Annotated in this window: 55 protein-coding genes, 3 tRNA genes, 1 pseudogene and 1 riboswitch (1 of these 60 cut by a window edge); of the genes and pseudogenes, 25 read left to right on the plus strand and 34 right to left on the minus strand. The window is 55.8% G+C overall.

Annotated features, from left to right (window positions below):
- The first annotated feature begins 321 nt into the window (after positions 1–321).
- Positions 322–801: an HGGxSTG domain-containing protein gene (locus tag ACR0D9_RS00005; RefSeq protein WP_480537346.1), complete on the plus strand. Its 480-nt coding sequence runs from the start codon at positions 322–324 to the stop codon at positions 799–801.
- Between the two features lie 16 nt (positions 802–817).
- On the opposite strand, the gene ACR0D9_RS00010 is transcribed toward ACR0D9_RS00005, so the two are convergent.
- The 5 genes from ACR0D9_RS00010 to ACR0D9_RS00030 all read right to left on the minus strand — a co-directional run bounded on the left by ACR0D9_RS00010 (position 818) and on the right by ACR0D9_RS00030 (position 4,048).
- Positions 818–1,072, minus strand: coding sequence for a hypothetical protein (locus tag ACR0D9_RS00010; RefSeq protein ID WP_480537347.1), 255 nt, complete (start codon positions 1,070–1,072; stop codon positions 818–820).
- 393 nt (positions 1,073–1,465) lie between these two features.
- Positions 1,466–2,008: a hypothetical protein gene (locus ACR0D9_RS00015; protein ID WP_480537348.1), complete on the minus strand. Its 543-nt coding sequence runs from the start codon at positions 2,006–2,008 to the stop codon at positions 1,466–1,468.
- A 13-nt stretch (positions 2,009–2,021) separates the two neighbouring features.
- Positions 2,022–2,414, minus strand: a complete 393-nt coding sequence (locus ACR0D9_RS00020) for a thermonuclease family protein (RefSeq protein WP_480537349.1) — start codon at positions 2,412–2,414, stop codon at positions 2,022–2,024.
- 164 nt (positions 2,415–2,578) lie between these two features.
- Positions 2,579–3,031, minus strand: coding sequence for a DUF2799 domain-containing protein (locus ACR0D9_RS00025; RefSeq protein WP_480537350.1), 453 nt, complete (start codon positions 3,029–3,031; stop codon positions 2,579–2,581).
- A gap of 123 nt (positions 3,032–3,154) precedes the next feature.
- Positions 3,155–4,048 carry a lipid A-modifier LpxR family protein gene (locus ACR0D9_RS00030; RefSeq protein ID WP_480537351.1) on the minus strand — a complete coding sequence of 298 codons (894 nt, stop codon included), beginning with the start codon at positions 4,046–4,048 and terminating at the stop codon, positions 3,155–3,157.
- 248 nt (positions 4,049–4,296) lie between these two features.
- On the opposite strand from ACR0D9_RS00030, the gene ACR0D9_RS00035 reads away from it, so the two are divergent.
- Positions 4,297–4,767, plus strand: coding sequence for a hypothetical protein (locus ACR0D9_RS00035; RefSeq protein WP_480537352.1), 471 nt, complete (start codon positions 4,297–4,299; stop codon positions 4,765–4,767).
- 180 nt (positions 4,768–4,947) lie between these two features.
- On the opposite strand, the gene ACR0D9_RS00040 is transcribed toward ACR0D9_RS00035, so the two are convergent.
- The 3 genes from ACR0D9_RS00040 to ACR0D9_RS00050 all read right to left on the minus strand — a co-directional run bounded on the left by ACR0D9_RS00040 (position 4,948) and on the right by ACR0D9_RS00050 (position 6,266).
- The gene (locus ACR0D9_RS00040) at positions 4,948–5,166 is read right to left on the minus strand and encodes a hypothetical protein (RefSeq protein WP_480537353.1); all 219 of its coding nucleotides are present in this window, start codon (positions 5,164–5,166) and stop codon (positions 4,948–4,950) included.
- A gap of 43 nt (positions 5,167–5,209) precedes the next feature.
- Entirely contained in the window at positions 5,210–5,395 is a 186-nt protein-coding gene (locus ACR0D9_RS00045) for a hypothetical protein (RefSeq protein WP_480537354.1), read from the minus strand.
- Between the two features lie 520 nt (positions 5,396–5,915).
- Entirely contained in the window at positions 5,916–6,266 is a 351-nt protein-coding gene (locus tag ACR0D9_RS00050) for a hypothetical protein (protein ID WP_480537355.1), read from the minus strand.
- Between the two features lie 747 nt (positions 6,267–7,013).
- Here ACR0D9_RS00050 and ACR0D9_RS00055 point away from each other — a divergent pair.
- The 5 genes from ACR0D9_RS00055 to ACR0D9_RS00075 all read left to right on the plus strand — a co-directional run bounded on the left by ACR0D9_RS00055 (position 7,014) and on the right by ACR0D9_RS00075 (position 9,712).
- Positions 7,014–7,313 carry a hypothetical protein gene (locus ACR0D9_RS00055; RefSeq protein WP_480537356.1) on the plus strand — a complete coding sequence of 100 codons (300 nt, stop codon included), beginning with the start codon at positions 7,014–7,016 and terminating at the stop codon, positions 7,311–7,313.
- Between the two features lie 183 nt (positions 7,314–7,496).
- Positions 7,497–7,718, plus strand: a complete 222-nt coding sequence (locus tag ACR0D9_RS00060; RefSeq protein ID WP_480537357.1) for an HGGxSTG domain-containing protein — start codon at positions 7,497–7,499, stop codon at positions 7,716–7,718.
- Between the two features lie 52 nt (positions 7,719–7,770).
- The gene (locus ACR0D9_RS00065) at positions 7,771–8,040 is read left to right on the plus strand and encodes a hypothetical protein (protein WP_480537358.1); all 270 of its coding nucleotides are present in this window, start codon (positions 7,771–7,773) and stop codon (positions 8,038–8,040) included.
- 55 nt (positions 8,041–8,095) lie between these two features.
- The gene (locus ACR0D9_RS00070; RefSeq protein WP_480537359.1) at positions 8,096–9,067 is read left to right on the plus strand and encodes a hypothetical protein; all 972 of its coding nucleotides are present in this window, start codon (positions 8,096–8,098) and stop codon (positions 9,065–9,067) included.
- 258 nt (positions 9,068–9,325) lie between these two features.
- A complete protein-coding gene (locus ACR0D9_RS00075; RefSeq protein ID WP_480537360.1) occupies positions 9,326–9,712 on the plus strand; it encodes a hypothetical protein in 387 nt (128 codons plus the stop codon).
- A gap of 531 nt (positions 9,713–10,243) precedes the next feature.
- Here the strand turns inward: ACR0D9_RS00075 and ACR0D9_RS00080 are convergent.
- On the minus strand, positions 10,244–10,405 hold the full coding sequence (locus ACR0D9_RS00080) for a hypothetical protein (RefSeq protein ID WP_480537361.1): 162 nt from the start codon (positions 10,403–10,405) through the stop codon (positions 10,244–10,246).
- 159 nt (positions 10,406–10,564) lie between these two features.
- Here ACR0D9_RS00080 and ACR0D9_RS00085 point away from each other — a divergent pair, with 159 nt between their 5' ends.
- Genes ACR0D9_RS00085 through ACR0D9_RS00095 form a run of 3 tightly spaced genes read left to right on the plus strand, consistent with a single transcriptional unit; the run spans position 10,565 to position 11,628 of the window.
- The gene (locus tag ACR0D9_RS00085) at positions 10,565–10,792 is read left to right on the plus strand and encodes a hypothetical protein (RefSeq protein WP_480537362.1); all 228 of its coding nucleotides are present in this window, start codon (positions 10,565–10,567) and stop codon (positions 10,790–10,792) included.
- On the plus strand, positions 10,789–11,079 hold the full coding sequence (locus ACR0D9_RS00090; protein ID WP_480537363.1) for a hypothetical protein: 291 nt from the start codon (positions 10,789–10,791) through the stop codon (positions 11,077–11,079). The genes ACR0D9_RS00085 and ACR0D9_RS00090 overlap by 4 nt, the downstream gene beginning before the upstream one ends.
- Before the next feature lie 57 nt (positions 11,080–11,136).
- The gene (locus ACR0D9_RS00095) at positions 11,137–11,628 is read left to right on the plus strand and encodes a hypothetical protein (RefSeq protein WP_480537364.1); all 492 of its coding nucleotides are present in this window, start codon (positions 11,137–11,139) and stop codon (positions 11,626–11,628) included.
- A 559-nt stretch (positions 11,629–12,187) separates the two neighbouring features.
- Here ACR0D9_RS00095 and ACR0D9_RS00100 read toward each other — a convergent pair.
- The 3 genes from ACR0D9_RS00100 to ACR0D9_RS00110 all read right to left on the minus strand — a co-directional run bounded on the left by ACR0D9_RS00100 (position 12,188) and on the right by ACR0D9_RS00110 (position 14,788).
- A tRNA-Met gene (locus tag ACR0D9_RS00100) sits at positions 12,188–12,264 on the minus strand.
- A 55-nt stretch (positions 12,265–12,319) separates the two neighbouring features.
- Positions 12,320–13,321 carry an alpha/beta fold hydrolase gene (locus ACR0D9_RS00105; RefSeq protein WP_480487708.1) on the minus strand — a complete coding sequence of 334 codons (1,002 nt, stop codon included), beginning with the start codon at positions 13,319–13,321 and terminating at the stop codon, positions 12,320–12,322.
- A complete protein-coding gene (locus ACR0D9_RS00110) occupies positions 13,322–14,788 on the minus strand; it encodes a flavin-containing monooxygenase (protein ID WP_480487710.1) in 1,467 nt (488 codons plus the stop codon).
- Between the two features lie 228 nt (positions 14,789–15,016).
- Here ACR0D9_RS00110 and ACR0D9_RS00115 point away from each other — a divergent pair, with 228 nt between their 5' ends.
- Complete coding sequence (locus tag ACR0D9_RS00115; RefSeq protein ID WP_480537365.1) at positions 15,017–16,564, plus strand: trimethylamine methyltransferase family protein; 1,548 nt, start codon at positions 15,017–15,019, stop codon at positions 16,562–16,564.
- Between the two features lie 9 nt (positions 16,565–16,573).
- On the opposite strand, the gene ACR0D9_RS00120 is transcribed toward ACR0D9_RS00115, so the two are convergent.
- Genes ACR0D9_RS00120 through ACR0D9_RS00135 form a run of 4 tightly spaced genes read right to left on the minus strand, consistent with a single transcriptional unit; the run spans position 16,574 to position 21,048 of the window.
- A complete protein-coding gene (locus ACR0D9_RS00120; RefSeq protein ID WP_480537366.1) occupies positions 16,574–17,914 on the minus strand; it encodes an NAD(P)/FAD-dependent oxidoreductase in 1,341 nt (446 codons plus the stop codon).
- Complete coding sequence (locus ACR0D9_RS00125) at positions 17,911–19,407, minus strand: aldehyde dehydrogenase (protein WP_480537367.1); 1,497 nt, start codon at positions 19,405–19,407, stop codon at positions 17,911–17,913. Before ACR0D9_RS00125 ends, ACR0D9_RS00120 begins: the two co-directional genes overlap by 4 nt.
- A 5-nt stretch (positions 19,408–19,412) precedes the next feature.
- Positions 19,413–20,330, minus strand: a complete 918-nt coding sequence (locus ACR0D9_RS00130) for a dihydrodipicolinate synthase family protein (protein ID WP_480537368.1) — start codon at positions 20,328–20,330, stop codon at positions 19,413–19,415.
- Between the two features lie 7 nt (positions 20,331–20,337).
- Complete coding sequence (locus tag ACR0D9_RS00135; RefSeq protein WP_480537369.1) at positions 20,338–21,048, minus strand: GntR family transcriptional regulator; 711 nt, start codon at positions 21,046–21,048, stop codon at positions 20,338–20,340.
- A 166-nt stretch (positions 21,049–21,214) separates the two neighbouring features.
- On the opposite strand from ACR0D9_RS00135, the gene ACR0D9_RS00140 reads away from it, so the two are divergent.
- Complete coding sequence (locus tag ACR0D9_RS00140) at positions 21,215–22,165, plus strand: GlxA family transcriptional regulator (RefSeq protein ID WP_480537370.1); 951 nt, start codon at positions 21,215–21,217, stop codon at positions 22,163–22,165.
- An 890-nt stretch (positions 22,166–23,055) separates the two neighbouring features.
- Here the strand turns inward: ACR0D9_RS00140 and ACR0D9_RS00145 are convergent.
- The 6 genes and pseudogenes from ACR0D9_RS00145 to ACR0D9_RS00170 form a co-directional block, all read right to left on the minus strand.
- Positions 23,056–23,565, minus strand: a pseudogene (locus tag ACR0D9_RS00145) (ABC transporter ATP-binding protein); the annotation flags it as partial.
- Positions 23,562–24,593: a FecCD family ABC transporter permease gene (locus ACR0D9_RS00150; protein WP_480538224.1), complete on the minus strand. Its 1,032-nt coding sequence runs from the start codon at positions 24,591–24,593 to the stop codon at positions 23,562–23,564. The gene ACR0D9_RS00150 and the pseudogene ACR0D9_RS00145, both read right to left, overlap by 4 nt.
- A gap of 14 nt (positions 24,594–24,607) precedes the next feature.
- On the minus strand, positions 24,608–25,612 hold the full coding sequence (locus ACR0D9_RS00155; protein WP_480537371.1) for an ABC transporter substrate-binding protein: 1,005 nt from the start codon (positions 25,610–25,612) through the stop codon (positions 24,608–24,610).
- A 153-nt stretch (positions 25,613–25,765) separates the two neighbouring features.
- A riboswitch (cobalamin riboswitch) is annotated at positions 25,766–25,958 on the minus strand.
- A 161-nt stretch (positions 25,959–26,119) separates the two neighbouring features.
- Positions 26,120–26,194: transfer RNA gene (locus ACR0D9_RS00160), tRNA-Gln, on the minus strand.
- A gap of 90 nt (positions 26,195–26,284) precedes the next feature.
- Complete coding sequence (locus ACR0D9_RS00165) at positions 26,285–27,274, minus strand: NADPH:quinone reductase (protein ID WP_480537372.1); 990 nt, start codon at positions 27,272–27,274, stop codon at positions 26,285–26,287.
- Between the two features lie 111 nt (positions 27,275–27,385).
- Positions 27,386–27,847: an SH3 domain-containing protein gene (locus ACR0D9_RS00170; RefSeq protein ID WP_480482350.1), complete on the minus strand. Its 462-nt coding sequence runs from the start codon at positions 27,845–27,847 to the stop codon at positions 27,386–27,388.
- 198 nt (positions 27,848–28,045) lie between these two features.
- Here ACR0D9_RS00170 and ACR0D9_RS00175 point away from each other — a divergent pair, with 198 nt between their 5' ends.
- The 6 genes from ACR0D9_RS00175 to ACR0D9_RS00200 all read left to right on the plus strand — a co-directional run bounded on the left by ACR0D9_RS00175 (position 28,046) and on the right by ACR0D9_RS00200 (position 35,862).
- Positions 28,046–29,032, plus strand: a complete 987-nt coding sequence (locus ACR0D9_RS00175; protein WP_480482079.1) for a 2-hydroxyacid dehydrogenase — start codon at positions 28,046–28,048, stop codon at positions 29,030–29,032.
- A gap of 20 nt (positions 29,033–29,052) precedes the next feature.
- Entirely contained in the window at positions 29,053–29,442 is a 390-nt protein-coding gene (locus tag ACR0D9_RS00180; protein ID WP_480482077.1) for a GFA family protein, read from the plus strand.
- Between the two features lie 111 nt (positions 29,443–29,553).
- Complete coding sequence (gene ggt / locus ACR0D9_RS00185; protein WP_480482075.1) at positions 29,554–31,344, plus strand: gamma-glutamyltransferase; 1,791 nt, start codon at positions 29,554–29,556, stop codon at positions 31,342–31,344.
- 93 nt (positions 31,345–31,437) lie between these two features.
- Entirely contained in the window at positions 31,438–32,847 is a 1,410-nt protein-coding gene (locus tag ACR0D9_RS00190; protein ID WP_480537373.1) for an FAD-binding oxidoreductase, read from the plus strand.
- Between the two features lie 86 nt (positions 32,848–32,933).
- Positions 32,934–33,212 (plus strand): hypothetical protein, encoded by a 279-nt coding sequence (locus ACR0D9_RS00195; protein ID WP_480537374.1) that lies wholly within the window; start codon positions 32,934–32,936, stop codon positions 33,210–33,212.
- 142 nt (positions 33,213–33,354) lie between these two features.
- Positions 33,355–35,862 carry a GcvT family protein gene (locus tag ACR0D9_RS00200; protein ID WP_267364705.1) on the plus strand — a complete coding sequence of 836 codons (2,508 nt, stop codon included), beginning with the start codon at positions 33,355–33,357 and terminating at the stop codon, positions 35,860–35,862.
- Between the two features lie 41 nt (positions 35,863–35,903).
- Here ACR0D9_RS00200 and ACR0D9_RS00205 read toward each other — a convergent pair whose 3' ends face one another.
- The 3 genes from ACR0D9_RS00205 to ACR0D9_RS00215 all read right to left on the minus strand — a co-directional run bounded on the left by ACR0D9_RS00205 (position 35,904) and on the right by ACR0D9_RS00215 (position 38,032).
- Positions 35,904–36,239, minus strand: a complete 336-nt coding sequence (locus ACR0D9_RS00205; RefSeq protein ID WP_209504659.1) for a carboxymuconolactone decarboxylase family protein — start codon at positions 36,237–36,239, stop codon at positions 35,904–35,906.
- A gap of 69 nt (positions 36,240–36,308) precedes the next feature.
- On the minus strand, positions 36,309–36,962 hold the full coding sequence (locus ACR0D9_RS00210; RefSeq protein ID WP_480537375.1) for a DUF938 domain-containing protein: 654 nt from the start codon (positions 36,960–36,962) through the stop codon (positions 36,309–36,311).
- The gene (locus ACR0D9_RS00215; protein ID WP_480537376.1) at positions 36,959–38,032 is read right to left on the minus strand and encodes an NAD(P)/FAD-dependent oxidoreductase; all 1,074 of its coding nucleotides are present in this window, start codon (positions 38,030–38,032) and stop codon (positions 36,959–36,961) included. The genes ACR0D9_RS00210 and ACR0D9_RS00215 overlap by 4 nt, the downstream gene beginning before the upstream one ends.
- A gap of 162 nt (positions 38,033–38,194) precedes the next feature.
- Between ACR0D9_RS00215 and ACR0D9_RS00220 the strand changes: the two genes are divergently transcribed.
- On the plus strand, positions 38,195–38,623 hold the full coding sequence (locus tag ACR0D9_RS00220; protein ID WP_267364708.1) for a hypothetical protein: 429 nt from the start codon (positions 38,195–38,197) through the stop codon (positions 38,621–38,623).
- Positions 38,620–39,852, plus strand: coding sequence for an HlyD family secretion protein (locus tag ACR0D9_RS00225; RefSeq protein ID WP_267364709.1), 1,233 nt, complete (start codon positions 38,620–38,622; stop codon positions 39,850–39,852). Before ACR0D9_RS00220 ends, ACR0D9_RS00225 begins: the two co-directional genes overlap by 4 nt.
- Before the next feature lie 62 nt (positions 39,853–39,914).
- Here ACR0D9_RS00225 and ACR0D9_RS00230 read toward each other — a convergent pair whose 3' ends face one another.
- The 7 genes from ACR0D9_RS00230 to ACR0D9_RS00260 form a co-directional block, all read right to left on the minus strand.
- Positions 39,915–41,060: an iron-containing alcohol dehydrogenase gene (locus ACR0D9_RS00230; RefSeq protein WP_480537377.1), complete on the minus strand. Its 1,146-nt coding sequence runs from the start codon at positions 41,058–41,060 to the stop codon at positions 39,915–39,917.
- Positions 41,061–41,127: 67 nt separating this feature from the next.
- A complete protein-coding gene (locus ACR0D9_RS00235) occupies positions 41,128–42,510 on the minus strand; it encodes an aldehyde dehydrogenase family protein (protein WP_480537378.1) in 1,383 nt (460 codons plus the stop codon).
- A 94-nt stretch (positions 42,511–42,604) separates the two neighbouring features.
- Positions 42,605–43,966, minus strand: coding sequence for a glutamine synthetase family protein (locus tag ACR0D9_RS00240; protein ID WP_267364712.1), 1,362 nt, complete (start codon positions 43,964–43,966; stop codon positions 42,605–42,607).
- 57 nt (positions 43,967–44,023) lie between these two features.
- Positions 44,024–45,061 (minus strand): TRAP transporter substrate-binding protein, encoded by a 1,038-nt coding sequence (locus ACR0D9_RS00245; RefSeq protein WP_209504652.1) that lies wholly within the window; start codon positions 45,059–45,061, stop codon positions 44,024–44,026.
- A 57-nt stretch (positions 45,062–45,118) separates the two neighbouring features.
- Positions 45,119–46,444, minus strand: coding sequence for a TRAP transporter large permease (locus tag ACR0D9_RS00250; protein WP_267367377.1), 1,326 nt, complete (start codon positions 46,442–46,444; stop codon positions 45,119–45,121).
- Positions 46,444–46,965, minus strand: a complete 522-nt coding sequence (locus ACR0D9_RS00255) for a TRAP transporter small permease subunit (protein WP_480486424.1) — start codon at positions 46,963–46,965, stop codon at positions 46,444–46,446. The genes ACR0D9_RS00250 and ACR0D9_RS00255 overlap by 1 nt, the downstream gene beginning before the upstream one ends.
- A gap of 16 nt (positions 46,966–46,981) precedes the next feature.
- Complete coding sequence (locus ACR0D9_RS00260; RefSeq protein ID WP_480492630.1) at positions 46,982–47,776, minus strand: N-formylglutamate amidohydrolase; 795 nt, start codon at positions 47,774–47,776, stop codon at positions 46,982–46,984.
- Positions 47,777–47,870: 94 nt separating this feature from the next.
- On the opposite strand from ACR0D9_RS00260, the gene ACR0D9_RS00265 reads away from it, so the two are divergent.
- The 5 genes from ACR0D9_RS00265 (at position 47,871) to ACR0D9_RS00285 (ending at position 53,853) form a co-directional block, all read left to right on the plus strand.
- Positions 47,871–48,743, plus strand: coding sequence for a MurR/RpiR family transcriptional regulator (locus ACR0D9_RS00265; RefSeq protein WP_480482048.1), 873 nt, complete (start codon positions 47,871–47,873; stop codon positions 48,741–48,743).
- Positions 48,744–48,846: 103 nt separating this feature from the next.
- Positions 48,847–48,920, plus strand: a tRNA-Gly gene (locus ACR0D9_RS00270).
- A 127-nt stretch (positions 48,921–49,047) separates the two neighbouring features.
- Positions 49,048–50,868 carry an ABC transporter transmembrane domain-containing protein gene (locus ACR0D9_RS00275; protein WP_480537379.1) on the plus strand — a complete coding sequence of 607 codons (1,821 nt, stop codon included), beginning with the start codon at positions 49,048–49,050 and terminating at the stop codon, positions 50,866–50,868.
- Between the two features lie 159 nt (positions 50,869–51,027).
- The gene (locus ACR0D9_RS00280; RefSeq protein ID WP_480486420.1) at positions 51,028–52,917 is read left to right on the plus strand and encodes an acyl-CoA synthetase; all 1,890 of its coding nucleotides are present in this window, start codon (positions 51,028–51,030) and stop codon (positions 52,915–52,917) included.
- A gap of 12 nt (positions 52,918–52,929) precedes the next feature.
- The gene (locus ACR0D9_RS00285) at positions 52,930–53,853 is read left to right on the plus strand and encodes an alpha/beta hydrolase (protein ID WP_480486418.1); all 924 of its coding nucleotides are present in this window, start codon (positions 52,930–52,932) and stop codon (positions 53,851–53,853) included.
- Between the two features lie 10 nt (positions 53,854–53,863).
- Here the strand turns inward: ACR0D9_RS00285 and ACR0D9_RS00290 are convergent, their stop codons facing one another.
- A complete protein-coding gene (locus tag ACR0D9_RS00290; RefSeq protein ID WP_267364868.1) occupies positions 53,864–54,700 on the minus strand; it encodes an alkaline phosphatase family protein in 837 nt (278 codons plus the stop codon).
- 156 nt (positions 54,701–54,856) lie between these two features.
- Positions 54,857–56,431, minus strand: partial view of an ABC transporter ATP-binding protein gene (locus tag ACR0D9_RS00295; RefSeq protein ID WP_480486416.1) — the 3' portion only. It continues 63 nt past the right edge of the window; the window shows 1,575 of its 1,638 coding nt (coding positions 64–1,638); the start codon falls outside the window, past its right edge; the stop codon is at positions 54,857–54,859.

Consider the following 56,431-nt stretch of genomic DNA (forward strand, 5'->3'; position numbering starts at 1 on the left):
TCTCATCTCCACTCTCTGATGGTTACGATGAGCCTGAAATCCTCCGCTACGCAATCAACCTAGTCTGTTCCATGGGTGCTGATGGCGGACATGACAGAATGTAGATATTTCCGGGGTCAATTCGTGCGCGCACGTAATGGGGTGTTAGCGGGCAGTAAAATGACCAATACGCGCGCGCGTGCATACGGCTCTTACTGGCCTGCCGGAAATTTGAGGCGGTCATGAGGTTTTGCAGATTTTCTTCCGGTCTCAATGTGCGCGCGCGATGTGGGTTATTTTCTGCCGTGTTTTGCGAGGCCTAAAAAAGAAGGATTCAGGCAGATGTTGACCGGCAAAGATATCAGAGCGGCCCGCAAGGCCCGTGGTCTCAATCAAACCGAGTTGGGGAGGCTGGTGGGCTGTGGTCGGCATACAGTGAGTTACTGGGAGAACAAAACACGCCTTAGCCGCAGGTGTGCTTGTGCTGATATCTGTGAGGCCCTGGGTTTGACTAAGCTGTTGCGGGCTGATTGGAGCTGGTTCCGCGACCACCAGCAAGAAGCAATCGACCGTAGGGTAGAAGCCGAATTGCAACGCGCCAGAGAAGAGGAGGAACGGCGGAAAGCAACCCGCCGGGTGCCGTGTGGTGCAAAAACCCGGAAAGGCCACCCCTGTCGCGCCCTGTCAGAGCCGGGAAAGCGCCGTTGCCGGTTTCACGGGGGCAAATCTACCGGGCCGCAAACTGAGGCTGGTCGTAAGCAGATTGCCGAAGCTCAGAGGCGTCGTTGGGCGGCGTATCGCGGCCAGAACAACCGGGACTGACTACCTTAAGATTACCCTAAGGTTTCTGTTCTTTCCCCATGAAGCCCAACGCGCCTTCGTTGTTCAGGATATCAATTGCTGTATCCAGGGCTTCTTGGTCCGAGTCGAACTTGTCGTCCCAGACATAGCTGGCGTCTTCATGGTCCACGACTTCCAAAGTCCATTTGTCCTGGTTGTCCAAGCGGTAGATTTCGATTTCAAACCGATACCCATCTACAAGCACAGACTTGCACTTGCCTGACATCACCAGCTTCGGTTCTTCGAAATTCATGTCCGTGCCATTCTGATTATAAGCTCTGAGGTTTTGAGGACTTGCGACAGCCTTTGGGTTTCCGTGCGATTCCAGTATATGCCGTAACACCGCATGCCCGACAATTCCACGCGCGCAGAGTTTCCTTGTCCTGTGCGGCGTCTCTCTTCCAACGGCACTCAACTTTCCCTTTGTTTGCCCTGAATACGCGAAGCATCAAGCGCAAAGCCAAATAAAGTAGGATGACGCCCAGAAGTATTCCGGCGATGAGCCAAAAATCGGGGCCGCTACTTTGCACTGTAATAGATTTCAAACCGCCCCCATAAAGACACTAACAACCAAACAGATTCGCCCATGGTGAGGCCTCAGATACGCCTCCTTGCGCTTGACCGTGAACAGCGTTGGCTAAACTGCCTACTGACTAAGGTCGCCGACAAGGTCAACCTTGGCTTCAATGTAGTCTTTCAGCTCTTTTACTGCGTGGACCGCGCCACCCAACACAGGGTTTGATGCCGCAATCGCGGACTGTAACGAACCCAAAATTGAGTTTATCAGTTTCAAAAGATACTTGAGGACTTTCCGCACTGGGCGCATGAGAAGGCCAGAGAGGTCCTCGCGCTCAGACGCTTGCACAATCTGCTGTGACGAAGATGAAAGTGTATTGATTTTGAAGGTAAGGTTTTGACCACTGAGCCCGTGCTTGATTAGGAGGTCATCGCTGATTTCTTCTATCCCCATCTTTAGGTCCCTAAAGGCATGGATTTCTTCTCTTAGTTCGTTGAAAGCTGGCTGCAAGTACCTGGCGTCATCGTTAAGGATGCCTCCGAAAAAGTTGGGCAACAAGTCACCGAAAACTAAGCCGCTCATGAAAGTTTCTAACTGCTTACTGAACTCAATCAGGTAATACCGCGATTTAGCGGTGTCTGGAGCACCTTCAATTTGGATATCAAACAGCATCTATCTTTGTCCCTTATTTGCAGTAACTTGCCCTCCTCAATCTGGACCGAGCCGAAGTTACTTCTAGGTGGCTGTAGCGCCCGCCTGAGTACCGGGCGCAGTCCAGGGCATGGCCAGCTGCAATAATAGCTGCGCCAATGTCCTGACCGTCAGCATAGCACACTCCGACCCAGCGGTCATACGTGCGTTCTCCGTTCAAATCGCATGAAATGGTCTTGCCACGCAGATAGTTCACCATCCAGCGCCTGGCGTCCTGACCGGAACGTGTGCCGAGCTCGGGGGCATCGACGCCATTCAGTCGAACCGGAGTTCCATCGACAACAATCGTGTCGGCGTCACGGACATGCAGGCTAGCGGCACTTGCCGAGCTGGCGAGAAAAATCAATGCAAATATCAGCCGTATCATACTCAAAAGATAGCTCTTTTAATAAAATCTACACCCTAAAAATTGAAAAAAAACCCAGCCGCTAGGGCTGGGCTAGTCCGAGGAATGCGCTCTGTTACTTCGATAACTAGTTAGATTAGTTCAATCACCGTAAACGAAAGTAGGACCAAAACCGTCTCGTTCCTTCACTGATTGAGAAGGTTCGCGAATCCATCTTGAACGGCTTTGCGGATCGCAGCCGTATTCTTGCATGAGTCAATCGCAACAGCGCCGCTACGAGCCAATTGGTAGATGTTCTCAGGTGTGCAGTAGGACAGAATCCCCTGCTGGTAGGCCTGAAAATATGCCTCCTTGTCAGGTTTCCTCGACCAACGAGCGCAACGCTGCACATAGTAGTTGAAGTAGCCGGGCTCTATTCCGAGTCGTCCGTCAGCCATTCCAACTTTTGACCAATCGATTTTACCTATGCAGTTTTCCGGCGGAAACATCTTTGAAGATTGTCTACCGGATTTGTCGCTGGCGAATGCCGTACATCCTACGCTGACACCTAGCATCACTATGCCAGCGTGTACGAAAAGCTTCATTCGTGGCATTGTCATCCATTTTGATTGCTGGCAGTTCTTCGACAGTTCCTTCATAACCTTTTTCCTGTTTCTAAAGTCTCCGGGCCCGTCACTCATTCATGATGCAATGGGAGACCCTTGGTATTGTGTGACGGAAAGAATAAGAAATGCAGCCTAACACTTCCTTAAAGGCCAATCTCAGAATGGAAATTCGAGTGACAGGACTCCAATCGTTTGGCTTTCAACCTGAGATTCGAATTCTTTGCTCAAGTAGGTAATTCCAAAAAACGTTGAGGCTTTTCGGATCCGAACCTGAACACCCGCTCGAACTCTCAAACGGGAATTGGTCATTTCAACGTCAGACCAGTTGGGGAAAAAGTCGCTATGTGTGGCATACGTGTAGTCGGCACCAATTAAGAAGGACATATCATTCATCTTTGAGGCTCGCTCCGGCGATGATGGCTGTAAAAACCCGGATACTGGGTCGCGAACGTACCTTTGGGCGTCAGCGTATCCATCCACCAGGATGTCCAGACCAATCCGTCCGAAAGTTTCGTAACCAACCTGCGCTCCGACAAATGGTCTTACGTAGAACCCTTCGGTCAAAGAAAAGCCTCTTGCAACTTCCGCAGATACCATTCCTGTCACACTGTCACCAACATGGTTGTGAGGCATGTCTTTGGGTAGATATCCTGCGATTCCAGTCAAATCGTGGAAGCCCTGTTGGAAATCAGCGATTTTCGTCTGGTCTCCCGTTAGTAGGATTTCAGCACCAGCGTTGTATTGAATTTTCCCAAAGTTCTCGTTTACAAAAAGCCCAAAGCCCAACATCCCTACATAAGGCCTGTCATCATTTGTCGGCTGTTTCTTTGAACCCCACGGAGAGATTATTTCGGCGCGAAAACGAAAGTCGTGGGCGATACCTCCTGTTTTCTCACCTTCGAAGCCCAAAAACACAGTATAACTCGCTGAGCGCCAGCGGTCCCGACCGTCTCCGAAAAAGTCATTTGTAAAGAAGCTCGATTTCGTCAAGTCCGCGGAAACTGGCGCAGCAATTAGAATTGTACCTAAAAAAAGTAAAAAGGTTTTCACTAACTCGCCCCCTTTGGTTTGAAACCGAAAACGTCAACCGAATCCCTAGCAGGTAGGAGTTAATGACTGTCTAACTCAACAAACTTGGCGGGCTTATCCACAGGTGAAGTTATGACAGCGCTCAACAAAAATATTTCTCGCGTTAATGCGCCATTATGATTCCCTCGAGAATATCAAAATGCAACTCTAGGTGGTATCAATAAGTGTTTTGCCCAACGACAACCCCTCTTGCGATTCAGGACGTGACTTTGGCGTTGGCCAAATCAGTTCTTCAAGTCGAGCATGCCTGGAAGATCCTGCAACCGCACTTCGGAATCCAACTGAGTGTTGGTTTTGGAAGAATTGTTCCCGCACCAAATTTCTTCGACCTAATTGCTATGGGTGTCTTAATCGAGATGACTGTTAGGCCGAGCGACGTTTACGCGTTGAGAACCATCTCAACTTTCGTAGCCGAAGAGGTCGCGATTTTTATGGATACTACGGAAACATTTGATTTCATGGATGACGTACAGATTGAAGACTTACTCTCACACTTGGTACATGTCCTTTCTGAGCCGCCTATTGATGAGAAGTTCTCCCTGGTAAACCAAAGATGGGTAAATATAGCGGCTGTCGTCTTGGATATTATTGAGCAAGTGCGAAAGATTTTGATTGATAATTGGCTTTATGTGCCGCTCGCTCGCGGAGAACAATGCGGCGTTCTGGATAGAATCGCATGAGTCCTGTTGTGCCCAAGGTCTACTGGCGTAACTTCAAACGAGGCTTAGTCAGTGTTTTAGTTTGAAGCTAAAACACACAACTTGCGGCAGAATAAAGTTTTTTATACTCGTAGACTTGGTTCGAGACAAAACCTCCCCAACGTCGTCGTAGCCTTTTAGTCCACACAGAAATCACGTGCTTCAGTTAGTCAAAGCCACCATATTGGGTTGAAACTCCAGGTCTGTGTTTTCCAATATCAATTCCTGAACCGCTTCTCTGTCATCAGCATTCAGTTTTGCCTCTTCTAAGAAAATTTCTAAAGCTGTCCTCAAACCACATAACGTGTTCTTAGATCCCTCGTCTTTGGCCTCTTCAACAATTTCAGCCAACGCCTGAACAAACCAGTGTTTAGTGGTCATGAAACCCTCGAATTTTGTTTTGAATATAGTCGAGGAAGACTGGTTAAAGTGGAGTTAACTGTGATTTGGTTTGCCGTGCATTTTGGTCACACATGTTGTCGTCGTACTTCGTGTGTTCGACAACATAGGCATTCACAACATGCCGAATGGCTTCGGCGGTGAGAAACAAACCTTCTGCCTCAAGTCTTAGTTCTATTTCAGTGGCGCGCTCCAAGAACTCTCTGTCCATATCGTTACTCCCCATCCGCACAATTTTGCCCAAATTGAACCGATTCACTTAAGGAATAGTAAATTGTCCTGCGTTGGGAGACTGTCCGTATGCATCAACGAGCCACGAAGCACAAAATGTGCTATGACGTGGAGAATTGGATTCCTTGACGTGGTTTGTGTTTCCAAATCGGACGCAATTTCAATCTTACTGATACGAGCCTTCATTTTGGAGGTTTCTGTAGTTTCCCTCTCTGGCTTTTATAAGTTTCACCAACCATTCCAGAGGCTTTACTTCGGCATTTTGCAGGCCAGGACCGATTAGGTTTTGTTTTTTAGATTGCCCCTTAGAAGTTTGAGGCGCATGGCTTCCCAAAAAAAACATGAGGTGGATCTTTGCCAAGACAGGCGTATGCTAAGGGCGTAGTCGGATGCAGGGCAATTTTTGAGACAAAGAACATTTTGCGCTTCGCTCAATTAGTGGATTAGCCGCACCTAGTTCCGGTGCGGCTCACCCTGAATAGAGAGTCAGTCAGTTTGGGTTAACCCCAAGCCACTTGCCCAGGAGATGTGCCACAAGTCTCTAATCTTGCAGCCAGCGCAACCAGTTTGCCTTTCGTTGCAGCGATTTCACCCTCTAAATCCCCTCCTGTCAGGCTGGACATCGGAACGCCAATCAAGAAAACGCCCAATGCGTCGCCTGTTACGGCCTGCTTTTGAGCAGACACAAGGCTTGGAACCTTTGCTGCTTCGTTCTTGTACAGTTGAGTTGCCTTTGCGCACGATACATTGCTGTAAGTATCACCCATCGACACCGGAGCAATTGATGCGGGTTGCTGCGCACAGGCCGACACAACCAACAGCCCGCAAACAGCGGTGCATAATTTCTTCATTCACTTTTCCTATTTTTCTTTTTGACATCTATTGTCGAAACTACGCCTTTGGTCTTTCGTTGCTGTCGTGGTTTCGACTTGTGACCACTACTTATGGCACTGATCGGGCTCTGCTCCAGCAGGATAGTACCGACATTTTGGGCTGCTTATTGAGGAACAACGCCGTTGGAATGATTAGAAATTGTGTCTATTTTCTGGTCTCACTGTGAAACCTGTGAGGCGGCTTCCAAACTGCTCGGGTCATCAGTACGTGACGTTTCCCAAACCAACCGTTTACTTGCGACCCATAGGTGGCCCGGTTTTCGAATGACTTTTGCCTCTTGAAAACCAGCAATCGCTCTTGCCTCGTCAGCGGTATGCGCCAACGCCCATCCATGGGCCTTGTTCGCTGATTTGCCATTCCTCGGCACTTCTATTTTCCAAACTTGTAGCATGTTCAGGTAATGCATTGTGTTGGTTAACAATTGGTGAACGAGTTTGCTTGAACCCCCATTAGGCGCAAGAAGGGTCAAAAGCAAAAGTAAGCGCTTCATTCCGACGATATAGGCAATCCGCGCAAACTCTTCACCCCTATCCAGCGCAATGGAAAGCCAGCGTTGTTTTCAGGGGGAAGTACCCGTTCACGGCGGATGCCAAAATACCTCAGGTGGGGACAATGTTCATGTCTCGTTCTTGCTATTTTTGGGGTAATATGTTACCACTTTAAGTGGGCTTGAAGGAATGCACCATGGATGCTTCACAAACAAAGTGCGCGACGATGCAAACCCGCTGGATGCAGCACGGGAAGTAACGCAATCCATCGCCGCAATTGATCCGCGTTCGATGTCAGCCCGAGAGCGTGGCATGTTCGCGGAAATCGCAAAGGCACTGACAGGTATCAAGGGAAAGGACGCACAGGACGCGCTCCAAGCCGTCAGGAGCGCATTGAGCGGCCAGCCCCTCAAAGACGCTCAGGCACAGCTGATAGGCCGTGTGGTGGCTGGTACTACTGCTCTTGGGCTTTATCAGAGCGCCAAGCAGCCCCTAGCACACACACAGTCCCGCTGATGCAGGCTATGAAAAACGGGATGAAGCCGAACTGATGGTAAATCTGCATGTATCCCCAGCCCACGGCAAAGACCGTAATCGGGGCGCAAAGCAGAATGAGAACAATGGCAAGGGCGATAATCAATCTACGCATGTCACCAAGGTAGGCCCTCGCGCACCCGCAGTCCAGACAGGAGGCACCACATGACTAGCGAAACCAAAATCTGCGGAGCCAAGACCAAGGATGGCGTATGTATGTCAGCCCCTGTTGAGGGCAAGACCAGGTGCCGACTGCATGGCGGGCTTTCGACCGGGGCAAAGACAGCCGAGGGCCGGAGGCGCATATCAGAAGCAAACGTTGCACATTGGGCAGAGCGCAATCGTCTGATCGAACTGGCGCGGTCACATGAGCAGGCAGCGAGTTAAATCGGATTCCTCAACAATAACAAAGGCTGTTCCCGGATAAGGTACACGACAAATGACCGACCGTGAAAGCGCAACAATCTGGATTGAAGAACTGGACCCGCCCTACGTGCGGATGGGATTCACGTCTTTCCCATGGCAAAACCCGCACCGGATTGCACAGCGGGCCAACGCATTGGCGCGGAACTATTCCAAAGGCTGGTACTGCGCCTACTGTGGTGAGCTTATGCCCGAGTGGAAACGGATCGATGCCAAGTATTGCAGAGAAGGCTGTCGCAAGATGGCGGCACGGAAGCGGCGTCTAACGTATGGCTTGTCGGCTTAAATCCTGTGCGTAGCGTAAGTTTTGTGCTACTATTGAGAAATTTAAGGAAAGGTTCATGAATAGATTTTTCATTTTCACCCTTCTGCTTGGCTTGCCGGCAACAAGCCTCGCTCAACCTGATTGTTTTGAAACACTGATAAAAGACAACGGCGAGGTAAACATAAGTGATGCCACCCATCTGGCTTTGACGAGCGCCTATAGCCGTAGCCTTGATTCATCGAATAACTGGGCCGCTGGCATTACTGTCCCTATCAAGGGCGTTCCTGTCAGCTTGACAGGCGAAGGACAGAGGAGACTGTTGGAATCGATAACGTCCTCATTCGCCGGGCAGTTCTCAAGTAATAGTCTGCATAGCATGTCGACCCAAAGGCTGTCGCGCAACTCCGTTGTCGCATTCGACATTTGCACACGGGGTGCTAACCGCACAGGAACAGTTGTTTACGCTTACGATGCGACACAACGGGAAATCACGGTCGAAATATCTTGGAATGCTTCACCTGGGGGCCCTACAGAGGTGCCTACTGACATTCAGGTTATCAACGGTGAATTCACAAGCTCACCGCCTGATTCAATTACAACAGGGGCGTCCTACACGACTATCGTGAAGCGCGAACCAGGCCAAGACGTCCGCATAGTCGCCAATATCGGTGGAACATCCTCTGACGCCACAGTGTTTTGGGTTCCGGCCGTCAGCATTACAACAAAGCGCGAAACTGTGTTCATTGACGGCCCTGTTTCTGGTGGGCGTTGGCGCTTGGCAAATCAAGGGGATGGAAAGGCATCATCAGTGAACGATACATGTGACTATCCTCCGACTGGATGGTCCGTGGTTTCAGGTTCCGCAAGTGCGAACATTCTTGATCGGCTTGGAAACATTGATGACCGAACATACGTCAGAATAATCGAAGAAACACCAGATAGAGTGTGTTTTGATGCACAGATGTACCCGCTTGCTGTAGAGGGCGGAGGCGATATGTGGTGGCGTCCTAGCTACCAAATCGAGAAAGTTGATGTGGTTGTCGAGTAACCGACGGTTCCGAAGTCGTTCACTTATGAAAAGATGCGCCCGGTACAAGCGCGCCCAGTCCACAGGGAGAAAATGAAAAATCTCGCGCTCTAAACTCAACATGAGCGCAAACTCGTCAATGCCCCCACCATTGTCGGGTCTGGTGAAAGAGTCAGTGACGCTGTTCACACATCACCGAAATTCCTGTCTATTACGACTTGTTGCAGCCATTAAGCTTTGCCGTCAGATGTAGCTCACCAGTTACCCAAAGGAGTGCAGATGGGAGTGACCGAAATTCTTCTGCTAATCGGCTTCGCAATTGTCGTTGTCGTGGTCATGATGGTTAAAGAACAGCGCCTTCAAGACCCTGAAAGGCTGGACACAATCTACGTCAATCAGATGCGTGAGGTTTGCAATCTTCCTAACGGGCCAGTCGTCGCTGCACTTACTCGGCAGTCAGGCAATATTTACCGCGAACTCGGCGGATTTGATAACGTTGGTGAAGCTCTTCACGAGATAGAGAAATCTTTCAGGCGCGGTCTGATTGAGAGCGTCTATGTTCAGACAAACTCAGAGCGGCGATTTGAGGTCATTCGACTTCACCATTCGCACGGCGGCAAAGCAGAGGGAAAGAAGCTTGGCGGAGCCATCATCGAGCTTGCTTAGTCAGTAGGCGCGACGGTCCGCTGCCGAAGAACACGGGTTCTCGGTTCGCACCGGGCGGGTGGAATATCTTAAGTCATTATCCGCCGACGCTGAATTAAAAGCAGTATAAAGCTTCTGATACCGAGGCGGAGGATTCGACGCACGACACAATATCGTCCCTCTCTGAAACCGCACTTTCGTATTCTGAAAATAGGCGATTGTAGTTTTCACTTAGTTCCATAGCGTCATCGCGAAGCAAGTTATGCTTATCCACAAGATTGTTATACTCATAAACCAAATCGTCATATTCAGCAGCAAGGCTGGTTAGGTTAGACTTGCAGGTATACCCCTCATAATTGCAGGCATATTGGTCAAAGCAAACTGCATATTCATCAACGCACTTTCCCTGCGAACTGCAGACTTTGTCTCCATAGTCCAAACATGCAGGTTGACCAAAGCTGCAAGAAAAGCTCTGCGCGAAAACGGTCCCCGGAAACACTAACCCGGCCTTTAGTGATAACAATGCGATTGCGAAGAATGCAGGTCTCATCATCATTGCCCGTCGTTCTTGACCAAAACCACACCCGGCCCCTTGGCGGATTCACCTTCGTCCAGAAACTGAATGCCCTTTGATACCAACGCCTCCTGGATAGCCATTATCGCTTTGTCTGCTGGGAAAGGAGAGCCGGACCCCTCGGCACGTTTGACAGTCATTGATGAAACGCCTGCAGTCTTTGCCAGTATTGCCTGTGAAATATCCAAAAGGCCTCTTGCTGCTCGAATTTGCCCCGAAATGAATTTTTGCCCTTGTTCCAATTTAGAACATTCCTTGTGTTACTTTTTAGAACATTATCACAATCGGAGGACTTAGCAATGGAAGAACAACGCGCCAGCGCGAATGGAGCAGATTTGTTCAAATACCTTCAGGACTGCCAAGACATGGCTACCGATATCTCAAGCCTGATCGAGTCGGCAGCAGTCATCGACAACGAAGGCACTTACCCCAGCGGCGTTACAGCGCTGTTGAAGGTATCCGGTGACATGGCCAACCATTTGGCCAGCATGTTGGACAGCGTAAACCTTCCGGAGGCGACGGTATGACTAATCAATTCCGAGACGCTTACGAAGCAACCGAATACGAGATGCAAACGATTGCCGGTTTGTCAATTGCACTGACTGACCTTCTGGCAGAATACGACAAGACAAATTGCCCCGAAGGCCTTTCGGTGCAGTCTGTCGCAGCCGCTCTGCGGGACAAGGCCAATGCGGTTCTCGAATTGCACGAGGTAGAGGGGAGCGTGGTTCAATCTCAAAAGGACCAGCTGGGAAAAGGCACGGATCAAGGCGCGTCGGGAACGCAGAAGTCAGTACCGGACAAGGCTGCCTGAATTTCATTTAAGCTGGGCGCGGCATTTTCTGCGCCCTTTTTCTTTTCGGAACTTGATATGAGTTGTTACAGCGTCAACCGGCCCTGGTCCGACCAGTTCCTGCCAGAGATTAAGAGCATTATTGGCGGTCACATCCTACAGGCCGCGCCCGATCCGCTGGACCACTTCCAAGCCACGGACTTGCTGATGCTGGACGCAAAGGACATGCGGATAGCAGCAAGGGTCAGGCGACACGGATACGCCGCCAAATACCCGCACCAGTTCACGATCCGCGCCAAGTTACCCACCGGGGCTGAAACCGAACTATCCAAGATTGTGAATGGGTACGGGGATTGGATGTTCTATGGCCATGCGGGGCCTGACGGACGGACTATCGTGAATTGGTGGCTGATTGACTTGAGGGCCTTCAGGGCAGCGCTGATCCGGCATAGGACTGCGGGCTCGCAGCTGTACATGGGTGACAAACGAAATTCGGATGGCACTTGCTTCAAGTGGTTTGATATTCGGTCGTTTCCTAAGGAGCCGCCGTTGGTGGTTGCGCAAGGGTAATTCTACCCGTTGCAGGCACAGCCAACACCTTTGTGACAGGTGTAGCTCCGATTGATACAACTATTCCCGCAAGCTTTGCCCTTTCGGCACACCTTGCAGCACGCGGCGTTGTATACCTTCGCGTCTTGTTTGCTGGTCAAGAGGTTCCAAAAGGATTCAGTGGCAATTGGCACTTTGCTCGGTTCATTGGGTTGATTCTGAGCAAATGCAACTGCGGATGAAAGGACAAGAGCAGACAGGCAGAGTAAAATAAGGTGCTTCACAAACATTCTCCGTTAACAATGTGTTAACTATTGCATAGCGATGAAGAGTTTGGAAAAGGCATTATTGAGGCATCTTTTCAGCGCAAACGAATCCAGCATCGTTTCGAGTTTAATGCGGGATCAACTGCTTCACCGCCATTTTCGTTTGGGGATGGGGCCGGTAAGTCCAAATGCAGCAGATGGCTAGTTGCGCGCGCTTCCAGTTGCATCAAATTTTAAATGTTGGGTGAAATGTTTGGTATCTAGAGGCGCACCAGGGCAAAACTATTTATTTTAAGTATCTTGCAATGAGATGGTGGTAGCGGAGGAGGGACTTGAACCCCCGACACGCGGATTATGATTCCGCTGCTCTAACCAACTGAGCTACTCCGCCGTGAGTGAGAGGCGATGTAAGCGAGGGGCCGGGGAGGGTCAAGAGGGAAATCGCCCTAACCGGGGAATTCTTTCACGGGCTCTTTCACCGGGTCCTGCAAGGGCGTCTGACGGAATATCGTGGTGTCCACCGTTCTGCGGATAAACGCGGCGCATATCTCCGGTTCTGTGATCAGGATCATATGACCCAGACCGTCAAGCTCTTCATAGCTCAGACCATATTCGGTCATCGGCGGCCCGTGAAGGGCAGGGGACAGAAGCGCATCCTGACTTCCATACAATATCCCGCCGGGGACCGACAGCTCGGGGTATCTGGCCACCAGCGCATCGCAACTGGCATCCAACCCGATAACGTCCTGCGAGGCCGTGACAAAGGCCGACGGGCGCAGCCCGAGTGCACCACCCGCACGGTCCAGAAAGTCATTTGGTGGGGTTTCAGGATCAAATGCCACGCCCAGACTGTGCGGCGCCGTTATTGAGGCCATGGGCACTGCAATCGTGTTGGCAATCAGGCTGCGCAGCCATTTGGTCCGGATCTCGAGCGGTTTGAAGATCACCGGTGTTTCAGGCACCCTGTGCGTTACTGGTGCCAACAGAGCGAGGCCGGATACCCGCTCGGGGTGGTCTAAAGCCAGCGCCAGCGACACCGCACCTCCCAAAGAATGCCCCACCAGCACAACCTGATCCATACCCTTGGTTTCAAGAAACTCAGCAATCATCGCGGCCTGCTGCGGCAATTGTGCGAGCTCTGCCGTATCCCGGGTTGAATATCCGCAACCGGGGCGATCCAGCGCGATGACGTGGAAATCCTGGGCCAGTTGATCCGCCAACGCATAGGTAAAATGCTGTAACTGCCCAGCCAGACCGTGAATCAGAACGACCGTCTGCGCGTCCGGATTGCCCTTTTCCACATAGTGGATGCTGCCGCCCCGTACGGGCACGATCTGGCCCATCTGCGGCACGGTTTTTAGCCCCTGACGGGTTATCCGCCGGGTCCACAGAGCCATGGCCAGAAGAAAGACGGCAAAGGCCGCAATCAGGCTAAGAAAAAATGTCATCTAGCTGTCTCCGGTCCTTACGGGGTTGTATTGCTCCAATCCCGAATGTGACATGCGTTTCTGAAATTCGGCAACTGTTCCGGGCCAAAGCGTCGTGTTTTTCCCGTCCGCATCAATGTACCAGGATGTGCAGCCTCCGGTCTGCCAGACACTGTCCGCGTGACGGTCCTGCATTTCCTGTGTAAAGGCCGCCTGTTTCGCCGCATCGGGGGCGATCACCGACAGTTCCTTGCGTTGCATCTCGCTCAGAACCCGGCCGATATGCCCGACCTGGGCTTCGATCATCAACACAACCGAATTGTGCCCCAATCCGGTATGAGGCCCCAGAAGGATGAAAAAGTTGGGAAAACCGGCTATCGCCGTGCCCAGATGAGCGGACATCCCGTTTGCCCAGGCCGATCGCAGCGTTAGCCCATCTGTACCGGTGATATCCAACCTTTCTACGACATTGGTGACCTGAAACCCGGTGCCCCAGATCAGCGCGTCTGCCTCTGTTCTGGAGCCATCTGTCGCGACGATGCAGTTGCCATCGATACTGGCCACGCCGTGTGGAATGATGCTGACATTGTCGCGGGCCAGCGCCGGGTACCAGTCATTTGAACTGAGAATGCGCTTGCACCCAATTCGATAGTCCGGTGTCAGAATGCGCCGTTCTTCGGGGTCGGAAATCGCGCCTTCCAGCGATTTTCGCCACATCTTCAGAGCAAAGTTCATCGCGCGTTCCTCGCCCCTGAACACGCGGTGGCGGAACTCGAAGAACATGAAAATCAGTTTGCGCCGGATGCGCGGAAGCAGGGGAAGGTAGGCATATAGTTTGCGCACCCAAGGCGCGATCGGGCCGTCAGGGCGCGGCATGACGTAAGGCGCGCTGCGCTGAAAAACGGTGACGTGGCGCGCAACCTTGGCAATCTCGGGCACGAACTGAACGGCTGACGCTCCGGTGCCGACAACAGCCACATGCTTTCCGGTCAGATCGACGGTGTGATCCCATTCGGCCGAATGAAAACAGGGGCCGGGAAAGCTGTCGGCGCCGGGAGATTCCGGAATGCTGGGATGATGCAGGGCGCCGATGGCCGAGACCAAAAACCGGGCCGACCAGAATTGGCCATCCACGGTTTCAACCTGCCAAAGCGTGCCATCCCATTTCGCCGATTTCAGCGCCTGCCCAAAGTGGCAAAGATCGTATAACCCCTCCTGATGCGCGACATTTTGCAGGTATGCCTGTATCTCTGCGCCACCGGCATAGGCGCGGCTCCAGTGCGGATTAGGGTGGGTCGCCATGGAATACAGATGCGACGGCACATCACAGGCGACGCCAGGATAGGTATTCTCGCGCCACGTGCCACCGATATCTTCGGCCTTTTCCAGAATGGCGATATCTTTGATGCCACGCTTGCGCGCCTCAAGCGCCATCGTCAGCCCCGAGAACCCGGCACCGATGATCAGCATCTCTGTCGTGTGGTGCATTGAAGCGCCCCTCCTGAAACAACTTTATGGATATCTGTTGCAGATGTCTGCACGTGATTGGCAGTGAAGTAGGTCACACAAGGTAAATTGACCGAACGACCTTACGTGAACAGACATGGCGAAAAACCGTCATCAGGGCGGTGTCGCTTCCTGCAAACACATATCGCAATCAGAGAGGTGAACGCGGCGTAATTCCGCCAGTCTGATTCAAAACAGGAGGATTGCCCCTTGTCGACCCGTACTCTTACACGCGCTGGTGGGCGTTCCGCGCGCCGCGCTCTTCGCACTGCGCCGAATTTTGACATGCTGCCGGGGCTGACACGCGGCATCCCGCATTGCGAAGTTATGGACGGAAGTCAGGTTGAGCTTATCGACAAGGCCGCCATGGATATTCTGGAGAACGTCGGTGTCCAGTTCCGCGACCCGACCGCAGTGGAAGACTGGAAGAAAGCGGGGGCAAAGGTCGAAGAAGAGCTGGTCTTTCTGGACCGCAACATGGTGCGCGAGCTGATCGCGACCATTCCGGCGCAATTCACCTATCACGCGCGCGATCCGCAAAAGAACCTCGCTCTAGGCGGCAAGCACTCGATCTTCGTGCCGATGACCGGCGCGCCGTTTCTTCGTGATCTTGACGACGTGCGCCGGAACCCGACGCTGGACGATCTGGCGATGTTTCACAAACTGTCGCACATGATGCCCGCATTGCACAGCTCGGCCCATCATATCGTCGAACCTTACGACCACCCGATCAGCCAGCGGCACTTGCGCATCACTTATTCGTCGATGAAATACACGGACAAAACCTTTATGGGCATGACCACCTCGCCCAGGAATGCCAAAGACGTGATGGACATGTGCGATATCCTGTTCGGCGAAGGTTTCATTGACGACCATCCTGTTACCACCGGCAACTGCAACGGCAACAGCCCTCTGGTCTGGGACGAAACCATGCTGGGTGCAATGCGCGCCTTCTGCCGCCGGAATCAGCCGGTTTTGTGCTCGCCCTTCGTTCTGGGCGGTGCCAATACGCCCGCATCGGTACCCGCAACCGTGGCACAGCTAACCGCCGAGGCGCTTTCGGCACTGGCTTATACGCAGGTGATCCGCAAGGGCTGTCCGGCGATTTGGGGGCATTATCTGTCAACCGTTTCGATGAAATCCGGTGCGCCGATGGCAGGGACGCCTGAAATCAGTCTGATGAATTTCATGATTGGTCAGATGGCGCGCTTTTACGATGTGCCATGGCGCACCTCGAACACGCTGGGCGGGGCCAAGACGTTTGACGCGCAGGCCGGGTACGAATCCGCCACAACTCTGGGCGCTGTTCTGCATGCAGGGGCCCACTACATCTGGCATTCGGCAGGCTGGAACGAGGCGGGGATGCATTGTTCGGTCGCCAAGTTTGTTGTGGACGCGGAACAATGCGCGATGGCCTATCGGATGGCGGAGGGGCCTAAATGGCATGATTTTGACGAAGGCTTGGCCGCAATTCCGGATGTGGGTCCCGGCGGGCACTATTTGGGGCATCCGCACACCCAGGAGAATTTTCAGACGGCTTTTTTCATGCCCGAACTGTTTGACAACAACTCGATCGAACAATGGGTGGCGGAAGGTGAAGTTGAAATCACCGAACGCGCTCTGAAATACGCGAGGAAGCTTTTAGCCGAGTATCAGGAACCAAAGTTGGACGAGGCCAAGAACGACGCCCTTCTGGACTATATCGCCCGCCGTGAGAGGGAAATTCCGGCAGCAGATGAGTTGAACCAGACTTACTGACGGTCAAGTTCATTCCTTACCGGACCGCCACTCTTTCCAGATTAGATAGCTGTTGGCGGCAAGCGAGGCGAATGGCTCGGGCGGCAAACGCGGCAAGTCCGGTTGCGCCAGAAAATGATCGGCGATGTCAGACTGCTGGTCCAACAACAGTTCAGCGATGCCCATGCCTTGCAGTGTTCCCCGTGCAATGCCCAGACCGTTCTGACAACAGGCTGAGTAGACACCGTCCTCAAGCTCGCCGAACGCAGCCGATCCATTGCGGCTGAGGCAAAGCATCCCGGCCCAGCGATGTTCCATCTGCACATCCGGCAGATGCGGGAAGCGTTCCCTAAACTTTCGGTCATGCACCCAGCCTGCATTGCGCAGTCGCATTGGACTGGTCTCGATTGTTGGATGAAAGCTGGAGCAGGTGCGGATCAGGATGCGATCCCCATAGCTGCCGGAAATGCGCCGTACTGACGTCCCCATCGGGTTCGCTGGCGTCACCGACCAGCGCGACTTCCCGCCTAGTGTCTTGATCTGCGCCTCGTTCAGCGGGGCTGTGAGCGAGGCGTAAAGGCAAATGTGCATCAATTGCCGCTGGTAGAACCCAAAGCTCTCCAGGTGGCCGTTATTGGCCAGAATTATCCGCCCGGTGCTCACCTTGGCCTTGTTGGTGCTGACCACCCAGCCTGCGCCTTGTTGTTCCAAACCGGTGACGGGTGAATGCTCGAACACTTCGATCTGCCCGGCCAGACGGGCGGATAGCGCACGCACATAAGCCGCAGGCTGAATCATCACTGTCCCCGGCGCATAAAGTCCCGAGGTATAGTGCGGGCTGCCCGTGACCTCTTGCATCTGCTGCTGATCTAAAAGCTTATGCGGCTCGCCCAGTTTGGTCAGGTGCGCGGCAAAGGCGCGGTTTTGCGCGTCGCCCGCTTTGGTGGCGGCGGCATTGTATTTGCCGCAAGGGTCGAACATTTCCTGTGGCAGCCCGCAATCGGAGGCCACTTCGGTCGCAAAGGCAATGGCCTTGCGGTTCAGCGCAATGGTGGCGCGATCTGCCTCTGATCCCTTGCCTGCGTAGTTGTCCGAGGCCAAGTCATGGGGCAGGTCGATGATAAACCCGGAATTTCGGCCTGCCGAGCTGTCCGCGAAGCGGCCGGCTTCCAGCAGAACGATTTTCAGGGAAGGATCCAATTGATGCAGCCGCCGCGCCGCGCTGAGCCCGGCAAACCCACCGCCAACTATTGTGATATCTGCGGTCAGGTTCCGTTCCAGCACCGCCAGAGGTGTTTGGGGCGGCAGAATCGCATTCCAACCCGACGGGCCTGTCTGCCGGGGTAGCCTTTTTGCGTCATGTCGACTCAATCGACGGCCTCATCCGCGTCATCGGCCAGATCGATCCAGATGGTTTTCAACTGGGTGTACTGGTCATGCGCGTGGATCGAGTTATCGCGACCCCCAAAACCCGACTGCTTGTAACCACCGAAAGGTGTCGTGATGTCACCTTCGCCGAAGCTGTTCACCGTCACGGTGCCTGCGCGGATCATCCGCGCACCACGTATGGCGCGTTTGACATTGGCCGTGAAGATTGAGGCGCATAAGCCATAGTCGGTGTCGTTCGCGATCTGGATCGCTTCATCGAAGCCCGAGACTTCAATTACCGACAAGACAGGGCCAAAGATCTCCTCGCGCGCCAATGCAGCGTCGTTGCCGGGCACTTCGACCACGGTGGCCTCGACAAACCCGTTGTCCGCTTTGCCACCGATCACCACGTTCTCGGCCTGATCCAGATAGCCACAAACCTTGGTGTAGTGGTCTTCGCTCACCAGTGCGCCCATGCGGGTTTCGGGGTCGAGCGGGTCGCCGGTGTTCCATTGTTTGACGTGATGCGCGATGCGCTCCAGCAGCTCGGCCTTCACTTTCTTATGCACGATCAGGCGTGACGAGGCCGAGCAGTTCTCCCCCATGTTCCAGAATGCGCCATTGACGATATGCGCCGCCACCCGGTCGAGGTTTTCGGCATCCTCCATCACGATGGCAGGGTTCTTGCCGCCCATCTCAAGCACCACCTCTTTGGCGTTGCTTTCCGCCGAATAGGTCAGAAAGCGTTTGCCGGTCACGGTCGAGCCTGTGAAGGACACCATGTCGATATCCATGTGCCGCCCAATGGGTTCGCCCACCTCGGTCCCGCCACCAGGTACGATGTTCAGTACACCGCGTGGCAAACCGGCCTCCATCGCCAATTCGGCAAGGCGCAGGGCCGTCAAAGTGGTTTCCATCGCCGGTTTCACAACAACCGAACAGCCTGCCGCCAGTGCTGGCCCTATCTTCCATGCCAGCATCAGCAGCGGAAAGTTCCACGGCAGCACCAGACCGACGACGCCGATTGGCTCGCGCACCACCATGGCGATGTGATCGTCGCTGGCGGGCGAAACCTGATCGTAAATCTTGTCAATCGCCTCGGCGTGCCACTTCAGGCAGTGGATCGTCTCGGGCACATCAACAGTTTCGCAGTCAAAGATCGTCTTGCCGCTGTCGATGCTTTCCATCACGGCCAGTTCACGGGCGTTGCGGGTTACCAGTTTGCACAACCCGATCAATACATCCTTGCGATCGGACGGATGCAGCTTGCTCCAGCGGCCATCGTCAAACGCCTCACGAGCTTTCGCGACCGCAAAATCCACATCCGCCCCATCGCAGGATGCGATATCGGTCAGCTTTTCACCGGTTGCAGGGTTCTCTGTCGCAAAGGTCTGGCCCGACAACGACGGACGGAATACGCCGTCGATAAAGGCACCTGTCGGCAGGTTCAGACCTGCGGCGATGGATTTGTACTCGTCCTGTGTCAGCAGATCCATGTTTGTCACCCCTCAGCCACGATGTCAGCGATTGTCTTCGTCAGCACGCGCGTAACCTGCTCCAGCGCGCGCTTGTCATCTTTGTTCAGGCCCTTCAGTGGAGGCCGCATGATACCCGCGTCGATACCGTTCATGGTGACGCCATGCTTGATGGTCTGGATGAACTTGCCACCCTGTTCCAGCACCCGCATCAGTGGCATCATCGCAGACATGATCCGGCGCCCTTTGGCAAAGTTGCCTTCGATCACGCAGGCCTGATACAATGCCACATGTTCTGCTGGCAGGAAGTTCGAACCGCCGCAGACCCAGAATGGTGCGCCCCAGGCGAAAAACTCCAGTGCCTGGTCGTCCATGCCACAGCCCAGCTGGATATGCGGATAATCCCGCGCCAACAGATGCACCCGGTTGATATCGCCCGAGCTTTCCTTAATGCCGCAGAAATTTCGGCTGCGACCCACGCGGTCAAGGAACTCTTCCCCCATCATTGTGCCGGTACGGTGCGGATAGTTGTACAGCATCACCGGCAGGTCGGCGGCCTTGTCGATGGCCAGTGCATTCAGCGCGTTTTCGCGATCCGTCGGCACCGAGTAGGGCGGGCTGGCCAACAGGATGGCGTCCGCGCCGATATCGCGCGCGCCAGCGGCCAGTGCAATCGAGTCCGAAGTCAGCATCGCGCCCGTGCCAACGACCAAGGGCAACCGCCCTTTCAGGTGCTTATGCGTGAATTTGGCCAGTTCCAGCCGCTCCGGCACGGTCTGGGCATAATTCTCACCCGTGGATCCGCCGGAAATCAGGCCGTGCACACCATTTTCGATCAGGTATTCGATCACGTCGGACAGGGCGTCCCAGTTCACGCTGCCATCGTCGTGATAGGGGGTGACCACAGGAGTATAAATTCCTTCGAACTTGAAAATCGGGTTCATTTCGTCCTCATGCGGGCTTCGAAAGTGGCAGGATACCCATTGCGACATCCAGTGCGTCAGGCATCACGAACGTCCCGATCTGATCCCGGGACAGGTTCCAGTGATCCTCGGCCAGTTTCGCCGCCGCAGCTTCATCGCGTGCCTCGATGGCTGCGATGATCGCGTCATGCTGTTGGCTGGCCAGCGATAGGTTTTCCGACATTTCAACTGTCTGCGGCCGATAAAACGTCATGCCAATCCGTGCATGATCGATCAGCAGCCGGTTGAATGACGGAAGCAGGTAGACATTGCCGGACATCTCTCCGGTCACGTCATGAAAACGGTTGTTGGCAAGTGCGCGATCTTCGGCCGACCCTGAACGAAGGGCAGCTTTGAATGCTTGCTGAGCCGCTTTCAGTTCTTCGATTTGCGCGTTAGTCGCGTTCACTGCCGCCAGACGCAGGATGGCCCCGTAAACCATCGGCGCGGCAAGGAAGAAATCGCGCAGTGTGGTGTAGGACATTTCCGAAACACGGGCACTGCGGTTTTTTCGCAGATCCAGATAGCCTTCGCCAGCCAGTTGACGAAACACTTCGCGCAGAGGCGTGCGCGACAGGCCGAATTCATCGGACAGATGCGCCTCATCCAGATCGTCACCTGGACGAAGGCGCAGCGTCAGGATGGACATCTTCAGGTGTTCTCTGAGCGCATTTTTGCGCGACTTGGCTTCGTCTTTCATCCTTTGGCCTCACTATGTCCTGTGGCCGCCGCGTTCGAATCGCGGAGGTCACAGTTTTGTATTTCTAAAAAATACAACTTGTATACAAAAAAATCTCGTGCAGCATGGATGTCTGCAAAATAGACTCACGTTCGGGCGTCGGCCCAGTTTGGAAATGGTCCTGCTCATGCCTCAGACGCAGCACTTCGCCTTCATCCTGGTCGAGGAGTTTTCGCACCTCGCCTTTTCCTGTGCGGTCGAGCCGCTGAGAATCGCCAACCTTGTAAGTGGCGAAGAGCTGTATCGCTGGTCATTTGTATCCGAACAGGGCGAGCAGGCCGTGTCTTCCAATGGGTCCGTCACCCTTGTGCATTCCGGACTTGAGGAACTGTCCAAGTGCGATCAGCTCTTTGTTTTGTCGGGCATTCACATGCGTGACCACGTGACCCGTTCCCTTCTGGCCACACTGCGGCGCGAACGAGCGCGTGGAACGCGGATCGGGGCATTGTGTTCCGGCGCGTGGCTGCTGGCCGAGGCCGGGTTCCTCAACGGTATGCAGGCGGCGATCCATTGGGAATACCACGACGCGTTCATGGAAGCCTTTCCGGATATCAATCTGGTGCGCAGCGTCTTTGTCGCCGACGAAAAACACATTACCGCATCAGGTGGGACCGCGACCGCAGACCTGATGCTGCATCTTATTGAACGCGACCATGGCGAAGAGCTGGCCACCGATGTTGCGGATCAAATGGTCTATAACACTGTGCGTAATGCGACCGCTAAGCAGCGCGTTTCGCTGCAATCGCGCAATGGAATGCGCAATGCCCATCTGGCAAAGGCGATAGATATTATGCAGGACAGTCTGGAAACCCCAGTTTCACCATCCTTCATTGCAGACAATTTGGGTATCTCCACCCGTCAACTTGAACGGTTGTTTGGCAAGTACCTTAACACTTCGCCCAAACGGTACTTTATGGAAATGCGGCTGGAACGGGCCCGGAAGCTGCTTTTGCAAACCGAAGCGTCGGTCACCGAGGTCGCCGTGGCCTGTGGCTTTGAAAATCCGGGACATTTCTCTCGGGTATACCGGTCCAGTTTTGGCATCACACCGCACGCGCAGCGCAACAAGATCAATTGAAATCGGATAGATTGCTGCTTCTACCTGCCGACGGGGGTGCCGCGATCCGCCGACCTTGAACAGGTCCGACCTGGCACCCCCTGATCCCGCCGGGATACCCCCTCGTTAAAAACTGGACTAGTCAACAGACCGGCAGGATTACCCACCAATAAATCTCGATATAGGCATAAGTATATCAAGAACTTGTCATCCAGAGATTTGTTGTGCCCTGTTTCGTTAATCTACCGTTAATTTAAGGCTCAGATTGAGGCTTTGATTGTGGGTAATCTGCAATATCGACATGCGGTCGCCGCAATCTGTTCAACCTGATGGCGTGTCGTGATTTGTGTCAGGCCTCAGAGGTTTCTAAAAGGAATCTGTTTCACGGTTCAAAACAAGTAGTGAACATATCACTGAGGTTTGGTCGACCCACGCTCGGACAACGCGCCTTCCGATCATCTTTGAAGGCAAAAAACGAACGAATCCAATCCAGGTCAGAATCAAGACAGCATTCGACGGGCAACTTGACGGGTTGTGAGGAAACCCAGGTCAAGATTGCGCGCCGTTGGAATATGGCTTTGAGGCCGTAGATTGTACGTATCTGGCATGCTGCGCTGACGACACTGATATCCAGTACGACCAGAAGCGATCGGAAGCCGTCAGTCCAGATGATAGGACAGAAACCGTTCTGTCCCGCCGGTACTATACCCCCACTGTGCTTTGACACCGAAAACTTCTGAAACGGTTTCCAAAGACAGGGCATGTTCGGGCGGGCCAAGAGAGACCAGCCGCCCTTTTGACAAAACAGCCACCCGGTCACAGGCCATCGCCTGATTCAGATCGTGCAGCGCCATCACTGTCGTCACTTTTAGAATTCGAACACAGTTCAGGATCGACAGTTGGTGATGAATGTCCAGATGGTTGGTCGGTTCGTCCAAAAGCAAGAGTCCCGGTTGCTGAGCCAAAGCGCGTGCGATGTGCAGTCGCTGGCGCTCTCCTCCCGACAATGTCGCCCATTCTCTGTGTGCCATATCGGCCATTTCCACGGTTTGCAGGGCTTTGTCGACTTGCCAGGTGTCCTCGGCGCGCCACGGCCGTAAGGCCGACAGCCAGGGCGTGCGGCCCAGTTCGACCACGGATCGTGCAGTCACGCGTTCGGCCGTATCAGCCTGTTGTTCAACGATGGCAATCCGTTGGGCAATTTGTCTGCGCGACAAATGCGAAACGGGATGACCCGCTATGACGACTTTTCCTGAAACCGGACGTACCAACCCCGCCAGCAGGCGCATCAGCGTTGATTTCCCTGAACCGTTAGGTCCGACCAAAGCAAGTGTTTCGCCGGGCTCCACGACAAAGGATACGTCTGACAGCAAAGTCTTGCCGCGAACGGAATATGTCAGGTTTTTCGCCTCGATCTTCATCGGGCGCTCCTCTGGCCGCGCACCAGAATTACGGCAAAGGCAGGCGCACCGATCAGGGCGGTGACCACCCCAATCGGCAGAACCTGACCCGGGATGATGATGCGCGACACGATATCTGCGCCGATCAGGAAGACCGCTCCGATCAAGGCGGAGGTTGGGATAAGCCTGCGATGCCCCGGTCCCACAAGGAACCGGGCAGCATGAGGGATGACCAGCCCGACAAAGCCAATGGATCCGACGATAGAAACCATGACAGCTGTCGTGAGCGCGGTCGCAAAGATCAGGGTTGCCTGCACCCGACGTACCGATATGCCCAGCGAGGCCGCTGAATCAGAGCCGAAAATAAAGGCGTCCAGTGCTCTGGCGTGAAAGCGGCAAATGAGCCAACCGACAAGGGCCACCGGAATGGCCAGATACACATCCGGCCAGCGCACGCCGCTGAGGTTTCCCATCAGCCAGAACATGATCCCGCGCGCCTGATCGGCATTGGCGGATTTGGCGATGATGAAGGCCGTCAGCGCATTGAACAACTGAGACCCGGCAATTCCCGCCAGGACGATCTGTGCCGTCGCAACCCGTCCGCCCCCTGCGCCAGCGGCTCGGGCCAGCAACGCGACAAAACCAAAAGCCAAAAGCGCGCCATTGAACGCGCCAAAAGACAGCGACAAAGCCCCCCCACCCAAACCAGCGATGGTTACAGCCACGGCACCCGTCGAGGCCCCGGCAGAAATGCCCAAAATGTAAGGGTCGGCCAACGGGTTTCGCAGCAAAGCCTGCAACACGACCCCTGCGACAGCCAGACCGGCACCGCAGGACGCAGCGACCAGAGCGCGAGGAATCCGGTAGCTCCAGATAATACCCTGATCAATTGGGTCGACAGGAAAGTCCGCTCCGGCCAGCTTGTTGGCCAGAACGGAGAGAACCAAATCGGGCGACAGAGAGGTTTCCCCGATCATCGCGCCCGCAAGAACCGCCGCAATCAACAATGGCACGGTAAGGCACGCAGCCTTGAAACCCTGCCGTAAGATTGCGGCGACCTCGTTCACAGGTTGTTTCCGATGGTATCCAGCTTCTCGGCCAGATCCTCCAGCGCCGGGATTGCGCGGATGGTGGCGTCCATGGCCTGCGCATCCATAATGACGATCCGGTCATTCTTGACCGCATCCATCTGGCTGGTCACCGGATCAGTGCGCAGGAACTCCAGCTTTTTCAGGTAGTCGTCCGCAGCAAAGCGACGGCGGTCCATCTTGGCGATAACAATCACCGTCGGATTGGCCTTGGCAATGGTTTCCCAGCCCACTGTTGGCCATTCTTCATCCGTCTCGACGACGTTGCGGATACCCAATTTACTCATCATGTATCCCGGTGCGCCTTTCTGTCCGGCCACAAACGGGTCGCTTTCCATTTCAGGAGAGGAAAACCAGAATACGGCTGACACATCGTCCAGCTTCACGGTTTGCGCCTTGGCGACGGCTGCGGCTTCGCGGGCCTTGTACTCGGCAACCAGGTCCGTGCCGCGTTCGGATACATCAAAGGCTGCCGCCAGTTCTTCGATACCCTGATACAGCGTATCGGTCGAGAACGCTTGCAGGCGGGTGCCATCGCCGCCGACTGTATTGTCTTTGCCGATGCAATCTGCAGGCATTACGTACGTTGGAATGCCCAGTTCGTGAAATTGCTCACGCGTGGCGACGATGCCCTCGGGTCCGACATGCCACTCATATTGCGCTGCGACCAGTCCCGGCCGCTTGGCAACAACGCTTTCAAAGCTGGGATCATTGTCTGCCAGACGCTCTACCTTGGCATTCACCTCGGCATATTCAGGCAGCACCTCGTTGAACCAGACCGAGGTTCCAAGAACCTGCTCGCCCAGACCCAGCGCATAAAGCACCTCGGTCGCGGCCTGGCCGACCGTGACTGACGACGTCACTGGCGCGTCAAACGTGACCGAGTGACCGCAGTTTTCGATAGTTAGGGGAAAGTTTCCTTCGGAGGCAGCGCTGGTAGCCAGCAAGGAAAGGCCAATCAGGCCAGTGCGTAGAAACATGACAATCGATCTCCATGTGTCAATGACCAGAGAACGGGTGAATGGGCATTTACCGAAGCAACAGGCGCTTTACTGCCTGCCGTGAGCGCAGGGTAGAAAATAGACCGCCCGGCGCGTTTCTTCGGCAACCTCCCCGGACAACCCCGCCCGGTGTGTTTCGGTTTCATACCGGCAGGTCTCCTGACTGACGGGTCTTTGTCTGTCCTGTCTTCCCAGACCAAAATGGCCCAGTGACGGAAATGGACAGCGCTCGCCGCCTACAGTTGCGGGGGCAGTTCCGGTTGGCACCAAAAGGCACCTCGGATTCCCTCTTAGCCACATCGGGACCGGTAAAACGCGGGTACCTTAACACTTACCCTGCGGCAAGAAAAAACTCCGGGGTCTTTCCTATTTTCTCGCAAGAGCATGCACCTGCGCGTCTCAACATGGCGCTGATATCAGAAAAGCCGCTGAGAACGCGCCAAAATCCGGACCCAGATTCATAGTGTGTGATATTAGGGAAAATCATGGCTGGGGTGGTAGGATTCGAACCTACGATACACGGTACCAAAAACCGCTGCCTTACCACTTGGCTACACCCCAACGGTGAGCGGCTATCTACGATTGTTGATGGCAGGGTTCAAGAGCGTTTTGCAAAAAAAGCGAGCGCCGTAAAATTTTTTTGAAGGCCCCTCATTTGGTGTCGATCAACACCGCTCCGGTACGGTTGCCTTCCTGTACCATCGCATGGGCGGCAGCGCATTCTTCCAGTGTAAAGACCTTATGTACGGGGCAGATCAATGCGCCATCAGCCAGTGCCTTGTGTAGAGTCTCTATTGCGGCGGCGCGCAAATCTGCGGGCAGCAGGTAGATCAGGACTGCCTCGAGTGTCACGGCCTTGAACATCATGGGTCCAAAGGGAAAGACGGGTGTCATATTCCGGGCAGATCCATATGCGTTGATACGGCCGTTTTCGGCGATGACGGCAATGTTGGTGTCAAGGTTCTGTCCAAATTCGACATCGACGATTCGACCAATTGCACGTCCATCATTTGCGTCGAGAATCTGATCCGAAAGGTGTTCACCGGAGTAGTCGAGAACGACATCTGCACCAGCTGCCTTGACCCGGTCAAAGCTGCGGGTGCTGGCCGTTGCGATCACTTTGGCTCCGGCCCATTTGGCAAGCTGGACAGCCAGATACCCGACAGTACCCGCCCCACCATGGATCAAAATGGTTTGCCCGCGCGGCGTGCCGCCCGAGAACACTGCGTGGCTTGCGGTAAGGCCCGGAATTCCAAGAATCGCTCCGGTTTCAAGTGACACCGTCTCGGGCAGTTCTACAGCCTGAGATTCAGGCAGGGTGATGTGGCTGGCAGCTGTACCGAACGCGCGTTGCCATTGCCCGTTCCAAATCCACACGCGCTGACCAATCCGCGTCGCGGGTACGCCATCGCCAACCGCTGTGATGACTCCAGCCCCGTCGCTGTGCGGAACGATCAGCGGAAACGGAGGTTCTGTGACACCCGGTCGGGTTCCCGCGCGGGCCTTGACGTCCGAGGGATTTACGCCGGAATAAGACAACTCGACCGTGACTTCACCCGGTCCAGGCGGAACTGGGGGAATATCCTGTATGCGCAAGACATCGACAGCGTCTCCGAAGGCTGAATAGGTGACTGCGCGCATAGGGTCCTCCGTTTAGGTCGAGTTAAGCGGCGATTGGGCCGGTAACTCAAACAGCTTGTCGCGCTTTTTCGGGGCGATGCGCAACCGCGGATACCGGAAATTGTCTTTCGCCTATTCCCGAATTTCGGAAGAATCGACGCCCCAAAGGTTCGATTTCAGTGTCCAGCCACGGTATCCGCCGGCGGTGATCCTGCACCAGTCCAGCGAACAGGCTCCAAGGCGCGCCACCACTCCGGTCTCGAAATGGGCATTCACGGGCGAGGTCGGGTCGGGGCGGGCATAAACAGGCAGCATCTCGGATTCGATCAGCACCGTTCGGACGCCAGACAACAAGGCATAGTGAACCCAGCCACCCGCGCCGTCGCGGTCTTGGACCTTGCGCCAGTTGCCGTATTCGGCAGTGACCTGCAGCGGCATGCCACGCCTTTTGAATACCCAATCGATTCGGTGGGTTAGGGATGGTCCGCGTCGCACGTTCCCTTCGGCTGCCTTCATCGACACATATCGGGGCAGGGGCAGGTTGGTGACCGATCCGCGTTTGACTTCGGCATGTGCGGCGCAGGCACCGAACATGACCAGAAATGCGGAAACTACCGCCAAAGATCGGCGTTTTACCGGTCGAATACCACTCACTGACTGCCCGCTCTTATGCCTGTTGATCCGGTTTTGAAAAAAGGTCGACTCAATGCCATTGGGGTTCTTGTGCCCCGCCTTATCCTGCGCCACGATGCCATGGCGCGCGTCCGTTTGCAAAGCAGTGGGAGAGCCGAGGTGCCAAGAGAACGTTTAAGTGTTGTCGTTACGCGACGGTTGCCTGAGGCAGTAGAAACCCGGTTAAGCGAATTGTTTGACGTGCGCCTGCGCGACGACGACACCCCAATGACGCGTGAAGAATTAGTAGCAGCGGTGCAGGATGCCGATGTTCTGGTGCCTACGGTGACCGATACCATTGATGGCGGGCTATTGGGTCAGGCAGGTGAAAAACTGCGGCTGATCGCCAATTACGGGGCCGGTGTCGACAATATCGATGTGGCGACGGCGCGGCAGCGCGGCATATTGGTGTCCAACACGCCCGGTGTGCTGACCGACGACACGGCAGATATGACCATGGCCCTGATTCTCGCTGTCACACGGCGCATTCCCGAAGGGTTGAGCGTCATGCAGCAAGGCGACTGGACCGGGTGGGCCCCCACCGCGTTTCTGGGTGGTCGCATTGGCGGGCGGCGTTTGGGTATTCTGGGCATGGGCCGGATCGGACAGGCTGTGGCCCGCCGCGCCAAGGCGTTTGGTATGCAGATCCATTATCACAACCGCCGCAGATTGCGCCCAGAGATTGAGCAAGAACTAGAGGCGACCTATTGGGAAAGCCTGGATCAGATGGTGGCGCGTATGGATGTGATATCTATCAACTGCCCATCGACACCGTCTACCTTCCACCTGATGAACGCGCGCCGCCTAAAGCTGATGAAACCCTCGGCAGTGATCGTGAATACTTCGCGGGGTGAGGTTATTGACGAGAACGCTTTGACCCGGATGATCCGCGCGGGGGAAATTGCGGGCGCGGGGCTGGATGTCTACGAACAGGGAACCGGTGTGAACCCGCGCTTGCGGCAGTTGCCGAACGTGGTTCTACTGCCGCATATGGGGTCGGCCACGCTGGAGGGCCGGGTTGAGATGGGTGAAAAAGTCATCATCAACATCAAAACCTTCGAAGATGGCCACCGCCCACCGGATCAGGTTGTGCCTGCGATGCTCTGACGCGTCGGAAAGGATCATGGATGGACGTGTTTGAAGGGGGATGCCGTTGTGGAAAACTGCGCGTCACGGCTTCGGGTTGTCCTCTTCGCGTCGGGATTTGCCATTGTCTGGACTGCCGCAAACACCACGGCGCGTTGTTTTATGCGGCGGCTATTTTTCCGGCGGATGCGGTTAAGATCACCGGAAATGTGAAAGGTTATTCCGACCGGTACTTTTGCCCTGATTGCGGATCTCCGGTATTTGCCCGAAGCGGTGCCGAAGTCGAAGTGCATCTGGGCTGTCTTGACGCGCCTGACCAATTCATACCGACATATGAATGCTGGACCAAACGACGCGAGGCGTGGCTACCCGAATTTGCCGAGACAACCCGCTATGATCAGGATCGTCGCGCCGAAGAAACCGAACCGTAGGGGAAATGGCGAAACTTCGCTGTGATAACACGCTGCCATGCCTGATCGTTGCAGAGGGGGCAAAATCCTTACAGGATTGAAAATAAAGATTGTATTGGAGGGTTAGAACAGATGAGACATGTTTCAGCACTGCTGCTTACTACCGCACTTGCTATTTCGACACCGGGGTTCGCGCAGGAAACAGCCGATGCCGTTGCACCCGAAGCCGCGACAGAAGGGCAGGTTCAGGCGATGACCGACGAGGTTATTGCGGCCCTCGAAGCCAAGCTTGAGGGAGTCCCGGTCACATCCGAAAACTGGATGATAGCTGCGGCCAATCCGCTGGCGGTCGAGGCCGGGGCCAAAGTGCTGCGCGCGGGCGGGTCTGCCGCGGATGCGATGGTTGCCGTGCAGGTCGTGCTGGGGCTGGTCGAGCCGCAATCTTCTGGTCTGGGCGGGGGTGCGTTTCTGGTTTGGTACGACGCGGCCAGCGGGCAGATGACAACGCTGGACGGGCGCGAAACGGCCCCCCTTGCCGCTACCCCGACGCTGTTTCAGGATGAAAACGGCGAGCCGCTGAAATTCTTCGATGCGGTGGTGGGCGGATTGTCGGTGGGTACACCGGGTACGCCTGCACTGCTGGAAGAGGCGCATCGAAGATGGGGGCGCGCGTCTTGGCCCGGACTGTTTGCCGACGGAATCCGATTGGCGGATGAAGGGTTTCTGGTTTCCCCGCGTCTGGCCAGCCTTGTAGAAAACGATGCTGACCGCCTGTCGCGCTTTCCCGAAACAGCCGCATATTTCCTGCCTGACGGTCAGCCGTTGCAGCAGGGGCAGCGGTTGATGAACCCGGATTATGCCGAAACATTGCGCGTGCTGGCCAGCGATGGCGCTGCCGGTTTTTACGGAGGTGAGATCGCTGCGGATATCGTGCGAACTGTTCGCAATGCCCCAGGAAATCCCGGCGTTCTTGCAGGGGTGGATTTGGCGCTCTACCAGGTGATCGAACGTGAACCGGTCTGTGCCGAATACCGCGCCTACGAGGTTTGCGGCATGGGCCCGCCGTCGTCGGGTGCGCTGACCGTCGGGCAGATTCTGGGGATGTTGAACAGCTATGATCTTGCAGCAATGGGCGCTGAGAGCGCCGAGGCATGGCGCCTGATCGGCGATGCTTCGCGCCTCGCCTTTGCGGATCGTGGGCGGTACATGGCCGATAGCGATTTCATACCCATGCCCACCAAGGGGCTGGTTGATCCGGGTTATTTGACCCAGCGGGCGGCATTGCTGGAAGGCGAAATGGCCTTGTCCGAGGTCGCACCGGGCCAACCGGAATTTGACCATGCTTTGATTTGGGCAGACGACGTGTCGCTGGAGCTGCCGTCAACCTCGCATATCTCGATCGTGGACAGCTATGGCAATGTGCTGTCGATGACGACGACGATCGAGAATGGTTTTGGGTCGCGCCTGATGACAAACGGGTTCCTGCTGAACAACGAGCTTACTGATTTCTCGTTCAAGACACACAGCGACGGTGTGCCGATTGCCAACCGGCTGGAGCCTGGCAAGCGTCCGCGCTCATCCATGAGCCCGACTATCGTGTTGCAGGATGGCGAGCCGGTTCTGGCTATCGGGTCTCCGGGCGGCAGCCGGATTATCGGCTATGTCGCCAAGTCCATCATCGCCTGGGCCGATTGGGGAATGGACGTGCAGCAGGCGGTTTCCCTGCCTCATCTGGTCAACCGGTTCGGAACATATGATGTTGAGGCGGCGACTTCTGCGGAAGGATTTACAGACGCGCTTGCTCAGTTGGGTTTTGAAGTCAACGCACGCGACCTGACTTCGGGGCTGCACGCCATCGAAATCGGTGACGGGCTGAGCGGTGGTGCCGACCCGCGCCGCGAAGGGATTGCGCTGGGCGAATAGACCCTCGGTATTAGTGGGGATTGCCTGCTTTCAACGGGCCTTTTAGTCATAGGCTGAAAGGCCCGAAATGTTTTGGGGCAGGGGAGGATGACAATGGTGCAGGCAACCGCATTGCCAAGGAATGAAGCTGGTATTGAAACCGTCATAAGCATTCTCAAGCAGCGCTTTGGCGACAGGTTGCAAACGGGTGCCGCTGTCCGTGAACAACACGGGCACACCACGACCTGGATCGAAAACCAAAGCCCCGATGCCGTGGTTTTCCCGCATTCGACGCAAGAGGTTTCGGACATCGTCAAAACTTGTGCGGCGCACCGGGTGCCAGTGATCCCGTTCGGAACAGGAACATCGCTGGAAGGGCATGTAAATGCGCCGGCGGGGGGAATCTCGGTCGATCTGACACAGATGGACAGTGTGCTTGCAGTTCATGCCGAGGATCTGGATTGTGTCGTGCAGCCCGGTGTCACGCGCGAAGCGTTGAATAAACACTTGCGCGATCTGGGCCTGTTCTTTCCGATTGATCCCGGGGCGAATGCGTCGCTGGGTGGGATGGCTGCTACCCGCGCGTCGGGCACCAATGCAGTGCGCTATGGGACGATGAAAGACAACGTTCTCAGCCTTGAAGCCGTAATGCCAGACGGTCAGATCATTCGTACCGGGCACCGGGCCAAGAAATCTTCAGCCGGCTATGATCTGGCCCGTCTTCTGATCGGGGCCGAAGGCACGTTGGGAATCATCACCGAGCTGACATTGCGGTTGCAGGGTATCCCCGAAGCGATCAGTTCGGCCCGGTGTTCCTTTCCGACCGTCGACGCCGCGTGCCGTGCGGTGATGATGACAATTCAGTACGGCATCCCGGTTGCCCGGATCGAGTTGCTGGACGAGTTGTCGGTTCAGGCCGCCAACGCCTATTCCGGGCTGAGTCTGCCGGATACACCGTTGTTGTTGCTGGAATTTCACGGCTCGGAAAGCAGTGCGGTAGAGCAGGCTGAAACCTTTGGTCAGATCGCCGAGGAATTTGGTGGCACGGATTTTGCAGCAACTTCGACCACCGAAGAACGGAACAAACTTTGGCAGGCGCGGCACGATATGTATTGGGCGTGTCTGCAATTGCGCCCCGGTGCGCGGGGTATTTCAACCGATGTCTGCGTACCGATCTCGCGCCTGGCCGAGTGTGTGACCGAGACCCAGAAGAAGGCTGCCGGCCTCGGCTTGTTGGCCCCCATCGTGGGCCATGTGGGGGACGGCAATTTTCATACGCTGCTGCTGATCGACATGGAAAACGTGGAAGAAGTTACCAAGGCCGAGGCGTTTGTCGGCTGGCTGAACGACATGGCGATATCCATGGAAGGCACATGTACCGGTGAACATGGCATCGGGCAGGGAAAGAGACCGTATCTGATCAGGGAACTGGGCGCCGCCACGCGATACATGGCTGCGATCAAGGCCGCGCTGGACCCAGACAACATCATGAATCCCGGCAAGATCTTGTCGGATGACACGTAGCCATATTCACCCCCTGGTCCGTATTTGCGCCCTCAAAACGTCCACATGTCATGGTTTCAAAGGGTTGATGACAGAGGATGGTCGACATGAGCGTAAAATATCTGGCGGGGTTTGTAGCCATCTGCGGGTTGGCCGTTGCAGGGCTGGACTATGTTCAGCAAGCCAAAGCATCGGAAAATGGCTTTGGCATGAAAGAATATCTTGCCTCGGTATCCTCGCGTGTCGGTCTTTCTGACGGCTGGTTCACGGCAGAGGCGCAGCCTTCGCCATCACAGGAACCGGCGGTGAAAAGTCCCTCGGACGAAAGCGGCAAATTGGTCTGCGTCTCGGTCGGAACAAGCAAACGCTGCCGTTCCAGTGGTTGAGGGCAGCGGCCGGACGAATGAATTGCGACCCGCTTTCGATATTCGGGTCGTTTTTTTCATATCACTGGTCGGATGAATGTCGCGCTATCCCCCTTAAGTACGCCATATGGTGTCAACTGATTTCAAGGGGAGACGCCCGGTTATGAAAACCCAAGTCAAAGCATTGGTCGTAGGCGGCGGCGCCGTCGGGACCTCGATTGCCTATCACCTGGCCAAAGCAGGCTGGGACGATGTGATGTTGATCGAACGGGACGAACTTACGTCCGGGTCCACCTGGCACGCCGCGGGCCTGTTGCCGCTGTTCAACATGTCTTATGCGACGACCCATATCCACAAGTATTCCGTGGATTTCTACAAGACGCTTGAGGAAGAAACCGGCCTGAATGCGGGCTTCGCGGTTGTGGGCAACCTGCGCATGGCACAGACGCAAGAGCGTATGGACGAATACATGCTCTATGCCTCGACCGCCGAAACCTGTGATGTGAAATACGAATGGCTGACCCCGGACCAGATCAAGGAACGCTGGCCGCTGATCGAGACATCGGATCTGAAGGGCGCGATCTATCACACCGAGGACGGTTATATTAACCCTGCCGATGTGACTCAGGCAATGGCCAAGGGGGCCCGTCAACGTGGCGTCGAAATCGTGCGCAAGATGCAGGCTGACGCGTTCCACTGGAACGGCACGCACTGGGAAGTGACCTGCACCAAGATGGTCGAAAAGGGCGGCAACCTGGTGCCTTCCGACGAGCAGGTCGTAATCACCGCCGAACATGTTGTGACCGCGTCGGGCAACCACGCGCAGCGCACCGCCAAGATGCTGGGCATCAAAATGCCTGCTATCCCGGTGGAACATACCTTTATCGTCATGGATAAAGACCCCGAGTTGGTCAAATGGCGCGAAGCAGGCAACCCCGAGCACCCCGTTGTCCGCGACGCCGACAACGAATCCTATGCGCGTGAAGAACGCGGTGGCTGGATTCTTGGTATCTACGAACACGGCGCCCCTGCGCAGTTCGAATTCGGCGTTCCGGACAGCTTCCGCGCCGACCTGTTCCCACTGGATCTGGACCGGATCGCCGAGCAGTACATGGCAATGGCCGAGCGCGTGCCGTCCTGTGCCGAATCCGGCCTGAAGGATGATTTCAACGGCCCGATCTGCTATACACCGGATGGTAACCCGCTGGTTGGTCCGGCCCCGGGTTTGCGTAACATGTGGCTGGCCGAGGGTTTCAGCTTTGGCATCACCGCTGCGGGCGGCACCGGCTATTATCTGGCACAGATGATGGTCGATGGCGAAGCCGAGATCGACATGGCATCGCTGGACCCCAAGCGTTACAGCAGCAACTGGATGACCACCGAGTTCGCGGCGCGCAAGAATGAAGAATGCTACGAGCATGTCTATATCCTGCACCACCCGGATGAAGAGCGTGAAGCCTGCCGTCCGCTGCGCACTGTTCCTGCCTATGATCGTCAGAAAGCGCGCGGTGCACAGTTCGGCTGGGTCAATGGCTGGGAACGTCCGAACTATTTCGGTCCGCTGGACGCGCCCGAGAATTTCGACAAGGAAGCACGCTCGTTCCGTCGTGGCGGCTGGTGGCAATATGCTGTCGAAGAAGCCAAGGCAATCCGCGAAGGCGTCGGCCTGATCGACGCGTCGGCCTTCACCAAGCATGTCGTCAAAGGCCCCGGTGCCACGCAGTTCCTGGATTGGTTCACCTGCAACAAGCTGCCCAAGGTCGGCCGTATCAACCTGACCTACGCGCTGACCTCGAATGGCACCACCCGCACCGAATACACCATCGTCCGCAATGGCGAGAACAACTACTACATCGTCTCTGCCGGTGCATGGACCGAGTACGACGCCGACTACCTGCGTAAAGCGGCCGAGGACAAGATGGAGGAGTTCGGTTACATCGAAATCCAGGACGTGACCACGCAATGGGGCGTCTTCGCCATCGCCGGACCCAAGTCGCGTGACGTTTTGAAAGAAGTCATCAAGGACGCCGATCCGGAAACCGCACTGTCCAACAAGCGCTTCCCGTGGTTGTCGGCCCGTCAGATCGAGTTGGGCATGTGCCCGGTCAACGCGATCCGCGTGGCCTATACCGGTGAGCTGGGCTGGGAACTGCACCATCCGATCGAGATGCAGAACTACCTGTTCGACCTGCTGGAAAAAGCCGGTGAAAAGCACGGCATGAAACTGGTTGGTGCCCGTGCCCAGAACTGGCTGCGTCAGGAGAAGTCCTATCGCGCCTTTGGCACCGAACTGGGCCGCGATGCGACCCCGCTGGAAGCCGACCTGCCGCGCTTTGTCGACCTGTCCAAGGACTTCCACGGCAAGGCCAAGCTGGAAGAGACCGGTGTGCGCGTCAAGTGCTGCACCTTGCTGATCGACGGTCCGGCCGATGCTGACCCGTGGGGCCGCGAGGCGCTGTATACGCCGGAAGGCGAGCGTGTAGGTCGACTGACCTCGGGCGGCTATTCTGTCGCGTTCGAGAAGTCGATCGGCATGGGCTATGTGAAGCCTGATCTGGCGGTCGAAGGCACCAAGCTGAAGGTCAAGATGCAGGACAAGTTGTGGGATGCTGTCGTGACATGCGACAGCCCCTATGATCCGAAAAACGAAACCATCCGCAAGGACGGCTGATCAATCTAAGGCCCCGGAATTTCCGGGGCCTTTTCTGTTGGTTACGCGGATAGTTCGTCGAAACATTCCAACGCCTTGGCAGCATACATCATGGCTGGTCCACCACCCATCTGAATAGCCATACCCAAAACGTCGGACACCTCTTCGCGCGTTGCGCCCGCTTTGACCAACGCATCGGTGTGCAGAGTAATGCAGGGCTCGCAGCGGAGCGACACCGACATGCCCAACGCAATAAATTCCTTGGTTTTATAGTCGAGCGTTCCGCCTTCCTTCACTGCCTTCCCAAGCGCGCCGAATGCGCGCGAAGTGTCGGGAATGGCCCCGTTGAGGTTGCGCAAACTGGTGCGCGTCGCCGAGAGCTTTTCTTGCCAAGCCATATTGAGTGCCTTTTTCATATAAGATAACGGGAATATGTGCGGGCAGTGGTAATTTGACTTTGATCTCGATCAGTTGGCCGGGCGCTCGGAAACAAATGCAAGGTTATTTGCGGGCATGTCGATGGTTTTCAGCACGCGCAACCCTACGTCCTGAAACAGGCCAAGCATATCTTCGTCATTCTTGTATCCAATGTGTGGATCTTGCCCGATCAGAGCCTCGTGAAACCTTTTGTCCCCGTCGCTTGTCAATTGGCCCGAGCGTTTGAATGGGCCGTACAAAACGAACCTCCCGTTTTCAGTCAGGGACTGAGCGATTTCGGCGAAAATGGTTCTGGTGTCCTGCCAACTGATCAAATGTATCAGGTTGATCAAGACGATCAGGTCCTGCGAAGGAAAGCGGGTATGCCAGCCCGAATTCGTTGCGTCCAGATGTTCGGCGCCTGCCACGTTGGGTAAGGCGCTGGCATAGGCGTCGATGCTATTGCGGCGCTCAGGGTCAGGTTCGGTGGGATGCCACGTCAGATCGGGCAGCAAATCAGCAAATCCACAGACATGCTGACCGGTTCCGCTTGCAATCTCCAGCGCGTGCCCGCGGCGCGGTGCCCAGTCTTGTAGCAACGCACAAAGCGCATCCAAGTTTCGCGTCGCTGCCGGGGCCACCAGTTTTCCATCCTCACCCGCGTTGGCGACACTCGCAGAGGGCGGTAGATTGCGTTTTATCATCTGTCCAACCTGTTTGGGGTCAGCGACTTAACACTGTCTGGATCCAGCACCGGCGTGTTTCCAACCACCAGATCACACAACAACTGCGAAGCTGCCGGTGCTGTTTGGAAACCATACCCGCCTTGACCCGCAGACCAGATGAACGATGGATCAATCGGGTCAGGCCCAAGCACCAAGGTTCCATCTGGTGCGAAACTGCGCAATCCTGCCCAGTTTGTTTCGACGCGTGTTACTGGTTCGGTCATCAATTCTTCATAGCGCGCCAGACCTTCGGCCAGCACCATATCGTCGGCATAGGCGTCCTGAGGTGGTACCGGGTCGGCTTCGGCAGGCGAAACAAGCAGCTTGCCCGCGTCCGGTTTGGCGTACCATGTTTCACCCGTGCCCAGCATCATGGGCCATCCGGATACATCATGGCCTCCGGGGGCGGGCAGCCGCGCCATGGATCGGCGGCGAGGAGTGATGCCGATAGGTGGTATCCTGGCAAGCATGGCGATCTCGTCCACCCATGCACCGGTCGCATTCACCAAATTGCGGGCTTCGAAGATTTGCCCGGCCTCGACCAGCCAATGCCGCTCTTTTCGAATACCGGTTACTTTGCTTTTCGTTGCAACGGTTCCTCCGTTCTGGCGAATGGCCCGCGCGAAATCCTGCAACAGGCGATCGGTATCGATGTCAAACGCAGCTTCACTGATAGCCGCGAAACCCACCTTGGCCGGGTTCAGGATCGGAACGCTCGAAACCGCCTGATCGATGGGAATTCTTTCCATGTTCAGATCCTTGCGGTCGGCTTCGAAAACCTCGCTTTGTTCAAACGAACCGATCAACATCAGTCCGCGCCGTGTCAGGTACCCACCGTTCTGTGTGTGCAGGAACGCGGCCCCAGCCGTGTTCAGCGCCACCACGGATGGCGGACCATAGCTTTGCTCAAACAGGGCTGCCGAGCGACCCGACGCGTGATACCCCAAGGCGTCTTCGGCCTCCAAAACCATCACGGTTCCATGTTCCGACAAGCGCGCGCCCGCACTCAACCCGGCAATTCCGCCCCCGATGACGAGGAAATCGATCATTATTTGTGTTCCTTCCGCAGCAGGTTCGCCACAAGTTTTCTGGGTTTCATTTAGCTTTCTGGGTCAAGCACTTGGCATTTCGAAGAATCTCCAAAATATATGCAGCCTTGAATTTGGGCTTCAACCCGTTCAAAGAAGTATCAAAACGAACAGGAGGGCAAGGTGACCGCAGCAGATCTTCATCCAATGGCCACTGGGCACATTCCCCGATACGTCGTCGCAGCTGACGGAAGCGATTACCTTTTTTCGGCTATGGTCGTCTTCTTTGTCATTCTCGTGGTGCTGATCGGTGTTGGGTACCTGACGCTTCATTCGGTTCCGGAAAAAATGGCGCACGAGAACAACCATCCGCAATTTCAGTTGGTGGGCATTCTGGCACTGCTGGCCTTGTTTACACATAACGGGATTTTCTGGATTGCCGCCGTACTGGTCGCAGGGTTTCAGTTTCCGGATTTCGCCTCCCCACTTAGAAACATCGCCGATGCCATTCGTTCTCTTGGAGGTGCAAGTGCTCCGGAACCGGTGCCCGAGGCACCTGTGCCAACCCCTGGCGTTTCAGAAGTCACCGACGTGCAGGAGCAAAACACATGATTGAGACCCTGCTTTGCGCCCTGATCACGGTGCTGCCCGATTATCTGTTCCGCCGGTTTGTTCAGGGCAAACGTATCGGTCACGAGATCACCCTTTTCACCATGTGGTACGAATTGCGCTGGGGTCTTACGACCTGTGCCATTCTGGCGCTGACGGTAATCACCACGCTGTTCTATTTTCACCCAGCCAGTAAAACCGCAGCGTCCTATTTTCGAACCGTGACGATCCTGCCGCAACTTGGCGGTCGCGTTTCGGAAATATTCGTCAAGAATAACGAGTTGGTAACCGCTGGTCAGCCGATTTTCAGGATCGAAGATTTCAGCCAGGCAGCGCAGGTTCAGGCGGCAAATGCACAGATTGCACAGGTTCAGGCCTCGCTGCGCGTGGCTGAAACTGATCTGGCCGAGGCTGATGCCGGTATTGCCGGTGCCAAGGCGGCTTTGGCGCAGTCCTTGGAAGATCTTGAAAGAAATACGACCCTGCGCGACCAAGGTTCAAGCGCTGTCCGACTGACCGAGATTGAGCGGTTGGAAAACCTTGTTGCCGAGCGTGAGGCGCAGGTTGTTGCGGCCGAATCCAGACGTGCGGCAGTTGAACAGCAGATCGAGGAGCTGATCCCCGCGCAACTGGCCAGTGCCATAGCACAGCTGGACGCCGCGCAAACCGAGTTGGACAAAACACTGATTGTCGCCGGTGTTACCGGACGGGTCGAGCAGTTTAGCCTGCAAGTCGGTGATTACGTGAGCCCCTTGTTGCGTCCTGCTGGCATCCTCGTTCCATCGCATACCGGACATGACCGTTTTCAGGCGGCTTTCAACCAGCTGTCTGCTCAGGTGATCAAACCAGGTATGATCGGTGAGTTGGGCTGCATGACCAAGCCTTTCACCGTTATCCCCACTGTGGTGGTCGAGGTGCAGGATGTCATACCGTCCGGCCAGATCCGTCCATCAGATGAATTGCGGGATGTACAGAACAATACTAATCCCGGATCAATTCTGGTCTTTATGGAGCCGCTGTATAAAGGTATGGCCGATGACATTCCTCCAGGCAGCAACTGTCTGGCCAATGTCTACACCGACAACCATGACCGTCTGGAACACGAGGATTTGGGCTTTTGGCAAGCTGCTTTCCTGCATGTGGTTGACACAATTGGCGTGGTCCATGCGGCAGGTTTGCGTTTGCGCCTGATCCTGATGCCGGTCAACACTCTGGTACTGACCGGGCATTGATCCGGCACCAGTAGAACAGTTCTTAAAGCGCCCGGCAGGTTCCTTGCCGGGCGCTTGTTTTTTTACAGTGCTGCTTTGAACAGCTGTGTCAGGTTTTCTTTGGTCAACTCAATCGGGTTCCCGCCGCATGAAGGGTCGATGATTGCGCCTTCGACGAGGGTTGGGATTGAGGTTTCGGTCACGCCGAGGTCTGCCAGCTTTCGCGGGATACCAAGGCTGTCGTTGAATTCCTGCACAAAGGCGCGGAAGCCATCGAACCCGCCTTTGATGCCCAGATAGGCGGCAGCGTTCTGGAACCGGTCGGCGATGGCGGGGGCGTTAAAGTCCAGCACGGCAGGCATACAGACCGCGTTTGTGGTGCCGTGATGGGTGTTAAAGTGCGCGCCAACCGGGTGGCTCATGGCGTGGATCGCGCCCAGTCCCTTCTGGAACGCGGTCGCGCCCATGGCCGCCGCGCTCATCATCTGGGCGCGGGCCTCAATGTCGCTGCCATCTGCGTAGGCGCGCGGCAGATAGTCTTTCACCAAACGCATGCCTTCCAGTGCGATGCCCTGGCTCATCGGGTGATAATGCGGGCTCGAATAGGCTTCGACGCAATGCGCGAAGGCGTCCAGACCGGTGCCTGCGGTGATGAATTTGGGCATCCCAACCGTCAGTTCAGGATCGCAGATCACCACCGTCGGCAGGACCTTGGGGTGGAAGATGATCTTTTTGGCGTGGGTCTCGGAATTGGTGATGACACTGGCGCGGCCAACTTCGGACCCGGTCCCCGCAGTCGTTGGAACCGCAATGATCGGCGCGACTGCATCCGCATCGGCGCGGGTCCACCAGTCGCCGATATCCTCGAAGTCCCATACCGGGCGCGTCTGGCCGCACATGAAGGCGACCATCTTGCCCAGATCCAGCCCCGAGCCGCCGCCAAAGGCAATCACACCATCATGTCCACCGGCCTTGTATGCCGCAACGCCTGCGTCGAGGTTCTTCTCATTTGGGTTTGGGTCCACATCACTGAATAGACCGCGGCCCAGACCGGCCGCCTCCATGATATCCAGCGTCGCCGATGTGATCGGCAGATCGGCCAACCCCTTGTCCGTGACCAGCAGGGGTTTCTTCATCCCGGCTGCGGCACAGGCTGCGGGCAGTTCCTTGATGCGCCCGGCACCAAATTTGATTGCGGTCGGATAGGACCAGTTTCCAACAAGTGACATGTCAGGTTTCCTTTGTGATTTGAGACCTGCTCGGGCGAGGGGGTCAGACCCGAGCAGGCCGTCGTCCTTAGCCCGTGACCTTCTTCAGGTGGTAGGATTTTGGACGGGTGAGATTGTGATAGCCGATGACCGAAAGACCACCGCCGCGTCCGGTATTCTTGCAACCGGTCCAGCACAGCCCAGGATCCAGATAGTCGGCCCGGTTCATGAAGACGGTGCCGGTCTCGATCTGGTCGCCCACACGCGCCGCGCGATCCACATCGCGGGTCCAAAGGCTGGCAGTCAGGCCAAATTCGCTGTCATTCATCAGCGCGATGGCCTCGGCATCCGAGGACACTTTCATGATGCCAACTACGGGGCCAAAGCTTTCGTCCCGCATCACCCGCATATCATGGGTGACATTGGTCAGGATCTGCGGCGTCAGATACGCGCCGCCATCATCCTCGGGGAAGGGGTCGATATGCGCGACCGCACCGTCCTCAACCGCTTCGGCAATTTGTGCGCGCACCTCGTCAGCGAAACGGACATTTGCCATTGGGCCTATCGTGGTTTCGGTGTCCAGCGGATTGCCCAGCTTGTAGCCTTTCACGATTTCTACGGCCTTGGCGACAAAGTCGTCATAAAGGCTTTCGTGAACGTAAATCCGCTCGATCCCACAGCAACACTGGCCCGAATTGAACATCGCGCCGTCGATCAGCGTGTCAACCGCCGCGTCCAGATCGGCGTCGTCCATGACATAACCCGGATCCTTGCCGCCCAGTTCAGTGCCGACGCCCGTAAAAGTCCCCGCCGCCGCACGCTCCATGGCCTGACCGCCACCAACCGAACCGGTGAAGTTCACAAAGTCGAACGCGTTGCCCGCGATCAGATCATTGGTCACGTCGTGGCTGAGAAACACGTTCTGGAACGCGTCTTCAGGCACACCCGCCGAATGGAACGCCTGCGCCATCCGCTCACCAACCAACAAGGTCTGGGTCGCGTGCTTCAGAACAACGGTGTTGCCCGCGATCAATGCGGGGGCCACCGTGTTGATCGCCGTCATGTAGGGGTAGTTCCAGGGCGCAACTACAAAGACCACCCCATGCGGAATGCGCTTGATATAGCGTTCAAAGGTTTCATCCTCGCCCACGGCAATATCTGCCAGTGACGTCTCGGCGATCTTTGCCATATGGCTGGCGCGTTCGTTGAATCCCCCAAACTCGCCGCCATAGCGCACCGGGCGGCCCATCATATGCGCCAGTTCCGGAACAATCTCATCATTCATCGCGCCGACGGCCGCGACGCCCGCCATCACCAGATCAATCCGCTCCTGCAACGGACGCGCTGCCCATCCGGCCTGCGCCGCCCGCGCACGGTCAGCAATTTCAAACGCAGCATCCCGAGACAGTACTTCTCGTTCGGCAAATACCGATCCATCGATCGGCGAGACACATTGCAACATCTGCCCCATAGTCACTCCACCTCTAAAGAGAGCAGGATCCCTGCTTCATCTGGCCAAAAATATCCCGGGGTGCGCGAGGGGCCGGCCCCTCGCTTCCTCCATCTCAAGCCCGCTCAAACCCGCGGGCAATTTCCCAATCGGTTACCACGCGTTCGAATTCCTCGATTTCCACCTCAGCCGCGCGGGTATAGTGATCGACAACGTCATCGCCCATGGCCGCGCGCAGCATCTGTGATCCGTGCAAAGCGTTGCGTGCATCCTTCAAAGTACCCGGGATCTTTCCCGTCTCGCCCTGATAGACATCGCCTTTGGTCGGCGGCTGCAACTCCAGCCCTTCTTCGATCCCCGCGATCCCGGCCGCCAGCATCCCTGCAATCGCCAGATAAGGGTTCATGTCCGATCCCGGAATACGGCACTCGACCCGTATCGCCTTGGTGCCATCCCCGCACAGGCGGTACCCAGCCGTACGGTTGTCTACCGACCAGATGATCCGCGTCGGCGCAAAGGTGCCCTTCATGAACCGCTTGTAGCTGTTGATGTACGGCGCCATGAAATACGTGTAATCGGCAGCGTATTTCAGCAGACCGGCCATATAGCTTTTCATCAGCGCCGACATGCCCAGTTCATCCCCGGCATCATAGAAGGCAGGTTTGCCATCCGCCCAAAGCGACTGATGCACATGCGACGAGCTGCCAACCCTTTCATGATGCCATTTCGGCAGGAAGGTCGCCGCATGACCCTGCTGCCAGGCGATCTCTTTCACCGCGTTCTTGGCGATCGAGTGATACTCTGCCGTGTCCATCGCAGGCGCGTATTTGATATTCAGTTCTTCCTGTCCGGCCTCGGCTTCACCTTTGGTGTTCTCGACCGGAATACCCGCATCCCACAGGTGGTTCCGGATCGGGCGCATCACATGCTCTTCCTTGGTGGTCTGCAGAATGTGATAGTCTTCGTTATACCCCGAGATCGGCTCCAGATCGCGGAACCCTTCCTTGCGGATCGCATCAAAGCTTTTCGCGAACAGGAAGAATTCCAGCTCGGTGGCGCACATCGCCTCATACCCCATCGCCTTCAGGCGATTCACCTGCTTTTTCAGGATCGAGCGCGGCGCATGTGGCACTTCCTCATGGGTGTGGTGATCCAGCATATCGCACATCACCATCGCGGTGCCTTCCAGCCAGGGCACCGGGCGCAATGTGCTCAGGTCTGGCTTCATCACATAGTCGCCATAACCCCGCTCCCAACTGGTCGAGGCATACCCATCCGGCGTCGCCATCTCGAGATCCGTGGCCAGCAGGTAATTACAGCAATGGGTCTCTTCCCACGCGCCAGCCACAAAATGACCTGCATGAAAACGCTTGCCCATCAACCGACCCTGCATGTCAACCATGCAAACCAATACAGTGTCGATCGCGCCGTCTGCGACAAGCGATTTCAGGGTTTCGAAAGTCAGAGTTGCGGTCATGAAACAAACCTCATGCGTTGAGTAGGAGCGCCGCATGACAGCGCCCCTGTTTTGATATCAATCGAAAGTGTAAGGAGCGCCGGCCTGGTTGATGACCGAGTTGTACTCACGGAAGATGCCAACGATCTTCTGGTGAATTTCGCCTTCCTGTGCGACCTCGTCCCAGAATTCGATAGCGGCATTTTCCACTTCTTTCCATTCTGCCGCCGGAACCTGTCGCAACTGCAGTTTGTCGCCATTCGCGCGTAAGGCCGCTTCGCCGCCCCAATACCACTGGTTACGATAGGTGTGGCCTGCTTCGACACCTGCCATCACAACCGATTTCAGGTGGTCAGGCAACTCGGCCCAGCGTTCCTGGTTTGCAAACCAGGATCCGATCCACGCGCCTGAGATGTTGTTGGTCAGGAAATAGTCGGTCACATTGGCCCAGCCAACAGTGTAATCTTCAGTGATGCCCGACCAGGCCATTCCGTCCAACTCACCGGTTTGTACCGCCACTTCCGCGTCTTCGTAAGGGATATTGACCGGCACAACACCAAACTTGGCCAGGAAACGCCCGGCCGTCGGGAAGGTATAGAGCTTCAGCCCATCCAGGTCGCCAAGGCTCTTGATTTCCTTTTTGGTGTTGAAGTTGCAGGGGTCCTGACCCGCTGCCGACAGCCACGTCACGCCAACCTTCTCATATTCCGAGCGCCAGATATCAGCCAGACCGTACTGGTTGAACAGCACCGGAACGTCCAGAATATGCTTGGTGGCGAAGGGGAAATAACCACCGAACTGACGCAGCGGAGTAGGCGAAGCCATGGAATCGTCGTCTGAATGCACACCGTCAATCGTGCCGCGTTGCAGGGCCTGGAACAGTTCACCTGTCGGAACGATCTGGTCCGCATAGAACAGTTCGATCTCAAGTTCGCCATTGGCATTGGCGTTGATGTAATCGATGGCTGGCTTGGTCACATGTTCGCCCAATGCGCCACCGGCATAGGTCTGGAACCGCCACTTGATGGCGGATTGCGCTTTGACGATCGCAGGAGAGGCCAATGTGGCGGCCCCCGCCAGACCGGCGGAACTTAGAAATCTGCGTCTTGTAGTCATTGTCTTTCTCCTCTGTTTAGTCTTGCTGAACTTCGCCCCTTGCCGGGGTCTTGTGACTTAATTTCCATAGACATAATTCGGCAGCCAAAGCGCGATTTCAGGAAAGATGATGATTATGGCCAAGGCGCAGACCATCACCAGAACAAAAGGAACGATCGAACTGTAGATATCGCGCAGCGATATTTCCGGCGGGGCCATCGCGCGCATCAGGAACAGATTATAGCCGAATGGCGGCGTCATATAAGCGATCTGCGTGGTGATCGTATAAAGCACGCCGTACCAGATAAGATCAAAGCCAAGCGCACCCACCAGCGGAACGTAAAGCGGCGCGACGATAACCAGCATGGCAGTATCGTCCAGAAACGTGCCCATCAGGATAAAGCTGAGCTGCATGAGAACCAGGATCATCCAAGGGGAAAGACCCAGTTTTTCGGTGAACAGGCTTTCGATTGCCTTGACCGCACCCAACCCGTCGAAGACAGCGCCAAAAGCCAGAGCCGCCAGAATGATCCACATGAACATACACGAGATGCCCAGGGTGTGCCGAATTGAATTCTCGAAAACCGTGCGTGTCAGCCGCCCTTTCAGAAAGGCAGCCAGCATGGCCGTAGTGGCGCCGATGGCGGAGGATTCCACCAACGAAGTCCAGCCGTTAACAAAAGGGACCATCATCACCATGAAAATGCCCAAGGGTAACAATCCGGCTTGCAACAGCAGCAGCTTTTCTCGCAACGGAATGTCGCGGTCTTCCGCGGGCAGGACCGGGCCGAGCGACGGGTTGATGCGGCAGCGGATGACAATGTAGATGATGAACATGGCCGCCATCATCAGCCCGGGTATCACTCCGGCAAGCCATAGCTGGCCAACGGGTTGCCGCGCGATCATGGCATAAAGAACCAGAACAACGGATGGTGGCACCAGAATCCCAAGGGATGATCCGGCCTGAATGACGCCGGTCACCATGCGCTTGTCATAGTTCCGGCGCAGCAGTTCCGGCAAGGCGATCGTAGCGCCGATTGCCATTCCTGCAACGGACAGCCCGTTCATTGCCGAGATCAGAACCATCAGCCCGATGGTTCCGACAGCCAGACCACCGGACAAGCCGCCCATCCAGACATGGAACATCTTGTAAAGGTCGTCTGCGATCCGACTTTCGGAAAGGATGTATCCCATGAAGATGAACATGGGCAGTGTCAGCAGCGGGTACCACTTCATGACTTTGATCGCAGCGGCAAAACCCAAGTCGTAGCCGCCCCTATCCCCCCATAGGAACAAGGCCGAAACCACAGCGACACAGCCGATTGCACCAAAGACGCGCTGGCCGGTCAGCATCATAAGCATCATTGATGCGAACATCAGCAAGGCAATCATCTCGTATGACATCAGATTACCTCACGCGGGATATCGTCGCCGCACAGGCGCAAGATATCCTTGAACAACTCGGAAACGGCTTGCAGCAGCATCAGGAAGATACCGATAACCATGATCAGCTTGACCGGCCACAGGTAGGGCCGCCAGATCGTCGCGCTGCGCTCACCGCCATATTGGAAAGAATACATCAGGCTGTCCCATCCACCCCACAGCAAGATGAGCAGATAAATGATCAGGAATACGATTGTGAAGGCATCCGTCCAGGCCTTGCGGCGATGAGACCATTCGCCATAAAGCAGGTCCATTCGCACGTTTGACCCCATCTGGATCGAATAAGGGCCACCAAGCATATAGTAGGCCACCATGGCGAACTGAGCCATCTCGAGTGTCCAGAGCGACGGTACGAAAAAGGTTTTCGAGACCGAAGACCAGAACAGAATACCCATCATGACGAATATGCCGTACATGACGACGCGCCCGATCCAGCGGTTCGTTCGATCAATGACCGCCACGTAGCCCCGCAAGAACTTCATCTCGATACCTCAACTCTCATTGTTTCGCCTCTGTGTGCGAATACGCATCAATTACCGTTTGCAGGATCGGCGTCAGGATCCCGGCAATGCGGTCGACTCCCGTTGGAGTGTCGATGAGATCGTTTCGAACCTCGACCATGACATTCGGAAGCCCCCGACTGATCGCATGTTCCTGCAATGTATGCGTGACGCCATCCGTGGCAGAGTAAGGTTCGTTCAACGCGGCTTTCAGACCCGAGCCCTTGGCACAGCGCAGCATAAGTTGGGCCGCCCTGTCGTCTTCGTCATGAAGAATGCCCAGTTCGACTGATCGGGTCTTTCCATTGTAGACGGGCGTGAAGCTGTGCATCGTGACTACGACAGGCGGCCGCTCCCGTGCGTCCAGAGTAGACGACAACAGTTGTTTGAACGGCTCATAAACCTCGCGGATCCTTTGGGCACGTTGAGCGTCCGTCAGGCTTTCGTTGCCGGGGATGGAAAACACTTCGCTTACCTGCGGCATTGCATCTGCACGTTCAGGTGAGCGGTTGCAGTCGTAAACAAGTCGGCTGATGCAGGAATGAACCAGCGGCGCGTCCAAGGCCTTAGTCAGTTCGACCGAAAGCGCCAATGCGCCAATATCCCATGCTGCATGAGACAATGCTGCGTCCTCAGTCAGGCCCAATCCGTTCAATGACGCTGGGATGAATCGGCTAGCATGTTCGCATACCAAAACGCACTGCGCCCGGCCGTTGGCATTCTGCGCGCGGGCTGCTGGAGCTTCGGTTGGTAGTAGCATTGGTGTCTCGGAATCGTGGTGCATAAGAAGCATTTGTTACAGCAACCTCAGACCTGTCAAGAAAATTACTGTAGACAAAATTACAAACAATCATATCCTGTAAAAAATTTGAGAAATGAAGGTGCCGATGGCCACCGTTGCGAAACTTGTCAAACAGCGGATACAGGAAGAGCTTGACGATCTGACACGGTCAGAACGGCAGCTGGCCTCGGTACTTTTGCAGGATTATCCAATGACCGGCTTGCAATCGATCACCAAGCTGGCCGCTGCCGCGCAGGTCTCGACCCCGACGGTCATACGTATGGCACGCAAGCTGGGTTTCGACGGTTTTCCCGCCCTGCAGGACGCCCTGCGAGAAGAGGTGGCGGCACAGATCAAAAAGCCGATCTCGAAACGGGATGCCTGGGTTGTGGATGACGCGGCGGAGCATCCCACAACGCGGTTTGCGCAGGCTGTTTGGACAAATATGCGCCACACGCTGGAACGTCTGGACAAAGAGATGTTCGACACCGTTGCCCAGCTTCTGGCAAATACGGATCGCCATCTTTACGTCGTGGGCGGGCGTATCACGCGTTCAAATGCGGACTATCTGTTCAATCACATGCAGATTATTCGACCCAATGTGACGATGCTGGGCAATTCGGCAAACGTTTGGCCGCAGTACCTGCTTGATATGGATGAAACCTCGGTTCTGGTGATTTTTGATATCCGCCGATACGAGGCCTATCTCGAGAAATTGGCGCAGGTCGCATCAAGCCGCGGTGTGACGGTTATCCTGTTCACCGACCAATGGGGATCACCGATAGGCAAGACCGCCAACTACACCTTTCACGCACTGGTCGAGGCGCCATCCAGCTGGGATTCAACAATAGCGCTACAGCTGATATCGGAGACCCTGATCGCTGAAGTGCAAGAGGCACGGTGGGAAGAAAGCAAGGAACGCATCGAGGAACTTGAGCGGTTTTTCTCCTCGACGCGGATATTCCGCAGTCACGATTGAAGGCCGTACATCCACCGGGAAATATCACGGTTTTGGTCGCGCGAATTTTCACACTTCCCGCTTGACGCGCCCCGGCGCATGACTTAACCAGCGCAAACCATTTGCGGGTATAGCTTAATGGTAAAGCCCCTGCCTTCCAAGCAGGCTATGTCGGTTCGATTCCGTCTACCCGCTCCAATCCCCACTGATTTCTGCGTCAAATGGCCCTTATGGTTGGCTGTTTCTGGCAGGAATGCTTGACCGGAACGGCGGCTGGGGCCAAGAAAGCGTTCACTTTGTAGCGTTCAATACACAAGGGCCGGACATGGCAAGACAGACCGCCAATAAACCAGCACAATCAGCGGCTCCTGGCGCTAGCGAAGAGCGGGCCCGCTCAAGGAAGATCGGGGTGCTGCGGTCGCTCTGGCCTTTCATGAAACCCTACAGGCTATTGATGATCGGGGCGACACTGGCGCTGATCCTGACAGCCAGCATGACGCTGACCCTGCCATTGGCCGTGCGACGCGTTGTCGACAATTTCCGCATTCAGGACGGTGAATTGCTGGACTGGTACTTTTTGGCAGCGTTGGGCATTGCCGCTGTTCTGGCTGCGGGAACCGGCATCAGATATGCGTTGGTCACACGGTTGGGGGAACGTGTGGTTGCTGACATCCGCAAGGCTGTATTTGATCGTGTGATCGGCATGAGCCCCGAATTCTACGAACGCATCATGACCGGTGAAGTGTTGAGCAGGATCACCACCGACACGACACTCATCCAATCGGTTCTTGGCTCATCCGTTTCCATCGCGCTGCGCAATATGCTGATGTTTATCGGCGGGCTGGTTCTGATGCTGTTGACCTCGGCCAAGCTGACCGGGCTTGTCTTGCTGCTTATCCCCGTGGTGGTGGTGCCGATATTGATTCTGGGTCGGCGTTTGCGCGTTATCAGCCGTGAAAACCAGGATTGGATCGCTGCGTCATCCGGAAACGCGGGCGAGGCATTGGGGGCGGTGCAGACCGTGCAGGCCTTTACCCACGAACAGGCCAGCCGCCAGCAATTCGATGAGATGACCGAGATGTCCTACACCGTTTCGCTGCGTCGGATTCAGACGCGTGCGGTGCTGACGGTGATTGTGATATTTCTGGTATTTTCAGGCATCGTTGGCGTTCTGTGGATGGGTGCAAATGACGTACGCAACGGTGTGATGACCGAGGGCGTTCTGATTCAATTCGTGATCTACTCGATTATAATGGCGGGTTCAGTCGCGGCCTTGTCCGAGATTTGGAGCGAGCTTCAGCGCGCCGCCGGAGCCACCGAGCGACTTGTTGAGTTGCTGAATGCCGAAGATACGGTTTCGGACCCGGCCAAACCCGCTCCTTTGCCAAAGGACGTCCGGGGCGAAATCCGGTTCGAAGATGTCAGTTTTCGCTATCCAGCGCGCCCCGATACAATCGCGCTGGATCACTTGTCGCTTCAGGTAAACCCGGGCGAGACCGTTGCCTTTGTCGGACCGTCAGGGGCGGGCAAGACGACGATCATTCAATTGATTCAACGGTTCTATGACCCAAATTCGGGCCGGGTGATGTTGGATGGCCATGATCTGCGGGAACTGGATCGCACAGATTTCCGAAAGTACATGTCATTGGTGCCGCAGGATCCAGTGATCTTTGCCGCCTCAGCCCGCGAAAACATTCGTTTCGGTCGTCTGGACGCAACGGATGCCGAAGTAGAAGCCGCAGCCCGTGCCGCCATCGCACATGATTTCATTGCCGTATTGCCCGATGGGTATGACAGTTTTGTCGGCGAACGCGGTGTCATGCTGTCGGGTGGGCAAAAACAGCGTATCGCAATCGCCCGCGCCATTTTACGCGACGCACCCGTGCTGCTGCTGGACGAGGCGACCTCGGCTCTTGATGCGGAGAGTGAACGTGCGGTGCAGGGCGCAGTGGATCAGATGCGTGCCGGCCGCACGACCCTGATTGTTGCGCACAGATTGGCGACTGTAAAGAAAGCCGACCGTATTGTCGTGCTGGAAGAAGGCCGTATCGTGGCGCAGGGCAGCCATGATGATCTGGTGACCCAAGATGGGCTATATGCGCGCCTTGCACGACTGCAGTTCACAGATGGCGTTGCGGCAGAATAGGAGTGACGCGCGGGCATTTGTGAATTCGCCGTAGCGTCATTCTACATTTTACCCCCTTTGAAGGCTAAGGCCTCGCTTGCGCGAGGGTTGTTTTGCTTCCATCTTGGTTGCGAACAACAAGCTCGTGCAAAAACACGGGAGAAAAACGGGAGGAACCACATGGCCTTTGTGGGATTGGAAGACAAGACGCGCATGGAACAGGAAATGTCGTGGGAGGATCGGGATCTGCCTGTCACCTTCCATCAGCTCCTGTCGCGCACGGCGGGGAAGTTCCCGAACCACAATGCCATCAGTTTTCAGCTTTTTTCTGGCCCCAATGACAAAGCCGAAACCCTGACCTGGTCTGAACTTCTGGGCAAGGTCAATCAGGCGGCAAACCTGTTTCGTTCGCTGGGTGTGGGTGAAAAAGACGTGGTGGCCTATGTGCTGCCAAACTGTAACGAAACACTGATTACCATGATGGGCGGTGCAGTTGCGGGCATTGTGAACCCGATCAATCCGCTGCTGGAGCCCGAGCAGATTGCGGCGATCCTGCGTGAGACAGGCGCCAAAGTGGTTGTTACGCTAAAGTCTTTCCCGAAAACGGATGTTGCCCAGAAGGTGGAAGAGGCGGTGCGCCACGCGCCCAAGGTCAACACCATTCTGGAAATTGACCTGAACCGGTACCTGACGCCACCCAAATCGTGGCTGGTTCCCTTCCTGCGCCCCAAGATGGGCGAAAAGGAAAAACTGGCACATGCGGACTACAAGAGTTTCAACAAGGAACTTGCCAAGCAACCAACGACGCTGACATTCGAGGACAGCAAGGATGATCGCGTTGCTTGTTTCTTCCACACCGGTGGGACCACCGGGATGCCCAAGGTGGCGCAACACAAATACTCGGGCCTGATCTACAACGGCTGGCTGGGCAACACGCTGTTGTTTGACGAGAATGACGTCATCATGTGCCCGCTGCCGATGTTCCACGTCTTTGCAGTGCATGTGATCGTGATGGCCGCCGTTTCGTCAGGTGCGCATGTGATATTCCCGACACCTGCAGGTTATCGCGGTGACGGTGTGTTCGACAATTTCTGGAAGCTGATCGAGCGCTGGAAGGTGAGCTTTATCATCACTGTTCCAACCGCGATTTCAGCCAAGATGCAACGCCCGGTGGATGCAGACATCTCAAGCGTGAAAACCGCCTTTTCGGGTTCAGCGCCACTGCCGGTGGAGTTGTTCCGTCGCTTCGAAGAGGCGACGGGCGTCACCATCGTCGAAGGCTACGGCTTGACCGAGGCCACCTGTCTGGTCTCATGCAACCCCGTGGATGGCGAGAAAAAGATCGGTTCGATCGGTATTCCGTTCCCCTATACGGATGTCAAAATCCTGCTGGATGGGCCGGATGGGCCGACAGAGTGCGGTACTGATCAGATTGGTGAGATCTGCATCTCGAACCCCGGTGTGTACGCAGGCAACACGTATACTGAGGCCGACAAGAACATTGGTCTTTATCACTTTGACAAATACCTGCGTACGGGCGATCTGGGGCGGTTTGACGAAGACGGCTACCTTTGGATCACTGGTCGCGCCAAGGACCTGATCATTCGCGGTGGTCACAATATCGATCCTGCCGAAATCGAAGAGGCGCTCCTGGGTCACAATGCGGTTGCCTTCGCGGGGGCGATCGGCCAGCCGGACGCGCATTCGGGCGAAGTGCCCTGCGCCTATGTCGAATTGGTCGATGGGGCGTCGGTCACTGAAAGTGAGCTGCTGGAATATTGTAAGGTTCACGTGCATGAGCGTGCCGCGCAACCCAAGCATATCACCATTCTTGACGAGTTGCCGAAAACTGCGGTTGGCAAGGTGTTCAAGCCGGACCTGCGCAAACAGGCCATCACCCGCATATACAATGGCGCTCTTGAAGCTGCGGGCCTCGCTTCGCGGGTTGTTCTGGTGATCGACGATAAGAAGCGTGGCCTTGTCGCGCAGCTTGACGCGAACGGATCTTCGGAAGACGATGTCGCGAAAGTCCTGGGCGCATATACCCGGCCCTGGGAGTGGTCCGAATAAGTTGGAGGAACAATGGACTATGAACGCCTGATCGACGAAGAAACCTGGGCGTTCATACGCCGCACGGCTGAAAGCTATCCCGATGATGCGGTCGATTTGTCCATCGAGGACCAGCGTCGCGTCTATGACGCGATGTGCAAGAAATTTCGCCAACCGCGCCCTGCCGGTGTCGAAACTCAGGACCTGTTCGCCGATGGGGTGCCGGTCCGCCATTATACATCCGGGCAACCGACCCGAACGATCGTCTATTTCCACGGCGGCGGGTTTGTTGTTGGCGGGCTGGACAGCCATGATGATGTCTGTGCCGAGTTCTGTGCCCAAACGGGATACCGCGTCGTTTCAGTTGACTACAGGCTGTGCCCTGAACATGTGCATCCGGCGCAGTTCCGGGATTGCTGGACGGCTGTGAAATGGGCGGCGGCTGAGTATGGCGACCCGCTTGTTCTGGCCGGGGATAGTGCAGGTGGAAATCTGGCAGCAGCTATCGCCCACCATGCGCGCGGGCGGCTGGACAATATACTGGGGCAGGTGCTGATCTACCCCGGTTTTGGCGGAGACCAATCGCGCGGTTCATATCTTGAGCACGCCCATGCTCCTTTACTGACACTGGACGATATTAAATTCTACGAAACCGTCCGATACGCAGGTACCCCGCCTCAGGGCGATCCGACTTACGCGCCCTTACAGGACAATGATTTCTCGGAACTGCCGCCTACTGTTGTGATTACCGCTGATTGTGATCCGCTCCGTGATGACGGGAAGGACTATTGCGAGCGGATCAGCGCAGCTGGTGGTCTGGCCCATTGGATCAACGAACCTGGCCTTGTCCATGGGTACCTGCGCGCGCGAACCTCGGTAATGCGCGCTGCAGACAGTTTCGAACGGATTTCGATCGCAATCGAAGCGCTTGGGCAAGAAATCTGGCCCTACGACTGACGCCAGCCAGTTACTTCAGGAAAGGCTTAGCCTTCATCGTCTCTGCGAGGGGCGCACCCAAACGGTTCAGAATGGTCGGGGCCAATTGGACCTGGTCTATCACGGTTTCAGCGTCAGGCCCGTCGGCATCGCCGAAGTAATAAAGCGCGGTTTCCTGTTGCAGTGGGCTGCGCCCACCGTGGTGTCCGCGCTCGTCCTGACCGTGATCGGCGGTGACGATCACCTCATACCCTAGTTGGCGCCAGCGTGGGATGAACGGGGCCAGCATCTCGTCTGCAACAAAACAGGCATGATCCATTTCCTCGCAGTCGTGATAGAAACGGTGACCCATGCTGTCCAGTGTGCAGGTGTGCAGGATTCCATAGTCCAACCCAAAGCGCAGACACAGATTGGTCAGGGTCGCAAATAGATCGACGTCGGACGGGGTCATCTGATTGTCTTTGCCGTAACCGGTCATGCTGTGAAAGCGACCGTGATTGATGGTCTGGCTCTCTGGCTCGTCATATTCGACGTCCCGCACATAGTCGAACGGGTGACGGTTGAAGAACTGCGACCAAAAACTGTGCGTTACTGCCCCAGTCACGCCGCCGGCCTCACGTACCTGGCTAAAGATATCCTTGTGGCTCAGGCGAAAAACGTTGCCGTTTCCGGTGCAGCCGTGTTCTTGCGGGGTTACGCCCGTATGGATCGATGCATAGCAACTGGCCGAAGTTGAAGGCAGCACCGCGCGGTGCTTCCACACCCGAGCTTCGCCGCTGTCGACCCAGCCTTCGAGGTTGCCGAACAGGCGGCGGAAATTCCGGTATGGTACTCCGTCAAGGATGATCAATAGTAGTTTACGGTCCATGGTTCGGCCTTTTGATCTGAGTATTTCATGGGGACGATACGCGAGTTGAAACCACGCGCCTGTCAAATCGCGTCCCAAATAATAAATTCCCGACGTCAGCCAAGATGCAAAACGCCGGGAATCCATTTCTTCAAAGTGATGTTACAGGCGCAGAGATCAGTTCCCCGCGCTTTCCATTTTGCGATGGGCAACGACCTCTTCCAGCCAACCCAGATGCATCTCGGGCACCGAGCTCAGCAGCAGGTCTGTATAGTCGTCGAATGGCGGGCTGAGCACCTGGCTCTTTGGGCCATAGCGCGCCACGCGTCCCTGATACATCACCGCAATGCTGTCGCTGATCGCCCGAACCGTCGCCAGATCGTGGGTGATAAACAGGTAGGCCACATCCTCGATCTTCTGCAAATCCAGCAGCAGCTTGAGGATACCGTCCGCCACAAGCGGGTCGAGTGCCGATGTCACCTCGTCGCAGATGATCATCTTGGGCTTGGCCGCCAAAGACCGCGCGATACACACGCGTTGCTTCTGGCCACCGGACAACTCGGCTGGGTAACGGTCGATGAACTTCTCGCCCAACTCGATCTCGTCCAGCAACTCGACAACCCGTTTGCGTTTTTCGGCACCGCGCATGTTGAAGTAGAACTCCAGCGGGCGCCCGATGATCGTGCCGACGGTCTGGCGCGGGTTCATTGCCACGTCAGCCATCTGATAGATCATCTGCAACTCGCGCAGGTCCTCGCGGGATCGTCCGGCAAGATCAGGCGAAAGTTTGCGTCCGGCAAACGTAATCTCGCCATCGCGCGGCGGCAACAGGCCGGTGATCACCCGGGCGAGTGTCGACTTACCAGAACCGGATTCGCCCACAACTGCCAGCGTCTGCCCCGGATGAAGCTCGACATTGACGTTGTGCAGCACGTCGAAATTCAACCCCTTGTAACGTGCGGTGATACCGTCAACGCTCAACAGTGGTTCCGCTGTGGGCTGTTTTTCTTCGTGCTCGATCGAACGGACCGAGACCAGAGCTTGCGTGTACTCTTCCTGCGGGTTGTTGATGATCTGATCGGTTGACCCGTATTCAACCGTATTTCCCATCCGCAGAACCATGATTTCGTCGCTGACCTGCGCCACGACCGCAAGGTCGTGCGTGATGTAAAGAGCAGCAACACCGGTATCGCGAATGGCTTCTTTGATCGCCATCAGCACGTCGATCTGCGTGGTCACATCCAGCGCCGTGGTGGGTTCATCGAACACCACCAGATCGGGTTCAGGGCACAGCGCCAGCGCCGTCATGCATCGCTGCAACTGTCCGCCTGAAACCTGGTGCGGGTAGCGGTCACCGATATTATCCGGGTCGGGTAGACCTAGTTTGGCGAACAGTTCCCGCGCGCGGCCTTCGGCCTCTTTTCGCGAAAACTTCTTGTGCTCGACCGCAGCTTCTACAACCTGATCCATGATCTTCTTGGCCGGATTGAACGACGCGGCAGCGGATTGCGACACATACGCAACCTCACCCCCGCGCAGATTGCGGATATCGCCATGGGATGATTTCAGGATATCGCGCCCATTTACCCAAACCTCGCCGCCGGTGATTTCAACACCACCCCGGCCATAGGCCATGGAAGCGAGGCCGATAGTGGATTTCCCGGCACCGGATTCTCCGATCAGCCCCAGCACCTTGCCGCGTTCGAGGTCAAAACTGACCCCGTGCACGATTTCGATGTCATGGGGTTTCTC

The organism is Ruegeria sp. AK11 (assembly GCF_056541095.1).

Bases quoted from the DNA above. Each gene is read 5' to 3' on its own strand.
- ACR0D9_RS00275 (WP_480537379.1), top strand. From the start codon at position 49,048: ATGGCAAGACAGACCGCCAATAAACCAGCACAATCAGCGGCTCCTGGC.
- ACR0D9_RS00060 (WP_480537357.1), top strand. From the start codon at position 7,497: ATGACTAGCGAAACCAAAATCTGCGGAGCCAAGACCAAGGATGGCGTA.
- ACR0D9_RS00190 (WP_480537373.1), top strand. From the start codon at position 31,438: ATGGTGCAGGCAACCGCATTGCCAAGGAATGAAGCTGGTATTGAAACC.
- ACR0D9_RS00130 (WP_480537368.1), bottom strand. From the start codon at position 20,330: ATGAACCCGATTTTCAAGTTCGAAGGAATTTATACTCCTGTGGTCACC.
- ACR0D9_RS00090 (WP_480537363.1), top strand. From the start codon at position 10,789: ATGACTAATCAATTCCGAGACGCTTACGAAGCAACCGAATACGAGATG.
- ACR0D9_RS00085 (WP_480537362.1), top strand. From the start codon at position 10,565: ATGGAAGAACAACGCGCCAGCGCGAATGGAGCAGATTTGTTCAAATAC.
- ACR0D9_RS00230 (WP_480537377.1), bottom strand. From the start codon at position 41,060: ATGTCACTTGTTGGAAACTGGTCCTATCCGACCGCAATCAAATTTGGT.
- ACR0D9_RS00180 (WP_480482077.1), top strand. From the start codon at position 29,053: ATGGACGTGTTTGAAGGGGGATGCCGTTGTGGAAAACTGCGCGTCACG.
- ACR0D9_RS00125 (WP_480537367.1), bottom strand. From the start codon at position 19,407: ATGGATCTGCTGACACAGGACGAGTACAAATCCATCGCCGCAGGTCTG.
- ACR0D9_RS00135 (WP_480537369.1), bottom strand. From the start codon at position 21,048: ATGAAAGACGAAGCCAAGTCGCGCAAAAATGCGCTCAGAGAACACCTG.
- ACR0D9_RS00040 (WP_480537353.1), bottom strand. From the start codon at position 5,166: ATGACCACTAAACACTGGTTTGTTCAGGCGTTGGCTGAAATTGTTGAA.
- ACR0D9_RS00255 (WP_480486424.1), bottom strand. From the start codon at position 46,965: ATGAAGTTCTTGCGGGGCTACGTGGCGGTCATTGATCGAACGAACCGC.
- ACR0D9_RS00165 (WP_480537372.1), bottom strand. From the start codon at position 27,274: ATGCGCGCAGTCACCTATTCAGCCTTCGGAGACGCTGTCGATGTCTTG.
- ACR0D9_RS00095 (WP_480537364.1), top strand. From the start codon at position 11,137: ATGAGTTGTTACAGCGTCAACCGGCCCTGGTCCGACCAGTTCCTGCCA.
- ACR0D9_RS00170 (WP_480482350.1), bottom strand. From the start codon at position 27,847: ATGTTCGGTGCCTGCGCCGCACATGCCGAAGTCAAACGCGGATCGGTC.
- ACR0D9_RS00215 (WP_480537376.1), bottom strand. From the start codon at position 38,032: ATGATCGATTTCCTCGTCATCGGGGGCGGAATTGCCGGGTTGAGTGCG.
- ACR0D9_RS00050 (WP_480537355.1), bottom strand. From the start codon at position 6,266: ATGAAGAAATTATGCACCGCTGTTTGCGGGCTGTTGGTTGTGTCGGCC.
- ACR0D9_RS00240 (WP_267364712.1), bottom strand. From the start codon at position 43,966: ATGACCGCAACTCTGACTTTCGAAACCCTGAAATCGCTTGTCGCAGAC.
- ACR0D9_RS00245 (WP_209504652.1), bottom strand. From the start codon at position 45,061: ATGACTACAAGACGCAGATTTCTAAGTTCCGCCGGTCTGGCGGGGGCC.
- ACR0D9_RS00265 (WP_480482048.1), top strand. From the start codon at position 47,871: ATGGCCACCGTTGCGAAACTTGTCAAACAGCGGATACAGGAAGAGCTT.
- ACR0D9_RS00105 (WP_480487708.1), bottom strand. From the start codon at position 13,321: ATGACATTTTTTCTTAGCCTGATTGCGGCCTTTGCCGTCTTTCTTCTG.
- ACR0D9_RS00045 (WP_480537354.1), bottom strand. From the start codon at position 5,395: ATGGACAGAGAGTTCTTGGAGCGCGCCACTGAAATAGAACTAAGACTT.
- ACR0D9_RS00110 (WP_480487710.1), bottom strand. From the start codon at position 14,788: ATGCACCACACGACAGAGATGCTGATCATCGGTGCCGGGTTCTCGGGG.
- ACR0D9_RS00140 (WP_480537370.1), top strand. From the start codon at position 21,215: ATGCCTCAGACGCAGCACTTCGCCTTCATCCTGGTCGAGGAGTTTTCG.
- ggt (WP_480482075.1), top strand. From the start codon at position 29,554: ATGAGACATGTTTCAGCACTGCTGCTTACTACCGCACTTGCTATTTCG.
- ACR0D9_RS00025 (WP_480537350.1), bottom strand. From the start codon at position 3,031: ATGAAGGAACTGTCGAAGAACTGCCAGCAATCAAAATGGATGACAATG.
- ACR0D9_RS00210 (WP_480537375.1), bottom strand. From the start codon at position 36,962: ATGATAAAACGCAATCTACCGCCCTCTGCGAGTGTCGCCAACGCGGGT.
- ACR0D9_RS00235 (WP_480537378.1), bottom strand. From the start codon at position 42,510: ATGGGGCAGATGTTGCAATGTGTCTCGCCGATCGATGGATCGGTATTT.
- ACR0D9_RS00075 (WP_480537360.1), top strand. From the start codon at position 9,326: ATGGGAGTGACCGAAATTCTTCTGCTAATCGGCTTCGCAATTGTCGTT.
- ACR0D9_RS00250 (WP_267367377.1), bottom strand. From the start codon at position 46,444: ATGTCATACGAGATGATTGCCTTGCTGATGTTCGCATCAATGATGCTT.
- ACR0D9_RS00285 (WP_480486418.1), top strand. From the start codon at position 52,930: ATGGACTATGAACGCCTGATCGACGAAGAAACCTGGGCGTTCATACGC.
- ACR0D9_RS00005 (WP_480537346.1), top strand. From the start codon at position 322: ATGTTGACCGGCAAAGATATCAGAGCGGCCCGCAAGGCCCGTGGTCTC.
- ACR0D9_RS00015 (WP_480537348.1), bottom strand. From the start codon at position 2,008: ATGCTGTTTGATATCCAAATTGAAGGTGCTCCAGACACCGCTAAATCG.
- ACR0D9_RS00065 (WP_480537358.1), top strand. From the start codon at position 7,771: ATGACCGACCGTGAAAGCGCAACAATCTGGATTGAAGAACTGGACCCG.
- ACR0D9_RS00010 (WP_480537347.1), bottom strand. From the start codon at position 1,072: ATGAATTTCGAAGAACCGAAGCTGGTGATGTCAGGCAAGTGCAAGTCT.
- ACR0D9_RS00020 (WP_480537349.1), bottom strand. From the start codon at position 2,414: ATGATACGGCTGATATTTGCATTGATTTTTCTCGCCAGCTCGGCAAGT.
- ACR0D9_RS00195 (WP_480537374.1), top strand. From the start codon at position 32,934: ATGAGCGTAAAATATCTGGCGGGGTTTGTAGCCATCTGCGGGTTGGCC.
- ACR0D9_RS00280 (WP_480486420.1), top strand. From the start codon at position 51,028: ATGGCCTTTGTGGGATTGGAAGACAAGACGCGCATGGAACAGGAAATG.
- ACR0D9_RS00260 (WP_480492630.1), bottom strand. From the start codon at position 47,776: ATGCTTCTTATGCACCACGATTCCGAGACACCAATGCTACTACCAACC.
- ACR0D9_RS00225 (WP_267364709.1), top strand. From the start codon at position 38,620: ATGATTGAGACCCTGCTTTGCGCCCTGATCACGGTGCTGCCCGATTAT.
- ACR0D9_RS00155 (WP_480537371.1), bottom strand. From the start codon at position 25,612: ATGTTTCTACGCACTGGCCTGATTGGCCTTTCCTTGCTGGCTACCAGC.
- ACR0D9_RS00290 (WP_267364868.1), bottom strand. From the start codon at position 54,700: ATGGACCGTAAACTACTATTGATCATCCTTGACGGAGTACCATACCGG.
- ACR0D9_RS00200 (WP_267364705.1), top strand. From the start codon at position 33,355: ATGAAAACCCAAGTCAAAGCATTGGTCGTAGGCGGCGGCGCCGTCGGG.
- ACR0D9_RS00080 (WP_480537361.1), bottom strand. From the start codon at position 10,405: ATGACTGTCAAACGTGCCGAGGGGTCCGGCTCTCCTTTCCCAGCAGAC.
- ACR0D9_RS00205 (WP_209504659.1), bottom strand. From the start codon at position 36,239: ATGGCTTGGCAAGAAAAGCTCTCGGCGACGCGCACCAGTTTGCGCAAC.
- ACR0D9_RS00070 (WP_480537359.1), top strand. From the start codon at position 8,096: ATGAATAGATTTTTCATTTTCACCCTTCTGCTTGGCTTGCCGGCAACA.